Annotated in this window: 52 protein-coding genes (1 of these 52 only partly in view); 25 read left to right on the top strand and 27 right to left on the bottom strand. The window is 56.7% G+C overall.

What is annotated here, in order from left to right; genetic code table 11:
- Positions 1–64: 64 nt before the first annotated feature.
- The 4 genes from lpoB to serA all read right to left on the bottom strand — a co-directional run bounded on the left by lpoB (position 65) and on the right by serA (position 3,803).
- Complete coding sequence (lpoB, locus tag Q672_RS28775; RefSeq protein ID WP_022985974.1) at positions 65–655, bottom strand: penicillin-binding protein activator LpoB; 591 nt, start codon at positions 653–655, stop codon at positions 65–67.
- Positions 656–696: 41 nt separating this feature from the next.
- A complete protein-coding gene (locus Q672_RS28770; RefSeq protein WP_022985973.1) occupies positions 697–1,095 on the bottom strand; it encodes a YcfL family protein in 399 nt (132 codons plus the stop codon).
- On the bottom strand, positions 1,092–2,462 hold the full coding sequence (locus tag Q672_RS28765; RefSeq protein ID WP_022985972.1) for a COG3014 family protein: 1,371 nt from the start codon (positions 2,460–2,462) through the stop codon (positions 1,092–1,094). Before Q672_RS28765 ends, Q672_RS28770 begins: the two co-directional genes overlap by 4 nt.
- Positions 2,463–2,573: 111 nt before the next feature.
- On the bottom strand, positions 2,574–3,803 hold the full coding sequence (gene serA / locus Q672_RS28760) for a phosphoglycerate dehydrogenase (RefSeq protein ID WP_022985971.1): 1,230 nt from the start codon (positions 3,801–3,803) through the stop codon (positions 2,574–2,576).
- A gap of 143 nt (positions 3,804–3,946) precedes the next feature.
- On the opposite strand from serA, the gene Q672_RS28755 reads away from it, so the two are divergent.
- The 7 genes from Q672_RS28755 to Q672_RS28725 all read left to right on the top strand — a co-directional run bounded on the left by Q672_RS28755 (position 3,947) and on the right by Q672_RS28725 (position 8,267).
- Positions 3,947–5,341: an FAD-binding oxidoreductase gene (locus tag Q672_RS28755; protein ID WP_022985970.1), complete on the top strand. Its 1,395-nt coding sequence runs from the start codon at positions 3,947–3,949 to the stop codon at positions 5,339–5,341.
- Positions 5,334–6,035: a fumarylacetoacetate hydrolase family protein gene (locus Q672_RS28750; RefSeq protein WP_022985969.1), complete on the top strand. Its 702-nt coding sequence runs from the start codon at positions 5,334–5,336 to the stop codon at positions 6,033–6,035. The genes Q672_RS28755 and Q672_RS28750 overlap by 8 nt, the downstream gene beginning before the upstream one ends.
- 180 nt (positions 6,036–6,215) lie before the next feature.
- Entirely contained in the window at positions 6,216–6,569 is a 354-nt protein-coding gene (locus Q672_RS28745) for a type II toxin-antitoxin system RelE/ParE family toxin (RefSeq protein WP_022985968.1), read from the top strand.
- A 1-nt stretch (position 6,570) separates the two neighbouring features.
- Positions 6,571–6,873 carry a helix-turn-helix domain-containing protein gene (locus tag Q672_RS28740; protein ID WP_022985967.1) on the top strand — a complete coding sequence of 101 codons (303 nt, stop codon included), beginning with the start codon at positions 6,571–6,573 and terminating at the stop codon, positions 6,871–6,873.
- 190 nt (positions 6,874–7,063) lie between these two features.
- Positions 7,064–7,384 (top strand): hypothetical protein, encoded by a 321-nt coding sequence (locus Q672_RS28735; RefSeq protein WP_022985966.1) that lies wholly within the window; start codon positions 7,064–7,066, stop codon positions 7,382–7,384.
- 38 nt (positions 7,385–7,422) lie between these two features.
- Positions 7,423–7,725 (top strand): hypothetical protein, encoded by a 303-nt coding sequence (locus tag Q672_RS28730; RefSeq protein WP_022985965.1) that lies wholly within the window; start codon positions 7,423–7,425, stop codon positions 7,723–7,725.
- Between the two features lie 29 nt (positions 7,726–7,754).
- On the top strand, positions 7,755–8,267 hold the full coding sequence (locus tag Q672_RS28725; RefSeq protein ID WP_022985964.1) for a hypothetical protein: 513 nt from the start codon (positions 7,755–7,757) through the stop codon (positions 8,265–8,267).
- Between the two features lie 66 nt (positions 8,268–8,333).
- Here Q672_RS28725 and Q672_RS28720 read toward each other — a convergent pair whose 3' ends face one another.
- From Q672_RS28720 to Q672_RS28700, 5 genes are all read right to left on the bottom strand, one after another.
- Complete coding sequence (locus tag Q672_RS28720; protein WP_022985963.1) at positions 8,334–9,449, bottom strand: Fic family protein; 1,116 nt, start codon at positions 9,447–9,449, stop codon at positions 8,334–8,336.
- 163 nt (positions 9,450–9,612) lie between these two features.
- Entirely contained in the window at positions 9,613–10,956 is a 1,344-nt protein-coding gene (locus tag Q672_RS28715) for a hypothetical protein (protein ID WP_022985962.1), read from the bottom strand.
- A 134-nt stretch (positions 10,957–11,090) separates the two neighbouring features.
- Positions 11,091–12,452: a PepSY-associated TM helix domain-containing protein gene (locus Q672_RS28710; RefSeq protein ID WP_022985961.1), complete on the bottom strand. Its 1,362-nt coding sequence runs from the start codon at positions 12,450–12,452 to the stop codon at positions 11,091–11,093.
- 126 nt (positions 12,453–12,578) lie between these two features.
- A complete protein-coding gene (locus Q672_RS28705; protein ID WP_022985960.1) occupies positions 12,579–14,666 on the bottom strand; it encodes a TonB-dependent receptor family protein in 2,088 nt (695 codons plus the stop codon).
- 152 nt (positions 14,667–14,818) lie between these two features.
- Positions 14,819–15,283 (bottom strand): bacteriohemerythrin, encoded by a 465-nt coding sequence (locus Q672_RS28700; protein ID WP_022985959.1) that lies wholly within the window; start codon positions 15,281–15,283, stop codon positions 14,819–14,821.
- A gap of 217 nt (positions 15,284–15,500) precedes the next feature.
- Between Q672_RS28700 and Q672_RS28695 the strand changes: the two genes are divergently transcribed.
- Positions 15,501–16,985, top strand: coding sequence for a bifunctional 2-methylcitrate dehydratase/aconitate hydratase (locus tag Q672_RS28695; protein WP_022985958.1), 1,485 nt, complete (start codon positions 15,501–15,503; stop codon positions 16,983–16,985).
- Between the two features lie 40 nt (positions 16,986–17,025).
- Here the strand turns inward: Q672_RS28695 and Q672_RS28690 are convergent, their stop codons facing one another.
- Entirely contained in the window at positions 17,026–17,976 is a 951-nt protein-coding gene (locus Q672_RS28690; RefSeq protein ID WP_022985957.1) for an NAD(P)-dependent alcohol dehydrogenase, read from the bottom strand.
- Between the two features lie 108 nt (positions 17,977–18,084).
- Positions 18,085–18,501: an alternative ribosome rescue aminoacyl-tRNA hydrolase ArfB gene (gene arfB / locus Q672_RS28685; RefSeq protein WP_022985956.1), complete on the bottom strand. Its 417-nt coding sequence runs from the start codon at positions 18,499–18,501 to the stop codon at positions 18,085–18,087.
- 43 nt (positions 18,502–18,544) lie between these two features.
- On the opposite strand from arfB, the gene Q672_RS28680 reads away from it, so the two are divergent.
- The 3 genes from Q672_RS28680 to Q672_RS28670 are packed head-to-tail and all read left to right on the top strand — an operon-like array spanning position 18,545 to position 22,549.
- Complete coding sequence (locus Q672_RS28680) at positions 18,545–20,233, top strand: Hsp70 family protein (protein WP_022985955.1); 1,689 nt, start codon at positions 18,545–18,547, stop codon at positions 20,231–20,233.
- Positions 20,233–21,423, top strand: a complete 1,191-nt coding sequence (locus Q672_RS28675; protein ID WP_022985954.1) for a J domain-containing protein — start codon at positions 20,233–20,235, stop codon at positions 21,421–21,423. The genes Q672_RS28680 and Q672_RS28675 overlap by 1 nt, the downstream gene beginning before the upstream one ends.
- A gap of 1 nt (position 21,424) precedes the next feature.
- The gene (locus Q672_RS28670) at positions 21,425–22,549 is read left to right on the top strand and encodes an RDD family protein (protein WP_022985953.1); all 1,125 of its coding nucleotides are present in this window, start codon (positions 21,425–21,427) and stop codon (positions 22,547–22,549) included.
- A 44-nt stretch (positions 22,550–22,593) separates the two neighbouring features.
- Here Q672_RS28670 and Q672_RS28665 read toward each other — a convergent pair whose 3' ends face one another.
- From Q672_RS28665 to Q672_RS28625, 9 genes are all read right to left on the bottom strand, one after another.
- Positions 22,594–23,946 carry an SPFH domain-containing protein gene (locus Q672_RS28665; protein WP_022985952.1) on the bottom strand — a complete coding sequence of 451 codons (1,353 nt, stop codon included), beginning with the start codon at positions 23,944–23,946 and terminating at the stop codon, positions 22,594–22,596.
- A 160-nt stretch (positions 23,947–24,106) separates the two neighbouring features.
- Entirely contained in the window at positions 24,107–24,637 is a 531-nt protein-coding gene (locus Q672_RS28660) for a cytochrome b (RefSeq protein ID WP_022985951.1), read from the bottom strand.
- 127 nt (positions 24,638–24,764) lie between these two features.
- Entirely contained in the window at positions 24,765–26,021 is a 1,257-nt protein-coding gene (locus Q672_RS28655; RefSeq protein WP_022985950.1) for a hypothetical protein, read from the bottom strand.
- A gap of 3 nt (positions 26,022–26,024) precedes the next feature.
- Positions 26,025–26,699, bottom strand: a complete 675-nt coding sequence (locus Q672_RS28650; RefSeq protein ID WP_022985949.1) for an Abi-alpha family protein — start codon at positions 26,697–26,699, stop codon at positions 26,025–26,027.
- Between the two features lie 127 nt (positions 26,700–26,826).
- On the bottom strand, positions 26,827–28,698 hold the full coding sequence (locus Q672_RS28645; RefSeq protein WP_022985948.1) for an MFS transporter: 1,872 nt from the start codon (positions 28,696–28,698) through the stop codon (positions 26,827–26,829).
- A 58-nt stretch (positions 28,699–28,756) separates the two neighbouring features.
- Complete coding sequence (locus Q672_RS28640) at positions 28,757–29,353, bottom strand: TetR/AcrR family transcriptional regulator (RefSeq protein WP_022985947.1); 597 nt, start codon at positions 29,351–29,353, stop codon at positions 28,757–28,759.
- A gap of 209 nt (positions 29,354–29,562) precedes the next feature.
- Positions 29,563–30,249, bottom strand: coding sequence for a PspA/IM30 family protein (locus Q672_RS28635; RefSeq protein WP_031226692.1), 687 nt, complete (start codon positions 30,247–30,249; stop codon positions 29,563–29,565).
- Positions 30,250–30,286: 37 nt separating this feature from the next.
- Complete coding sequence (locus Q672_RS28630) at positions 30,287–30,559, bottom strand: YiaA/YiaB family inner membrane protein (protein WP_022985945.1); 273 nt, start codon at positions 30,557–30,559, stop codon at positions 30,287–30,289.
- Positions 30,560–30,638: 79 nt separating this feature from the next.
- Positions 30,639–31,271, bottom strand: coding sequence for an acyltransferase (locus Q672_RS28625; protein WP_022985944.1), 633 nt, complete (start codon positions 31,269–31,271; stop codon positions 30,639–30,641).
- A 228-nt stretch (positions 31,272–31,499) separates the two neighbouring features.
- Here Q672_RS28625 and Q672_RS28620 point away from each other — a divergent pair, with 228 nt between their 5' ends.
- Positions 31,500–32,216 (top strand): DUF4197 domain-containing protein, encoded by a 717-nt coding sequence (locus tag Q672_RS28620; RefSeq protein WP_022985943.1) that lies wholly within the window; start codon positions 31,500–31,502, stop codon positions 32,214–32,216.
- Between the two features lie 132 nt (positions 32,217–32,348).
- On the opposite strand, the gene Q672_RS28615 is transcribed toward Q672_RS28620, so the two are convergent.
- From Q672_RS28615 to Q672_RS28605, 3 genes are all read right to left on the bottom strand, one after another.
- On the bottom strand, positions 32,349–33,077 hold the full coding sequence (locus Q672_RS28615; RefSeq protein ID WP_022985942.1) for a glutamine amidotransferase: 729 nt from the start codon (positions 33,075–33,077) through the stop codon (positions 32,349–32,351).
- A gap of 296 nt (positions 33,078–33,373) precedes the next feature.
- Positions 33,374–33,937 carry a DNA-3-methyladenine glycosylase I gene (locus Q672_RS28610; protein WP_022985941.1) on the bottom strand — a complete coding sequence of 188 codons (564 nt, stop codon included), beginning with the start codon at positions 33,935–33,937 and terminating at the stop codon, positions 33,374–33,376.
- The gene (locus tag Q672_RS28605; protein WP_022985940.1) at positions 33,906–34,628 is read right to left on the bottom strand and encodes a helix-turn-helix transcriptional regulator; all 723 of its coding nucleotides are present in this window, start codon (positions 34,626–34,628) and stop codon (positions 33,906–33,908) included. Before Q672_RS28605 ends, Q672_RS28610 begins: the two co-directional genes overlap by 32 nt.
- A 179-nt stretch (positions 34,629–34,807) precedes the next feature.
- On the opposite strand from Q672_RS28605, the gene glyQ reads away from it, so the two are divergent.
- The 5 genes from glyQ (at position 34,808) to Q672_RS28580 (ending at position 39,919) form a co-directional block, all read left to right on the top strand.
- Positions 34,808–35,797: a glycine--tRNA ligase subunit alpha gene (gene glyQ, locus Q672_RS28600; RefSeq protein ID WP_022985939.1), complete on the top strand. Its 990-nt coding sequence runs from the start codon at positions 34,808–34,810 to the stop codon at positions 35,795–35,797.
- The gene (glyS, locus tag Q672_RS28595; RefSeq protein WP_022985938.1) at positions 35,797–37,869 is read left to right on the top strand and encodes a glycine--tRNA ligase subunit beta; all 2,073 of its coding nucleotides are present in this window, start codon (positions 35,797–35,799) and stop codon (positions 37,867–37,869) included. Before glyQ ends, glyS begins: the two co-directional genes overlap by 1 nt.
- Positions 37,870–38,125: 256 nt before the next feature.
- Positions 38,126–38,668, top strand: coding sequence for a D-glycero-beta-D-manno-heptose 1,7-bisphosphate 7-phosphatase (gene gmhB, locus Q672_RS28590; RefSeq protein WP_022985937.1), 543 nt, complete (start codon positions 38,126–38,128; stop codon positions 38,666–38,668).
- Between the two features lie 2 nt (positions 38,669–38,670).
- A complete protein-coding gene (locus Q672_RS28585; protein WP_022985936.1) occupies positions 38,671–39,396 on the top strand; it encodes a lysophospholipid acyltransferase family protein in 726 nt (241 codons plus the stop codon).
- Positions 39,397–39,562: 166 nt separating this feature from the next.
- Positions 39,563–39,919 carry an H-NS histone family protein gene (locus Q672_RS28580; protein WP_022985935.1) on the top strand — a complete coding sequence of 119 codons (357 nt, stop codon included), beginning with the start codon at positions 39,563–39,565 and terminating at the stop codon, positions 39,917–39,919.
- Between the two features lie 294 nt (positions 39,920–40,213).
- Here the strand turns inward: Q672_RS28580 and gyrB are convergent, their stop codons facing one another.
- From gyrB to dnaA, 4 genes are all read right to left on the bottom strand, one after another.
- On the bottom strand, positions 40,214–42,631 hold the full coding sequence (gyrB, locus tag Q672_RS28575; RefSeq protein ID WP_022985934.1) for a DNA topoisomerase (ATP-hydrolyzing) subunit B: 2,418 nt from the start codon (positions 42,629–42,631) through the stop codon (positions 40,214–40,216).
- 9 nt (positions 42,632–42,640) lie between these two features.
- On the bottom strand, positions 42,641–43,750 hold the full coding sequence (gene recF / locus Q672_RS28570) for a DNA replication/repair protein RecF (protein ID WP_022985933.1): 1,110 nt from the start codon (positions 43,748–43,750) through the stop codon (positions 42,641–42,643).
- A 600-nt stretch (positions 43,751–44,350) separates the two neighbouring features.
- Positions 44,351–45,451: a DNA polymerase III subunit beta gene (gene dnaN / locus Q672_RS28565; RefSeq protein ID WP_022985932.1), complete on the bottom strand. Its 1,101-nt coding sequence runs from the start codon at positions 45,449–45,451 to the stop codon at positions 44,351–44,353.
- 43 nt (positions 45,452–45,494) lie between these two features.
- On the bottom strand, positions 45,495–46,910 hold the full coding sequence (dnaA, locus tag Q672_RS28560) for a chromosomal replication initiator protein DnaA (protein WP_022985931.1): 1,416 nt from the start codon (positions 46,908–46,910) through the stop codon (positions 45,495–45,497).
- Positions 46,911–47,699: 789 nt separating this feature from the next.
- Here dnaA and rpmH point away from each other — a divergent pair.
- The 8 genes from rpmH to Q672_RS28520 form a co-directional block, all read left to right on the top strand.
- Positions 47,700–47,834 (top strand): 50S ribosomal protein L34, encoded by a 135-nt coding sequence (gene rpmH / locus Q672_RS28555; protein WP_008929683.1) that lies wholly within the window; start codon positions 47,700–47,702, stop codon positions 47,832–47,834.
- Positions 47,835–47,871: 37 nt separating this feature from the next.
- Positions 47,872–48,237 (top strand): ribonuclease P protein component, encoded by a 366-nt coding sequence (gene rnpA / locus Q672_RS28550; protein ID WP_022985930.1) that lies wholly within the window; start codon positions 47,872–47,874, stop codon positions 48,235–48,237.
- A gap of 40 nt (positions 48,238–48,277) precedes the next feature.
- Positions 48,278–50,026, top strand: coding sequence for a membrane protein insertase YidC (yidC, locus tag Q672_RS28545; RefSeq protein WP_022985929.1), 1,749 nt, complete (start codon positions 48,278–48,280; stop codon positions 50,024–50,026).
- A gap of 174 nt (positions 50,027–50,200) precedes the next feature.
- Positions 50,201–51,568, top strand: a complete 1,368-nt coding sequence (mnmE, locus tag Q672_RS28540) for a tRNA uridine-5-carboxymethylaminomethyl(34) synthesis GTPase MnmE (protein ID WP_022985928.1) — start codon at positions 50,201–50,203, stop codon at positions 51,566–51,568.
- Positions 51,569–51,929: 361 nt separating this feature from the next.
- A complete protein-coding gene (locus Q672_RS28535) occupies positions 51,930–53,690 on the top strand; it encodes a hypothetical protein (protein ID WP_022985927.1) in 1,761 nt (586 codons plus the stop codon).
- A gap of 10 nt (positions 53,691–53,700) precedes the next feature.
- A complete protein-coding gene (locus Q672_RS28530) occupies positions 53,701–55,029 on the top strand; it encodes a hypothetical protein (RefSeq protein ID WP_152521836.1) in 1,329 nt (442 codons plus the stop codon).
- Positions 55,030–55,045: 16 nt separating this feature from the next.
- Positions 55,046–55,756 carry a hypothetical protein gene (locus tag Q672_RS28525; protein WP_152521835.1) on the top strand — a complete coding sequence of 237 codons (711 nt, stop codon included), beginning with the start codon at positions 55,046–55,048 and terminating at the stop codon, positions 55,754–55,756.
- Positions 55,757–55,766: 10 nt separating this feature from the next.
- Positions 55,767–57,671, top strand: partial view of a DUF6160 family protein gene (locus Q672_RS28520; RefSeq protein WP_022985924.1) — the 5' portion only. The gene runs 177 nt beyond the window's last position; the window shows 1,905 of its 2,082 coding nt (coding positions 1–1,905); the start codon lies at positions 55,767–55,769; its stop codon lies beyond the right edge, outside the window.

Genomic DNA, 57,671 nt, shown 5'->3' with positions numbered 1-57,671 from the left:
GAGCTCACCGTATAGTTTCCCGGTAGGCTCCGCGGGCTCTAGCAACCAGGCGTTAGCCCGCTACTTACATTCCAAACAGGCTTTTCTTCTGGGTCTTGCGGATTTCTTTCTCGTTCGCCCATTCGATGATGCCGGTCTGAATGTTCATCAGCTTGAGGGTGAACTTGTAGTACACATCCTTGGTGCTGCCTTCACGCTTCACAATGGAAGAGAAGTTACCGTACATCATGAACTCGGCACCGATCTGACGACCCATCTGCGCAGCGGTGTTTGGATCCACCAGGCCGGATTCGCTCTGGTAGTCCAGCTGCTCACGCACGCTTTCCACCTTGGTCATGTCCACGAAACGGAACTTGCCCGAGTTAAGCAGTTTGGACTGGATGGTGTCGGTGATGGACTCGGTGTCGATGTGCTCGGTGGTCTTGTTCTTGATGCTGTCCACAAACACCACCGGACGACGGTTCTGGGTCAGCTGCACGATGGGCGGGAACACCAGCATGTCATCGACCATCTTGCTGGCAATCATCTGCAGGTCAGTGGAACCGAAATCGGTGTTCACAGTTTCACGGGCCTGGGCATCGCCATAGTCCACGGTAGAACAGCCGGACAGCGCCACAGCGGCACCCAGCATGATCATGGTTAGTACACGTCGCATTCTTGTCTCCTTGTTCCTTTTAGTCTCGCAAACGCGAGAGGTTATTCCTGTACCCAGATTTCAAAGCGCACGGCCGACGGGTTCGGGGCGATGGCCTTGATATTGTTCTGGCTGCGACCGGCCATCACCACCTGCCGCCAGGGCTGTGCTTCCGGCTGCAGTTCAAAGCCGTCGGCATCAAAAAACTTCACCTTGTATTGAAAGTCGAGCTGGAATTTCCAGTCATTTTCCAGCGTGGCCTGCATGTAGAGCAGGTCGCCTACCTTTTTCTGCTTCAGGTCAGGCACGGAAATCCGGCTGGAAAGCAGGCTGTTATTGGAATAGACCCTGGTAACCGTCTCTCCGTTCTCATCCACTTCCAGCTGCCCCATGTTGCTGGCCGAACAGGCCGTGAGAAGCAGCGCCACCAGCAGCGCCATCAATGGGCGAAATATCGTCATAAGGGTCCCTCCTGAACGGGTAACACACGAGTAATCAAGCGGCCGGGAATGGCCACGGCATGGATCACGGTGAGGCCCCGGTCTACAACCGGTACTGTCAACGTAGCATTGCCCTGCGGGGTGCTCAACACCAGGGTGTGCTCACCGGGTTCCAGGGTAAAGCGGGTGGCCTGGGCATAGGCCGGCAGCGTCAGCCAGCTGCGCTGATCCGCCTGCTCACTGACCAGGTTATAAATCTGGGTACTTAATGAACCCAGCAGACCGAAATTGTCGTTGGCCTGCTTCTGCACATTATATTTGGCAGTGGCACGCAATGTCTGGCGTACCAGCATGCCTGGCATGCGTTCCTTCAGGTCCTTGGCGGCCAGGGCGCCCACATCCGCCAGCACCTGGGTCTCGCCCAATGGCTGGCTGGCAGTATCGAGTACCCGCAGGGTATTGGGCATGGGTTTGTCCGCGAGGGCATAGGTAGGGAAGGCGACCGAGAAAACGCCATGCACGGTAGGAATAGGCAAGCTGAACTCCTGCCGCGGCTGCACGTATCCCTGTTCATAGATGATCGCCACCAGACCGCCATCGTCGACCTTGCGACGCTTCATCCGGTTGGAAATCCGCTCCACATCTTCTTTGAGCATGGTGGAGTCGGGATTGATTTCCAGGGCCTTTTTGTAGTCCACAAGCGCGTCGTTATACTCGCCGTGCGCTTCCCAGAAGAGCGCGGAGAGATAGAAAGTCCAGGCATTCTGGAAGCTGGCCTTCACATCACCGGCCACCGCATTGAGCCCTTCGAAGTAGCCATCGAACTGATTCAGGTCGATGCTGTTTTCGTCAGCATCTTCTTCCGCCTTGGCAATTTCCTTGTCGCGCTTGTTGGCCGCCACCTGCTGCTCAAGTGCTGCTGCGCGGAGTTCCACCGAGGTACCCGTGGCATCGCCATCCGCCCAATAGTTGAGCGCCTGATAGGCGCGGGTGAAGATGCGCTCATAGTCTGGCGCCACATAGGGGCGGGCGTTGTCATTGGTCAGCATGGCCGTACCGGTCGCCGCAAGGGAAGACACCTGAATCTTGGCGCTGGCATCTTCCTTGTCGTACTCCGCTACCGCCCCAGCAAAGGCATTGCGACTGGCCTCCGGCTGCCCATTTAGCTGGGTTACCCGACCCAGTTCCTGCAGATACAGCACACCATCCCCCCCGGCGGTGGACTGCTCAAGCTTGGTTATCACCCCCTGGTCAGGGGCTTCACTGGCCAGCGTAGTCTTCCACTTCTGTGCCTGACTGGGGTAAGACACGAACAACGAATTGGTCGCACACCCCGATAGCGCCGCGAGCAGCACCAGCGCCAGCCATCCTTTGGCAAGAGTTATCATTTCCCGATGGTCCCCAAAACAAAAAAGCCGAAGCAGGCAAGGTAGCCCGACTTCGGCTTTTTGTCGAGCAGGTCACAATCCTCCTGCCCGGTGCCTGGCACTTCCTGTCAATCAGAACAACACGCGGGTACGGATAGTGCCCTCGATGGTGCGCAGCTTGTCCAGCGCCAGCTGGCTGTACTCTTTGTTCACGTCGATTACCACATAACCAATGTCTTCATTGGTCTGCAGGTACTGACCACAGATGTTGATGCCATTTTCGGAGAAAATGGTGTTGATCTGGGTGAGTACGCCGGGGACGTTCTTGTGAATGTGCAGCAGGCGGTGCATGTCCGGGTGAGCCGGCAGGGCCACTTCCGGGAAATTCACCGCGCCAAGGGTGGCGCCATTATCGGAGTAACGGGCCAGCTTTTCGGACACCTCGGTGCCGATGTTGACCTGGGCTTCCTGGGTGGAGCCACCGATATGCGGGGTCAGGATCACGTTGTCGAATTCGCGCAGCGGGCTGACAAACTCGTCGTCGTTACCTTTCGGCTCTTCCGGGAACACGTCGATGGCGGCACCCAGCAGATGGCCGTCCTTCAGCGCTGCCGCCAGGGCATCAATGTCCACCACCTTGCCGCGGGCATAGTTGATCAGATAGCCCTTGGGCTTCATGGCGCGAATCTGCTCTTCCTTGATCATCCAGCGTGTGTCGGCGGTATCCGGCACATGCAGACTGACCACATCAGACTGACCCAACAGGTCGTTGAGGCTGCTCACCTGCTCGGCGTTACCCAGCGGCAACTTGGGAATCACGTCGTAGAACTTGACCTTCATCCCCATGGATTCAGCCAGCACCGACACCTGCGCGCCGATATTGCCGTAACCCACGATACCCAGGGTCTTGCCACGAATTTCGTAGCTATCCTTGGCCGACTTGAGCCAGCCACCACGGTGGGCAGAGGCGTTCTTCTCGGGAATGCCACGCATCAGGTTGATGGTGTGGGCAATCACCAGCTCGGCCACGGAACGGGTGTTGGAGTAGGGGGCATTGAACACCGGAATACCGCGTTTCAGGGCCGCCTTCAGGTCCACCTGGTTGGTACCGATACAGAAACAGCCGACACCAATCAGTTTCTCCGCCGCAGCAAACACTTCTTCGGTGAGCTGGGTGCGGGAGCGGATACCAATGAAATGGGCATCCTGGATCTTGTCCGTCAGATCGCTGCCAGTCAGGGCGGTGGGCAGCAGTTCCACGTTGGTGTAGCCGTGTGCCTTCAGGTTTTCCACGGCATTTTCGTGGATGCCCTCGAGCAGGAGAACGCGGATCTTGTCCTTCTCAAGAGAAGTATCGGCCATGATTGAAGTCTCGGTAGCCTGTGAAATGGGCGCGTATGTTAACATAGCGCGCTCAAATTGAGAGCAACCCGGCAGTCGGATTGCTCAAGTTGTCGTGAGAACGCCTCAAGATCGTGCGTTTTACCCCGCTCAGGAGACCCTTGATGACCGCCCTTGCCCATGCCGCGCTGGAGCAACTGACTGATTTGCTTGGCAAACGCCTGCTCACCGATTCCGATAGCGCCGAGCGCTACGGGGTCGACTGGACCAAGGTGTGGGCCCCGGCCCCCTGTGCCATCGCGCTGCCGGAGACGATCGAGGAAGTGCAGCAGATCGTGGAAATCGCCAACGAGCACGGCCTGCACCTGGTGCCGTCCGGTGGCCGTACCGGTCTGTCTGCTGGCGCCGTGGCCGCCAACAACGAGCTGGTAGTGGCCTTCGATCGCATGAACAAGGTGCTCGATTTCAACGAATTCGATCGCGCTGTCACCGTGCAACCCGGTGTGGTCACCCAGCAGCTGCAGGAATTCGCCGAGGAAAAGGGCCTGTTTTACCCGGTGGATTTTGCCTCCGCCGGCTCCAGCCAGATCGGTGGCAACATCGGCACCAACGCCGGCGGCATCAAGGTGATCCGCTACGGCATGACCCGCGACTGGATCACCGGCCTGAAAGTCATCACCGGCAAGGGTGAACTGCTGGAACTGAACAAGGGGCTGATCAAGAACGCCACCGGCTACGACTTCCGTCACCTGTTTATCGGCTCTGAAGGCACCCTGGGCCTGGTGGTAGAAGCCACCGTCAAACTCACTCGCCAGCCGAAAGACCTGACCGCCCTGGTACTGGGCGCGCCGGGCTTCCGCGAAGTGATGAGCATCCTGCACGCGTTCCAGCAGGACATCGACCTGACCGCCTTTGAATTCTTCTCCGACAAGGCCATGGCCCACGTACTGGCCCACGGCGTGCCCAAGCCCTTCGAGACCGAGAGCCCGTTCTACTGCCTGCTGGAATTCGAGCAGCTTTCCGAGCAGATCGGCGAGCAGGCCATGGCCATCTTCGAGAAATGCGTGGAAGAAGGCTGGGTACTGGACGGCGTCATGAGCCAGTCCCTGCAGCAGCTCGACCAGCTGTGGCAGCTGCGTGAGCGCATCTCCGAATCCATCGCCCCGCACACCCCGTACAAGAACGACATCTCGGTGAGCATCGCCAAGGTGCCGGACTTTGTCGAAGACGTGGACACCGTGGTGCAGGACGCCTACCCGGATTTCGAGATTGTCTGGTTTGGCCATATCGGCGACGGCAACATGCACCTCAACATCCTCAAGCCGGCAGACCTGGCCAAGGAAGACTTCTTCGCCAAGTGCAACAACGTCTCCAAGTGGGTGTTCGAGATCGTCGAGAAGTACAACGGGTCTATCTCAGCCGAGCACGGCGTGGGCATGACCAAGAAGCCGTACCTGGAATACTCCCGCAGCCCGGAAGAAATCGCCTGCATGAAAGCCGTCAAGCAGGTGTTCGATCCCAACAACATCATGAACCCCGGGAAGCTGTTTGATGTTTGATGATGCCATCACCCTGAACCGCGACGACGATGGCTACGTGCACCGCTGGATCGACGGCTCCCCCATTGATATCCCGGTAGGCAAGGTCGTGTGCGTGGGTCGAAACTACGTCGACCACGCCCGTGAGCTGGGCAACGAGGTACCGGAATCCCCAATCCTGTTCATGAAGCCGGCCACTGCCCTGGCCAGCCTGCATGAACCGGTAGTAATCCCGACAGGGCAGGGGCCGGTGCATCATGAAGTGGAAATGGTGGTGCTGATCGGCAAACGCATCCGCAAGGAAACCGATCTGGAGAACATTCGCTTCAGCATCGCCGCCTACGGCGTCGGTCTGGATCTGACCCTGCGGGCACTGCAAAACCAGCTAAAGGAAAAAGGGCTCCCCTGGGAACGGGCCAAGGCCTTCGACGGCGCCGCCCCGGTATCCGGCTTTATCGATGCCCGCGGCATCTCCGTGCGCCAGAACCTGGATGTGACCCTGGAGATCAACGAAGCCGTGAAACAACACGGCCACACCGGCCTGATGCTGTTTCCCACCTTCGAACTGCTGGCCGAAATCAGCCAGACCTTCACTCTGGAACCCGGCGATGTGGTCTTCACCGGCACCCCGGCCGGCGTCGGCCCGCTTAATAGCGGCGACAAATTCACTGCTCGACTGGGCAACATCATTCAGGTATTCGGCACCGTCGCCTGACCCTGACACCGCTCCCACTGCCAGCAGTTGGCTGGTTTCGACTGTGGGAGCGGTGGTTCCACCGCGATCTCCCAACGCCTGCACATCACACCGTCCCACCTGAAAGCACACACATTCTCTCTTTGATCATAGCCTAAAACCTATATAGGCTAAAACCTATTCAAGGATGAAGGATTAACAATGTGGCAGATTCAAACCACGGACAGGTTTGATGAATGGTTCGATGCGCTCAATGACACAGACCGGGCGAATGTTCTCGCCGGCTTGCTGGTGCTGGAACAAAAGGGGCCGCTCCTTTCACGCCCCTACGCGGACACACTAAAAGGCTCAGTTCATCCGAACATGAAAGAACTGAGGGTACAAAGCAGAGGTAATCCGATAAGGGCCTTTTTCGCTTTCGATCCTAACCGCGACGGAATTCTGCTTTGTGCGGGAGAAAAGACTGGCAAGGACAAGCGGTTTTACGACGAGATGATCCCCGTAGCCGACAGGGAATTCACAGCGCATCTCCAGAAACTCAAACAGGGTGGCTAACATGGCAAGAACACTGAAACAGATACTCGAAGCAGAAAAGCCCGAAGTAGTCGAACAGGCCAGAAAGAAGGCAGACGCCATTCTGCTGGATATCCACCTGGCAGAAATCCGCAACCTCATGAACAAGACCCAGGCAGAAATGGCTGCAGCCCTTGGGGTGAAGCAGCCCACCATCGCCGGCATGGAAAAAGCAGGGCAGGACCTGAAGCTATCAACGTTGAAGCGTTACATTGAGGCGGCAGGCGGCAAGGTACGAGTGGATATCGAGCTACCCGACGGGCAACATCATGGGTTTACGCTTTGAGATAGGCTCCAGACACGGAGCAAGACTCGATCACAATGGTCCAGTTTTCTTGACTGTAATTCCCTTATAGGCAAAATTTCTCTTGCCCAGTGCCATTGAACAGCCCAATTTCGTCGGTTTCTACCTGAAATACATCTAGGCATTTTACAGCTGCAATATAACTTTATGCTCTAAAAAGAGGAGAGTAGTGATGCTGATGCAACTATTGAAACCCAAGAACCATAACAACATACAACGAGCCGGCTTCTTTTTCAGTGTCGCAGCAATGGTGACCGTCTTCTTTCTGCATTTCCCGTTTGATGGCTACAATATTGATAAGTGCCCATCTGGGGGCTGGAATTGCAACGATAGTGAAAGGGTTCTGCGATCCTTTTGGGATTGGTACTCCCCAGGTGCCATCTTAAACTGGTTCGGCAACATGACCCATTTTATGGTAACACTGACTTTTATCGCGTCCATCGGTTTGCTCTGGCTTTACGTGTTCAAGGATAAAGAGGAAACCACCCCATAGGAGCGCTCCCCCGCAAAAAAAATCAACAGGACAACATCATGCATACGCTTTTTGAGTACCCCGAAGGGAAAACGCATTACCAAATCCTGAACGAGGAGGGAGATAAAACAACCATATCCCTGGATAAGTGGGTAGCCGATATACTGCAAGTTGAGCTACCCGATGTTCATGACCGTATACAGAAGGCCTATGACCGTGTTTTACAGGAAAAACCGAATCTAAGCCGTCGGCAGCGAGGCAATATGATCCGCATTATGGCTATGAATAAAGCGAGGATGTACCAGAAAACCATGAAAGATATCCTGGGCTGGAATACAGACGAGCTTCTGAATCTTCTTTAAGCAAACACATCCAAACCTGGATAACCACCATGTTCTGGAAGAAAAAAAGCAAAGCCGACCGAATTGCAAATAAAATCATCCAACTTGCTTTCGATACCGGGATTGGCAAGCAGGAAGAAACGGTCGCCGAACAGTCCGGAATAGACGTGTCGCATTATCATGGCGTAGTGCTTGGCTTATGTCTTTTCTCCGTGGAATACAGTTTCTTTTTATGGGCGGAAAGCTGCGGATTACCAGAGCAGGATTTAAAAGATATCCATAGTCAATACTGGAACTATGTTGCTGAGCAATGTCTTCAGACCCCGGACCCTAAAGGAACGTATAATTTCCTGACCTCCTGCTGTAATGCTTTTGCGGAAGCGCACCACCAAGATGAGAAAAACGCGGCGGAAGGCCTTGTGGCAATTTCTGTTTCCCAGCTTTTTGGCAGCTATCTTACCGACCCTCCTGATGAAGCGCCGGTCGAACTGACTTTTTTCGCTCCTGAAAGAATACACTTAAAAATTACGGCAACGAAAAAAGCCCTTTCCCACATTGATTAAAACCCATGGAGACTGGGCCAGGTCTTGCCCCGTGCTTCAATATAAGTTTTCTGAAAGCACTCAAGCCTATACTACGCAAGCAACAACATAACGCGTATTACGCCCTCCACCCCGCAACTTCTCAAGGCATCCTTTTTCCAACAAATCCGCCAGGTCCCGGGTGGCAGTCGCCTTGCTCACTTTGGTCAATGACTGGTATTTACGCGCGTTGATGCCCTGCTCAAATTCTTCGCCAGCAGTATCCAGTAACCGGTTAAGCACCTTGATCTGACGCTCGCTCAAGACAGTGGTGGCATGGCGCTGCCAGAAGCGGGTTTTATCAAGCACCCGGTCGATGCTTGCCAATGCATCGTGCAAAGCCGCTTCCAGTGTTTCCAGAAACCAGACCAGCCAGCCGGTGATATCCAGCTCACCTTTCTGGGTTTGCTCAAGTTGATCATAGTAGGCGCTGCGCCTTGCCATGATGGCGGCGCTGAGGGAGTAGAAACGCACAGACTGGCGTTCTGCCTGTGCAAGAGCCCGGTCGGTTACCGCGCGGGCCAGTCGCCCGTTGCCGTCGTCGAAGGGATGCAGGGTAACCAACCACAAGTGCGCCACGCCTGCTCGCGTTAACGCATCCAACTCAACCGGCGGCAGATTGAACCAGTCCACAAACGCTGCCAGCTCTTTCTCCAGCCTGTCGCGAGGCGGGGCTTCGAAGTGCACCTTGGGCCTGTCTATACGCCCTGAGACAACTTGCATGGACTGTTCACCACGCAAGCTGCCGATATTGATGTTAGCCAGCGACACTGCGCCTTCGGGGAACAGCATGGCTTGCCAATAGCAGAGCTGTTCGAGCGACAAGGCGGTATCCGGCTGACGGGTGGCTTCCAGCAGCAATGCCACCAGCGAATCCGAAACCGGAGTAGCGCGATTCACCACACCAGCCTGCTCCAGGCCCAACTGCCGGGCCACCGAAGAGCGCACGGAGCCCACATCCAGATGCTCGCCTTCGATTTCACTCGTGCGGATGGCGTTCTGAATCAGGGCATCCATCTCCACCTCCAGATCTGCCTGTTCTGGAGTAGCTTCAGCCCGACCCAGTAACCGCCCCTGCAGCAGGCGAATATTGTCGAGCCAGGGCTTTAGCTTGCTCGCATCCCAGCGGAAATGGGGCCAATCCGGTTGTTCCCAGATATACATGAGCCGAATAACCTGCTTTTTTGGATCAAATTGTGAGCCGATTATGCATCAGATTCGGCTCATTAACCAACCCTGGCTCTGGATTTCGGCAACCTCGGTTTCTACCCCGTTGCACCGCCTCCCCTACAGCAGGTAACCCGCTTTTCCATTCAACTGACCTGCGTCAGAAACCCCACACGCTGTCAGATTTCTCTGGCTCTTCCCAGCTCACCCCATTGTCGCGAAGATAGCGAAGCAGGGGGCCATAGCCCTTGCTGGTGGCAGTCTTGATCGCGTAGTTCGCCCAGGTGTCCAGGTCGGCCCCGGCCTCGTGCAGCCGCTTGACCATGTGCGCGTAGCCCATGTCGGCCGCGTACGGCAGTGCTGAATTCAATGCCTTTAGTGGCGGATTTTCCGTTTTCAGGTGCTGGTCCAATGCCGCCGCGTAACCGCTTTCACAGAGCTGCCGCAAGGTCAGCGAGCCCGCTGAAAACTGTTCCCGTTTCACCGCTTCATAAAAGGGCAGAACATCAAACCGAAAACGCGGCACGCGGCCGTAAACGGCCACATATTCGCGAATCCAGGCATGAAAGCCTTGTTTGTGGTTGGCATACCGTTTCAACAAGACGACCGCATCGCTGATACGGCCGGTCACCAGCGCACGGCGGATATGCGGCTGAACATCCAGGGTCAGGACCAAGGGTAAATCGCGCAAGACGGAAAGGGCTCCGTCCTCGCCACGGCTGTCGATGACATAACCAAACTGACGTTCGTTAAACTCAATGCAAGCAGAATCAGGCAGGAAACACTGCCACTGGCCGCCAGCAATTAATTGATAGCGCGCAACCGCCTGGCGAACCTTGTCGCCGGAAGGCTGAAAGGTTTCGTCAAACAGCAACAGCAGGTTGGAATCCGCAGACTCCCCTTTCTGGCGCTGTTGAAAGTCCCTCACGGCGCAATACAAATTCTGCTCATAACAGGCGAGCAGGGCCGTTTCATCAAGCAAGCCACTATCTACATACTGGCGCAACAGGGACACCGGGAGCTTGCCGATAACCTCAGCGATAGCTGTGGCTTTCAGTCCAAAGGCTTCCAGGCATTGTCTGTCCAGGTTCGCTCCCAATCCCTGAGCCAGCATCACAATGCAATCATGAGGCGCCCCGAACAAGGAGCGGTGCATTTGCAGGGTAAAATCGGATTTCGCCAACCTCGACAGGTCGTCGGGATTCGACAGCTTCCAGCTCTCGACAATTTCCGCCCCGGACAACAAGACGTACTCGAGGGTACTGAAACTGGAGGCACCATCGTGATGCCCCTCTTCATGAATGTGCGCAATATCGTGCTGGTGGTACTGCACGCGATGCAAATAGCGATGCCCCGGTTTGAGAAACCCCGGCAGGTAGCAAGCCCGTGTGGCCAGGATACCGGCCTGCCTCGCCAGATCCCCGAACAGGTCGCTGTCATGACAAGGGGACTCGTGACAAAGACCCTCACTGTCGGAAAGGTGATACCCCGAATACTGACCCATGGTAATTCCATTGCTTGGCGCTGTCATACCGGTTAGACGGACAGCCATCGCGTTTTGACCGGTGCCATGTATCTTCCCGTCAACGAGACAACAGCGTCAATGCATGCGGAACGCGCTCGACGCCGCGCCGGCCACTAGCGCATTCCGCGCCGCAACACACAGACATCCACGGCAATCAACACCAACATGGCCAGTGCCGACAGGGGGAACAGCAACGCCACCAACAGCATGATGGTCGCCACGACAAGGGCGGGCTTTTGGGGGGCCGAGGGTGCAACGCGGCGGGTCTGGCGTTTCCACCAGAGCATGCCACCAGTGACAATCAGTACCAGAATCAGGCACACAAACAGCAGGTTCAGCCACCAGTTCCATGGACCGAGATCCCCCTGATGGAAGGGAATCGACGCGGCCATGGCCTTGCCCATGGCGGGGTAATCGGCGAAGCGTATCGCCTGCAACGTTTCGCCCGTGGCCGGGTCCAGATGGACAATCCACTCCTGACCCGGATCGGTGATATCTCCGGCAATAGTGGTGGCGGATACCGTCCACACGTCAGCGGATTGCTGGGGGAAGTGCACCCGAAAGCCGCCGAATCCTTTTGCCCTGGCCAGGTTCACCACGTCATCCAGGGTCAGGCGTTGCTCTGCGGTCGGGGCCACTGGCATCGGGGTCTGTTCCAGTGCCCAAGGCACCCGGTGTACGCCATGCTCGTTCATGGCGCTATGGTCTCGTGCGCTCGGCGCTGTTTCAGTTTGCGGCACATATCGGGTGCCGGGGAGCGAACCCCAGGGCTGCACGATTTTGCCACCCCAGACATTGGTCCAGGCAAGCCCTGAGATCAGGAAGAACACCAGCGGCAATGCAATCAACCACCCCATCGTCAGGTGCCATTGGCGCCAGGCCAACCGCGATTTTACCTCTGGGCGAGGCAACAAGGCCCGCCAGCCCTGTTTCGGCCAGGCCAAGTACAGACCCGTCACGATCATCAGCACCGCCAGACCCGCGGCCATTTCAATCAGCGCATCCCCCACCCCACCCATAAACAGGGATCCATGAAAGGTCTTGATGCGGGCATAGAGGCTGGTGGCCGGATCCCGATCACCCAGGATTTCACCGGTGTAGGGATTCAGATAAACCAATGTTGCGGGGGCATGGTGTCCACCATGGCCAGCATGGGAATGGGGCTGTAATGAAAACTGCGCTGACTGTGTCGGCGCCTGCGGCGGCAGGTAGAGCTTGATGGCGTAGTGGGGATACTGCTGTTCAACTGTATGCAGCAGCGTGTTGACAGGTACGCGGCTATCGCCGACGGCCACGGTGAGCCGATCCGTATTCAGGGCGGAATCCAGCGGCTTGCTCAGCAACATCAGCAAGCCGCTGAACGTCAGCATGAACAGGAAGGGGATAACCACCATCCCCGCCATGAAATGCCAGCGCCAAACCGATTGATAGTATCGGCCCGGCGCTGCCACCGACATCTTCCCGTTCTGCGTCATGATTCTGTCCCTGCAGGCTGCTGAAAAGCCCGTTGCATACTCAGTTTTTCAGCCCCTCGGCAAACCCGCAGGGCGCAGCCTGAAGGGCCAATCTGCTGCGCCTGCAAGGGGCATTTCAACAGCCGGCTAGAAATCGAAACGGACACCAGCATAGACCGAGCGTGGTTCACCGGGCTGAATGCTGACCGGGTTCACTGTCTCATCGTCGCTGACACTGACATTGGCCACGTAAACTTCATCGGTCAGGTTGCGGCCTTCCAGATAGATTTCCCAGTTGTCACGGGCAACTCCGGCGCGCGCACCCACCAGTTCATAGCCCTCGATATCCTTGTTATTGGCAAAGTCACCAAAGCGGTCGTCGACGATGTCAAAGGTGGGGCCGGCAAAGAAGCCATTGCCGTGGCGATAGATGACCTCGCCTTTGATAAAGAATTCCGGCGCCACCGGCAGCTGGTTGTCACCATAGATCGGGTCATTATCAAAAGTGAAATCGTTCCAGGTGAGGCTAACCACCGGTTCAATGCGCTGCGCATTGCTGCCTAGCGCAAAGCTGGCACCCAACAGGGCTTCCACACCGGCATGAATGGTGTTTTCAATATTGGTGGATAGGCTGGTGCCTGACGCATTTGGATCATCAATGGAGAGAATTTCGTCCTCGATCTGAGCGTAGTAAACAGACACTTCCCAGTTCCACTGGCTGGCTTGGCCGAACGGCGCCGAGCCACGGGTCCCGACCTCCCCAACAACCCCTTGCATGGGATCAAGGGTTTCATTATTGGCTTGAACATCATCTTCCAGCTGATACAGGGTTGGGGCCTCGTAGAGTTTGCTCACGTTGGCAAACAACTCGCTGCGATCCGCCAGCTGATAGATCACCCCCACCCGCGGGTTAATCGCGTCATAATCTTCTTTGGGATTGCGCTCAACACCGCTTGCGACATCAGTGTTACTCACTTCTCGGGTACCGGTTACCGCTTGCGCCCCATACACCAGTGTCCAACGCTCGGCAAAATGCCAGTGATCCATGGCGAAGATTTCAAGATTATCTGCCTTGTTATCGACCTTGGTAGACAACGCACCACGGACGCCACCACTGTGCTGGTAGTTACCGCCTTTAACCCGAGTCTCCCCATAGTTGAGACCTAACAGCAGGTCATGGTTGCCGAGCTTTTTGTCGTAACGGACGGTGGTGCCAAAGGTGGTCTGGTCATTATCAATCAGCAAGCTGAAGAACGGGTTCTCGACAATCGGGTGATAGAGAGACTGATCTTCAAAAGAGAAGCCCACCACCAAATCGCTAGTGTCACTTAATGCCCATTCGGTGCGATTGGCGACACGCCATTTTTCCACGTTATACAGAAAATTACCGGGAATATTGTTGGGGTTGGCCTGGTAGGGATCCTCGTCAAACTGCGCCTGGCTGAGAGAGCCAGGCAGTTCCTGGTCGTTATCCACATAGGTAAGGTAAAGGCGGTTTTCGATCCGATCGCTGATCTGCCAACCCGTATTGGCATAAACACCGCTGCGCTGCTGTTCCTGATGACCACGAAAACCGTCATAGCTACGCTGTTCGACGGTTACCAGACCATCAAAGTCCCCGGCAACGGCGCCACCGGTAACACTGTTCTGCACCGTCCCATGACTCCCCGCGCTCAGGTAAACCTCATTGGGGGTGGTTCGCGCAGTGGGGGTAATGAAGTTGATGGCGCCACCAAGGGTGCTGGCGCCGTAAGTCATGGCATTGGCGCCGCGGGCGACCACCGCATAGCGTGCCGCCAGCGGATCGATAAAACTGTTGTGGTTGTTGCCATCTGCAGCTGTGACGGGCAATCCGTCGATCATCAACTTCATGCCATTACCGTCATAGGCAACCGCATCCAGATTGGAACCTCGACTGGAGATAAAGGTCCCGTCGCCAGTAGAGCCTGTAGCCGTCCACATACCCGGTACATAACGCAGCATGTCACCCAGGCTGACGACACTACGCTCTCTGAGATCTTCCGCCTCGACCAATGTTACCCCACCCGGGGTCAGCGCCTGCTCACGTTCGAGTTTTGCCCTGGTTGTCTCGGCAGTTTCCATTTGCTCGACTTCTACCTTGATCGCGGCAAGCAGGTTTTCTTCTCCTGCCGGCTGTCCTTCGACAGCAGAGGCGGCCATGGGCAAATAAAGGCCCATACTGGTAGCGAGCAGTTTACGAGCAGGCAATCGCATTTCTTTTCCCCGGCAAAGTCAACGTCAGTCGCGCGGTATTGCTTCAACGCGGGCGGGGATTCTACGGATGCGCCGGTGTGGACAACATGCGGCATAATGCCACACGCAAACTGGCTATCTCCCGGTGACGACCCGACTGGCCCGCCGGGCAATCAAGCCTGCCGAAAATGCCGTCTCACGTTTTCATTTACCCAGCTGCCCAGGCGCTCCTTGCCAATGCCATTAATAAAATCGCGTACCTGTTCCGTGTAGGCCAGATCTTCCTCCAGGATATGGTTCAACAACCATTTTTCCAGCATTCGCAAAAGGGGTTCTACCACATCCTCGCCTGCAAGATGACGCTGGCGCAGGGCCTCAAGATGGAAGGTAAATTGACGGTGCAGATGGTGGTGTCCATCCAGCTCCTGATAACCCGCGCGCTCCATCAGGGCTTCCTCGAAATCAAAATGGGACTCGGTGTAATCGACCAGATCATAGAGCACACGTTCTACCCCCTGGCGAGCATCAGGGAGGCCGACAAGACGATCCAGATCATTGATCAGATCCACAATGCGTCGGTGCTGTCGATCAATCACCACAATCCCCAGCTCGTATTCCTGACTCCAAACAATGCGCATGTTTCACCTCCTTGTTATGGATCCCGGAAGGCTAGCAGCCTGGTCTGGCAGCATATGGATCCAGATCAAGATTGTGATGACTTGCAATGCCTGCCGGCACAGGCACACTGGACTTTCATCTCCCAGCTTTCCGGCATCCATTCGTGTTGCCATGCTATGGCCAGGTATTTCTTTGCGCCCAACGTCATTCGACCGTTGAACGAGGAGTTACCACGTTATGTCTTCCAATATGGATCTTGCCAACCGTCCCGATTACGACCAGGTGATTCAGGATATCGCTGACTACGTGATCCATTTCAATATCACCTCACGGGAAGCCATGGAAACGGCCCGCCATTGCCTGATGGACACCCTGGGTTGTGGCCTGCTGGCGCTGCGCTTCCCGGAATGCACCAAACATCTTGGGCCACTGGTGCAGGGCACCGTGGTACCCAACGGCGCACGTGTACCGGGCACGCCGTTCATTCTTGATCCAGTGAAAGCCGCCTGGGACATCGGCTGCATCATTCGCTGGCTGGATTTCAACGACACCTGGTTGGCCGCAGAGTGGGGCCATCCTTCGGACAATCTGGGCGGCATTCTTGCCGTGGCCGATCACCTGTCCCAGCAGCGGCTGGCCAATGGCCAGGCGCCGCTGACCATGAAGGATGTGCTGGAAGCCATGGTCAAAGCCCACGAAATCCAGGGGGTGCTGGCGCTGGAGAACAGCTTCAACCGTGTCGGCCTGTGCCATGTGTTGCTGGTACGGGTGGCCTCCACCGCCGTGGTCACCCATATGCTGGGCGGCGACCGCGAGCAGATCATGGCGGCCCTGTCCCAGGCCTGGGTCGATGGCTCGTCCCTGCGCACCTATCGCCATGCCCCCAATGCCGGCTCACGCAAATCCTGGGCCGCAGGCGACGCCACCTCCCGCGCCGTGCGCCTGGCCGACATGTCCCTGCGCGGCGAAATGGGCATTCCCAGCGTGCTCACCGCCCCGCAGTGGGGCTTCTACGATGTGTCCTTCAGCCACACCAACAAGGACCTGGCCCTGAAACCGGAAGGCGAGCGCGAATTCCGCTTCCAGCGGGACTACGGCACCTATGTGATGGAAAACATTTTGTTCAAGATCAGCTTCCCGGCGGAGTTCCATGCCCAGACCGCCTGTGAAGCTGCGGTGACCCTGCACCCGCAGGTGAAAGACCGGCTCGACGAGATCGAGCGTATCGTCATCACCACCCATGAATCCGCCATCCGCATCATTTCCAAGCAAGGCACCCTGGCCAACCCGGCGGACCGCGATCACTGCATTCAGTACATGACTGCGGTACCGCTGATCTTTGGCAACCTGACGGCAGAGCACTATGAAGACCCATTCCACGCCGCCAACCCGTTGATCGACACCCTGCGCGAAAAAATGGAAATCGTGGAAGACGAGCGTTACACCCGCGAATACCTGGACCCGGACAAGCGCTCTATCGCCAATGCCATTCAGGTGTTTTTCAAGGACGGCAGCCACACCGAAAAAGTGGCGGTGGAATACCCCATCGGCCACCGCCGCCGCCGTGAAGAAGGCATTCCGGTGCTGGAGGAGAAGTTCAAAAGCAATCTGGCGACCCGCTTCCCTGCCGGCCGCAGCGACGCAATCTTTAGGTTGTGCAAGGACCAGAAGACTCTGGAGAGCACCCCGGTGAATGCCTTTATGGATAGGCTGGTGATTTAAGGACGACGGGAGAGCCATGTGCCGCTCCCGTCCCCCCCCGTCAACACACTTCGATTACAACCTTGCCCCGGCAACGACCGCTACGGTTGCGCTCATAGGCCGCTTCGCTGTCTTGAAGGGGAAAGACACTGTCGATAATGGGGGTCAGGGCACCCTGTTCCACCATCTCCGCCAGGGTATCCAGATCTTCGCGGTAGGATTCCACCACCACGGTGCCGGCCTTCTTGCCGAGCAGACGGTAGAACGGCGTAGCCACCATGGACGCTCCCTGGCCACCGGTGGAAATAAAGTGCCCGTGCTTGCCCAGCAATGCCTTGCAGGTCAGCGGTGTTTCATAAGAGGTCACATCAAACACGATGTCGAACTCGCCAGCGGTCTTGCGGTAGTCCCCCTGGGTGTAATCAATCAGGGCGTCGGCACCGAGCTCACGGACGAAATCCAGATTGCGGGTACTGCACACCCCGGTGACATGCAGCTTCATCTGCTTGGCGATCTGGACCGCCAGCGTGCCGACCCCGCCAGAGGCGCCAATGATCAACACTGACTTGCCCGCCCTGGCACCGCCCTTGCGCAGCCCCTGCAGAGCGGTCAGAGCGGCCAGGGGCAGGGAGGCGGCTTCATTAAAACTGAGGCCCCTGGGTATCTTCGCCACCCGATGCTGGCTGATGATCGCCTGCTCGGCGAGCGAGGCGGTACGCAGCCGCATGTCCATGCCATAAACCGCATCACCGATTTCGAAATGACGCACATTGCGGCCTTTGGCTATCACCACGCCGGCCAGGTCATCACCAAAAATCGGCGGCAGACGCTTGATTCCCACCGGGGTCGCGGCCACGGCCAGGTGGTAATTGAGCTTCCAGTCCTTGGGATTCACGGATGCCGCATGCACCTGTACCAACACATCATCCGGCCCCGGCTGTTGCGGGGCATCGGTCTCGGTCAGGGTCAGTTTGGCGTTCAGGCCCCAGCCTGTGGTGACGATGGCTTTCATGGTCAGCTCCGTGATGACGATTCGGCGCCCAGCTTAACAAAGCCCTGCGCGCAGGGGAGGGTCCGATAACGCCAAGGGGCGGGAGGATTCCGGTCAATGCCGCTGCACTTACCCCGGATCGACCTTGCCACGCAGGGATTTGATCTGGCCGCGTTTGGTCTTGTTGTCCATGCGGCGCTTCTTGCTACCCAGGGTCGGGCGGGTGGGTTTACGCTTTTTCTGCTCTACCGTCACGCTCTGGATTAACTGGGCCAGCCTTGCCAGCGCGTTTTCCTTGTTTTTTTCCTGGGTGCGAAACTGCTGGGCCTTGATCACCACCACACCATCGCTGTTGATGCGCTGATCACTCAACGCCAACAGCCGCTCCTTGTAGACATCCGGCAATGAGGAAGCACGGATATCAAAACGCAGATGAATGGCACTGGAGACCTTGTTAACGTTCTGGCCACCACTGCCCTGGGCACGAATGGCCTGCAGGTCGATCTCTGAATCAGGAATCTGTAAATTGTTGCCTATTTGAAGCATGTCCGTCCTCATAATGTGTCGGACAGCATAACAGGGAAGGGATATGACCATCATCGGGATTGATCTGGGCACCACTAACAGTGCCTGCGGGGTATGGACAGAGGACGGGGTCAAACTGATCCCCAACCGGCTCGGCGAGGTGCTCACCCCATCCGTTGTTGGCCTGGACAAAAACGGGGAAATCATCGTCGGCCGGACCGCCCGGCAGCGTCTGATCAATCACAGTGATCGCACGGTAGCAGCGTTCAAACGGCTGATGGGCACAGACCATCAGGTCAAACTCGCCAAACGCACCTTCACTGCCACCGAACTCTCCTCGCTGGTGCTCCGTTCCATCAAGGAAGATGCCGAAACGTTTCTGGGGGAAACGGTAACCGAAGCCGTCATCAGTGTACCGGCCTACTTCAATGACAATCAGCGCCAGGCCACCAAACAAGCTGCGGAGCTTGCAGGCCTCAAGGTCGAACGACTGATCAACGAACCCACCGCTGCGGCCATTGCCTATGGCCTGCATGAAAAGCAGGAGGGCCTGTTCCTGATTCTGGATCTTGGCGGCGGAACCTTTGATGTATCACTGCTCGAGTTCTTCGACGGCATCATGGAGGTTCACGCCAGTGCCGGGGACAACTTTCTTGGCGGGGAGGATTTTGTCGATGCGATGGTCGAAGACGTGCTACGCGAGCAAGGCATAAAGCGCGACCACCTCACCCCGGTGCAGTTGCAGAACCTGTACCTGCAGATGGAAGGGGCCAAACGCAAGCTCAGCGCCCAGGAACAGACACTGACACTGGATCTCGGCAAACAACCGGTGGAATTTACCGTAACCAGTGACTGGTTCACCCGTGTCTGCACACCGCTGTTATTGCGCGCCAAACATCCCATCGAACGCGCTATTCGCGATGCCAATCTCAATCCCGGCAAAATTGATGATGTGGTACTGGTCGGCGGCTCGACCCGGCTCGGGATCTTCCGTTCAACTGTGGGCAAGATGTTTGGTCGCTTACCGTCATGTCATCTGGATCCGGACACCGTTGTCGCCATGGGCGCCGCGATTCAGGCCGGGCTGATGATGCGCGATGAAGCGCTGGACGATGTGGTGTTGACCGATGTTTGCCCCTATACCCTCGGTACCGGCGTTCTCAATCGTGATAACCCCCGCCAGGGCGATTACTTTCTACCCATTATCGAACGCAATTGTGTCGTGCCTGTGAGCATCGTCAAACAGGTCTACACTGCCCATGACAACCAAACGGAAGTCACCGTCAAGGTGTACCAGGGCGAAAACCGCCTGGTCGAAAAGAATGTATACCTGGGAGAGCTGACGGTACCGGTACCGGCCGCGGCCAAAGGGGAAGAAGCCATCGACATCCGCTACAGCTATGACATGAATGGATTGCTGTCGGTCGATGTCACCGTGGTCTCCAACGGAAAAGCCCACCATCACCTGATTGAGCACGCTCCCGGGGCGCTTGGCGAAGCCGAGAAACAGGCAGCATTGGCGAAACTGGAAAAACTCAAGTTTCATCCCCGTGACGGAGAAGAGAACAGAGCTTTGCTTGCCCGTGGTGAGCGACTCTATGAAAGCTGCCTCGGTGAGCGACGGGACTACGTGGCAAATGTCATGCAACAATTCGAACGCGTGCTGGAAAGCCAGAACCCAGCGGAGATCGCCAAAATGAGAAAGCAGGTCAGCGATGCGCTGGCCCAACTGGAAAATGAGGACTGGTTCTGATGGATCGCTGGGGTATTCTTGAACTGGAACCCACCAGCGATGCGCGCGCCATCAAGCGGGCCTATGCTCGCCAGCTCAAACAAACCCGACCGGATGAACAGCCCGAGGCTTTCCAGCGATTGCATGAAGCGTACAAGCAAGCGCTTGCGCATGCGGCCCGGCAGTCCAGTGCACAGCAGCCTTGTGCCGACCCCCTCGGCGAACAGAATACAACACCGGAAACACTGGCAAGCTGGACCCTTACCCTTTCGGACACAACGACAACCGGCAGCGACACGGTACAGACTGAGACTCAACAAGCCGAAGATATCCTGGCCCCACTGCTCCAGCGGTGCGAGGCACTGATGGCCGAGCACCACGGTGCCCGGCAACCGCAGTACTGGAACTTCCTGTTGCAGCAGCCCCTGTTCCTCGATGACGATTGTCACCGCCGCTTTGCCCGCCGTTTGTTTGATCTCATCATCGCACATGAAGCGGCCATTCTTGGCGGTGATACACGCCGCACACCAATGTCGCCAGCGGTGCTCTTCTCTCTCGACAATCTGTTCTTCTGGTCTTCCCTGGAGGCCGATGCGTTCCGGGGCCATGACCGCGTGATGCTTGAATCACTCTTTTCGCGAATAGATGACGCACAGCAAACTCAGCCCTTTGCGGGGGTGCGAGGAGGAAAAAAAAGGATCGCTCACCAGCCACTTGTTAGCCACCCGTCTGAGTTCGCCCTGGCTAACCCGTTACTGCGCGGGTTGGCGATGGTCGTTGATGTTGTGATGCTGGGCCTGGTGCTGAAAAGCCTATTCAATATTTCCTGGGTCGACACACACTTCAGTCACTTGCGTCCGCAAGGTGACGACATGCTTTTACTGATCCCGATCTACCTGCTCTTTGCAGCACTGTGCGAACTCAGCCCCTTGCGTGCCGCCCCCGCGCCCTGGCTATTCGGCCTGCGTGTCATGACCCGAACGTTCAAACCAGTGACATTGCGGCATGTGCTTCGACGAGCCGCATTCCTGTTATGCCTGCCATTAATGCTGTACCTGAATCAGTGGGCATTGGGTCTCAACACCCTGGTACTGCTGGTCATGTTCATCAACCTTTTTCTGCAGGGCGACCTGCTGCAAGACCGCTTTTCTGGCACACGTATTATCAACTGGCCTGAAACACGCAACCGCCAACGAGAAAGGAGAGGCTGATATGCCCTGGGACCTGCTCGGCATTCAGCCCACTCAGGATGTACGGGCGATCAAACGCGCCTATGCGCAACAGCTCAAACACACCCGTCCAGATGATGATCCCCTTGCGTTTCAGCAGTTACATCAGGCCTACAAAACCGCCCTGGCGCTGGCGGCCAATGATACGACGGCCCCGCAGGAAACCCCTGACATAGACACCGCAGAGGTTATTGACAGTGCCTCGACACCCGAACCCTTGTCATACCCTGATACCGAAGCAATAACATTACGCCCGTCAGCCGAGGCCCCTAAGGAGGCGGTGTCGCAATGGATCAGTAACGCCAAACAGTATCTTTCAACCCCAGAGGGCCGTTCACAACCTCAGCAATGGCAACCGCTTTTTACCCGCGCGGAACTACTGGATGACGGTTTCCATCATGCCGCCGGGCAGGAGCTTTTCAGGCTTATCGCTGAACAGTATCAGGCAACTGGCGAACTTGCTGATGTGGCGGTGCTATCGTATCTGAATGCGTTTTTTCACTGGACAGGTCAACGCACGGCATTGGCTAACACATTGGGCAGCACCGTATGCGACCCCATTTTTGCCCGACTTGATGCACTCAGCGCCCCCCCGGTAGAGGGTCATGGAATACGGGGAGGAAAGCTGATTGGCCCCTCTGCGCAGCGTGTCGTCGCGAACCAGGATCATGATGTCCCGCCCACACATGCCTATGGCAGCTACAGCATTCGCATCCTGGCCTTTGTGATGGACCTGTTTTTTGTCATGGTGGCCATTGCGATTCTTCTCGTAGGTCCCATCAAAATGATCAGTGGTACGCAATCCGGATACGAAAGCCTGTTGCTACTTTGCACCTTGCCGGGTTATTTGCTGATGGGTCTGATTATGGAAACCACTCCCCTGCAAGCCACTCCGGGAAAGTATTTGCTCGGCTTGCGTGTCGTCAATCGTCATGGCCAGCGTTTGCCTTTCTGGCACAACGGGCTGCGCGTTATTGCCTTCATCCTCACCGGCCTGCTCTGGAAAGTGATTTTTATCGTCAACGCCTTTTTGGGAGGGCGGCTGTTGCATGATCGCATTAGCCGAACGGTAGTGATTTCGCAGCGTTCTGCGAACGGAGGGTACTGACATTGCAGGTGACGATGACCGGTGTCATCGTCACCTGAAAGAGGTTACTTCTTCACATCCCGGTCATAACTCAACCGCTTGGCCGCATCCAGCGTCAGCATTTGCATGAAGGCACGCGTTTCGCCATCAGAGCCAGTAGGCGTGCCTCCCTCACCGCCACCGAATACATACTGTGGCACCTTGCGGTTGGCGAAAGCCTGGGCCCAGATTTTCTGGATTTCGATTTCCGCATCCAGTTTCTGCGCCAGGGCGTTATCCGCCTGCAGCACCGCTTTCTTCTGGTAGGCTTCCGCGTCAGCCAGGGTACGACGTGTTTCCGCTTCGATACGGGCTTTTTCCAGCTGGATCTGTGCAGTCTGTTTCTCGATTTCCGATTGCTCTTTCTGTTTCTGGGCTTCGGTAATGGCCAGCTGCTTTTCCGTCTCTGCTTCGGTAGTGCGCTGGATCTGATCCACCTTGGCCTTGGCCTGCCGTTCTGCCACTTCACGCTCCCCGCGGGCAATGGCCAGCAACCGCTGCTCTTCTTCCTGGACCCGCTGCTCACGGGCGATGGCGCGGTCGGCGGACGCCTTCTGTTTCAGTTGCATGCGCTCGACAAAACGCTGGTTGGGATCCATCTGAGTCACACGGGCTTCCACCACGGAGACGCCGTAATCGATAAAGCGCTGGGATTTACGCAGTGGAATACCGGTCTCATCCAGCATCTTGCGCACCACGAAGATTACCTTGCTGTCATCTCCGTAATCCTGCTGATCCGTGCCCATGGCAACGTTGGCAGAGCCCTTGATATCACCGACGCGTTTCTGGCTGACTTCTTCGCGACGCACGATATAAATGCCGTTGATCATCTGGTTTTCGAATTCGGTATTGAATTCGGTACGGCCACCGGAGTAGTACTCTTCGGCGCTCATCAGAGAAGCGTTGGCCTGCAGGGTTTCCTTGAAGGCCGGGATCAGGGCAGTGCGCAACAGGTTTTCCGGGGTGCGATATTCATGGGCCAGGCGCAGGAAGGTGTCCTGGTCCGTGGGAATGGTAAAGCGGACCGTGGCCTGGGCATTGGCATCCACCTGATCCAGGAACATGATGTTCTGTGGCGGCAAGGCAGCGGATGTTTCCGAGTGTTCGACTTCCACATAATCCAGCGTTTCACTGCCGCCGCGCACGGCCTGTACCGTCAGCGCGCGCTTCCAGGAGTTCCAGCGCCCGAAGAAGAAGAACTGATACCCCACATCGCTGACCACATGTTCCTGACCCAGAATGGTCCGCACGTGATACACATATCCCGGTTCGGCATAGAAGATGGACTTGTTCGCTACCACCAGCAAGACCAGTGCCCCAACGATCCCCCCCAGCAGTCCCTTGACCTCAAATACCCCTTTGAGTCGTTCCATAACCATGATTTTTCCCCAGTACTTTTTTATTAAAGGGCGCATTCTAAAGCGCCCTCCGGGGAAGGATAGTGGTCAATGTCTTAAATTGCGGATTTCAAACCGTTCCTGGAAAACCTGATCCGGGTCAGGGCGACTGCCAAGGGAGTGGAAAGAGCTCGTCCAGCCGTCATTTACCCCACATGCGCGGCAGCACATTGATCTGGCCGGGTTGGTGACGGTGCACAAAGGCCATGGCGATGTGACCGGCGATCATGGCCAGCAGTACCCACCCCAACTCCCCATGAAGCAGTGATCCCAGATCCACCATCCAGTCGATCTTGTCACCGCCACCCGGCATCAGCGCAATACCAAACGGATCAAAGGCCCGACCGGAGCCATATTGTCGCAATAGTGCCAACGCAGGGACCAACAGCAGCAACGCATAGAGGCCAAGATGACCCAGTTTGGCGGGCAGGTTGATGGAGGGCGGACGGCTGGCCAGGTTCTTCAGGGCCCACAGCAGGCGGACCACAATCAGGATCATCAGGAGCAGGCCTAGAGGTTTGTGGGTCGGCCAGAAAAAGGCCTCGAACGCACTGTCTTCAAACCCATAATGCGCAATCGCCGACAGGAACTGCCAGGCAATCAGCAATGCCATGCTCCAGTGCAACAGGCGGGTGACGGTTCCGTAACGTTCAGTGGTGTCCTGGCTGGCCATTGGCTTGCTCCTGATTGACGGTTCAAATTCAAGATACTGTCAGCCAAATGTGCAGACAATATGGACCTGCATTGCCTCCGCTCTTACTGCCCTAACCGCAACGGCCTGCCAGGCTGCTGCAGGACCGTCACGCCACCGGCACCGCAAAGTGCAGCATTACATGCACCTGCATCTCTCCGACCAGGAACCCCAGCAACGCGCCGACGGTAATCAGAATCCACTCGTCCTGTTGAAAAGCCGGCCGTAGCAGTCCCTCGAATTCTTCCTCGGTTAGCTCCTGCATCTTGTTGACCAACAGGTTCTTCAGGTCCATGGCTTCTTCGGCATAGGCTTCCATGTGGCTCAGGGTTTCCGGCAACGCTTCCATCACCTTGTCGGCCACCGACCGTTTCATTTCCTGGTATTTGGTGCTGCCCACCGCAAACACCACCAGCGGCTTGGCCAGACCAGCCTGTTCGTCCAGGGTGCGTTGTACCTGTTTTTGTACCAGGCCAAACAAGCGGTCCGACAGCGGCCCTTTGAGGATAGCCTCGATCACCGCCGCCGGGGTGACAATCTCGCTGGCCACCAGTTCGCCGTAACGGGCGGCCACCTGTTTGCGCCGTTTCAGGAACAGGCCCTGCCATTCAAACAACCCCAGGTAGCGCACCGGTTGCTTGGGATTGAAGATCATCTTCAGTGCCAGCCAGTCGGTGAACCAGCCGGTGAACAACCCAAACAGCGGAATCACCCAGACATTATGGGTCAAGGCCCAGACCACGGCCTGAACAATACCGATAGCAAACCCAAACCAGATACCGGAATTGCGGATAAACTTGAACTCCACATGACCGGCTTCCAGGAACACCCGGTTGAGCAGTTCCTTGTCCCGCACCAGGGCATTGATGACCAGATCCTTGAGGTCGAACACCCGGTGAATATTGCTTTTGATATCCTCCATGATCTGCTCGACCATGTGCGGGGCTTCTTTCTGGATGCGCTGAATCACCAGCCGTTTCACCGATTCCGGAGCAGACTCCCACAGGCCCGGCTGGTACTCCGCCGCAACCTGACGGGTGATGTCGTCCACCGAGCGAATCAGCGGATCGCGAATTTCTTCCGCCACCCGATGCGGGTCGAGCTTGTTGAAAACATCCTCCGGCTTGAGCAGCCGTTCCATCATCAGGTCACAGGCGATGCTGGCCATGGTGGCCGCCTTGCGCGGAACAATGCCCTGCCAGCCCAGAAACGGGCGGATACCCATAAAGCTGAGCGGCTTGAACATCATCTTGATGGCCACCACCTTGGTGCCATAACCAATCGCCGCGGCCACGAAGGGCATGGACAGATACAACAACCAGTTGGCCTGGATGTCTGCGAGAATCAGGTCGATATCGGTAATCACGCCTTACTCCTCATCGCCTGACAGATCCGCCTCAGCCGGCTGACTGAGCAGGGCCCACATCTGTTGACCCATGGGCCCGAGCCGCAGGGTTTCCCGGTGAGGTTTCACTTTCGGCCAGTGCGTCTGTAGCCCGGACATAGCGCGGCGGAAACCGCTGTCGCCTTCCAGCAATTCATAGTCAGTCCGGTTGGCTTCTTCAAAACCGGTAGCAATCACCCAACCCTGGCTGAACAACCGCTGCAGGTAGGTGCCAATCATGTCGGTGCATTGAATTCCGGCGGCACGACCCACGTTGGAATGACGGAACAGGATTTGGCCACGGGAAAACCGGCCTCCGCTGTACAGGGCCAGCATGGGAAACGCGCTGCCATCAGACAGTGCAGCCAGAATACGCACCTCATCGGCGGTCAGCCCGGCCAGCAACTGGCGCACCAGCATGTCTTCCGCCTGATCACGGCTTTGCTCCAGGGACACATCCAACAGCTGATGCAGGTTCTCCGGGGGGCCGGCCAATTCGCCAGGGGTCTCCAGCGCTTCAAGACGCTGCTTCAGGGTCTGGAGCACATCATGCTCGACCTGATGAAAACGGGCATCCGCCCGTTGAACCGGGGGCAGTTGCAGCAGCAACTGCTGGAGGCGCGCCCGCAGTCCGGCGGGCGACAAGGAAGATTCTGACACGCTGAATCCCTGTTGTTATTGTGGTGAGGGGTTACAGACCCACTATTATTGTCGAGTGTCCGGGGTTTTGGCCAATTCGCAAGTTACCGTCCGTATGCTTTGCGCAACCTGCACTGCCGCTGTGGCCTCAGGGGCGCTCACGCAGGGCCAGCACCCGGGTTCGCAAATCCGTGGCATCAACCTGTTCTGGCGCCACCGGGTGTCCCACCGCCAGTTTGATCCGTGACCAGAAGCGGCTTGGCAGGCGGGTAAGCGCCTTGCCTCCCTTGTGACTGAAGAAGCTCCCCCACAGTCCGGACAGTGCCATGGGAACCACCGGTACCGGCGTCTCGCCGACGATCTTCTCGATACCGGCACGGAATTCGTCAATCTCGCCGTCACTGGTGAGTTTGCCCTCCGGGAAGATGCACACGACCTCGCCAGCGGCCAGCTCTTCGCGGATACGCACAAACGCCTGTTCGTAAATGGCCGGGTTACGGGTTTTGGAATCGATGGGAATGGTTTTGCCGGTGCGGAAGATGTAGTTCAACAGCGGCATGTCATAAATCGGTTTGAACATCACAAAACGCACCGGGCGACGGATCGCCCCGGCCAGCAGCAATGCATCCACGTAACTCACATGGTTACACACCAGCATGCATGGGCCTTCTTCAGGAATGTTGTCCATCCCCTCATGCTTCACCCGGTACAGGGTGTGGGTAAGCATCCACACCAACAGGCGTATCAGGAACTCCGGCACGACGCTGTAGATATAGCTCGCCACCAGTACATTGGTAATGGCCAGCGCCAGGAAAAACTGCGGAACCGTGAGCTCCAGAAAACCGATCAGCACGATGCCCGCCACCGCCGAAAGGACCATCAACAGGGCGTTGATGATGTTGTTGGCAGCAATGATCCGCGACAAGTGTTTCGGGTTGGCGCGGTGCTGGATAAACGCAAACAGCGGCACGATGTAGAACCCGCCGAACACACCAATACCGAGCAGGTCGAGCAGCACACGGTAGCCGCCTGCCTGCTGCAGGAAGCCCGCGATATCTACCTGCCCCGTACCGGCAAGACCGGCATAGGAGAAAAACAGGTCGATACCAAACACACTCAGGCCGATGGAGCCCAAAGGAACCAGCCCCAACTCCACCCGCTTGCCGGACAGTTTTTCACACAGGAACGAGCCCAGCCCGATGCCGATGGAGAAAGTTCCCAACAACAGCGCATAGAGACCATCGGTGCCGAGCAGATAATCATCCACGTACACTTTCAGCTGAGTGGTATAGGCCGCCCCGAGAAACCAGAACCAGGAGATCCCCAACACACACATCCACACCGATTTCACTTCGCGGGCGTAGCCAACGATATGCCAGGTTTCCTTGAACAGATTCCAGTTCAGTTTCAGTTCGCCATCCGCCGCCGGAGCGGAGGGAATTCCCCGGGCCGCCAGATAGCCCAACACTGCCAGCCCGATGACTGCCACGGCCACCACCCCATCGCCGACCCCTTCCATCTTCAGCAGCACGCCGGAAATGGAGCCGAGCAAAATGGCCAGAAAGGTGCCCATTTCTACCAGTGCATTGCCGGAGACCAGTTCCTTGTCATCCAGATGCTGGGGAATGATGGAGTATTTGATCGGGCCAAAGAAGGTGGACTGCAGCCCCATGCAGAACAGCACGGCCAGCAGAAAATACACCGCGTCGAAGAAGAAACCCACCGCCGCCGCGGACATGATGCAGACCTCAACGAACTTGATTTTGCGCACCAGGCTGGCCTTGTCGTATTTGTCGGCCACCTGGCCGGCCAGTGCCGAGAACAGGAAGAATGGCAGGATAAACAGCGCGAGGGCCACATTGTTCAGGGTGTTCACACTAAGGCCTGTCACCACACCGGAGGCAATCAGCAGGATCAGCGCCTGGCGGAACACATTGTCATTAAAGGCCCCTAAAAACTGGGTAAAAAAGAACGGCCCGAAACGGCGTGACGCCAGCAGAGAGAACAACCCTTTTTTCATTTTTTCGCCTTTTTCTTCCTTGGTAGGGAAGGGCTGAGTTTAACGTTCAAAATTTAAACTATGCCTCCGCCCAACTATTCAGATAATGCTGCAATAACGATTCGATCATCGCCTGCGCATTGACATCCCCGGCGACCACCAGCTTGTCATCCGCTGCCAGCAAGGCAATGCCGTGCACACTTCCCCATAACGTCCTGGCGGCCAGATGAATCTGTGCAGTGTCGTGCCGCTCGGCCAGTTTTGCCATGCGGACCTCCACCTCACGAAAGAGGGCCGCCGTCTTTTTCTGATACCACTCGGGAACCTCCGCAGCATTCTGCATTTGATGCATGAATACCATCTTCCACAGCGGCGTGTGGTCCTGTGCCATGGACACATAGACCTGGGCCATATGTTGCAATTGCTCACGAGCCTCAGGCGACGGGCAATCAATCATCGCCTCAAGCAGCTGCGCCAGGGTATCCGCATTGGCCTGCAGAATCAGATCATCCAGATTGGCGAACACATGGTAAAGCATGCCGGCGGTATAACCGATGCGCTCTGCCACCTTGCGCACACTGAGTTTCTCCAACCCGTGTTCAGCCACAAGGTCCCGTACCGCCTGTATTGCCAGCGCCTGCAATTCTTCACGGCTGTGTTGGTTACGACGTGCCACAGCAACTCCTTATTAACTCGCATAACACCTTTAAGGCCGTTTGCCACAGAGGGCGCAGAGGAAACCCATACACCCTGTGGGAGCGGCCGTTCGACCGCGAAGGCGTCCGGGCCGAAGTATCGCGGTGGAACCACCGCTCCCACGGGAGATTCCTGGCAGGCTTTGCGAAACGTCTTTCTCGGTGAACGCTGTGTTCTCTGTGGTAAAAATCAGCTTTTCAACCCAGCCAGAATCTCTTCTGCCCGACGGCTCTGGTGATCGCCGATCCCCGCTTCCGCCATGCGCTGGTCCAGGCTGTCGCCCAGGCGATCCCCGTGTAACTGCGCTTCACTCTGCCACAACAGGCGACATTCTTCCTGTCGTTGCTGAATCAGCTGCAGGGTCTGCTGGCTGTCGCACAGTCGCTGCGCCAGACCGCGCTGGTCTTGATGGCGTTGCCGGGATTCTCCAAACAGGGTTTCCTGGCTGCGCGCCATGGATTGCTCCTGGCGCAGGGTTTTCAGGGTATCTGCTGCCTGTTTGATAAACGCCTGAAACTCGGTTTTCTGTTGCTCCAGCGTCACGCCTTGCCGGGCAAGGCGGCTTTGCTGTTGCTCCAGATCCGCCAGACGCTTGCCGATATCCAGTGCCAGGACATCATTCTCTGCCGCCAGGGCCTGGCGGGCCCCCTCCTCATAGTGCCGACTCTGTCTGCTCAACTCATCGGCACGGCGCTGATTCAGTTTCTCTTCCGCCATCAGCCTTGCCAATTGACGGCGCGCGTCACGCAGGGATTGCTCGGTTTCATACAGCTGCTGGTCCAGCAGCAGCATGTCATTGGCGTTGACGATCTGCTCCATGCTGATACGGGCCTGGCCTCGCATCAGGGTTTTCAGTTTGTTCCACGCTGTTGCCATGGTGTTCTCCTTATTCACATCTGACATTCGACCGGTTTCAGTCGGTGTATTCCTTCAACAATCTTTCCGTCTTCGCCTCACTGATCCGGTTGATCAGACGCCGGGCCTCATGGTCATCGCGCAGGGTCTTGGCAAGGGTGATGGTGGAACCGACCACAAACATGATGCCCATCACCAGGTAGCCCTTGATCCACAGGTCAGTGGGTAACCAGACGATGCCCAGCACCATCAACCCCAGGCTGATCCCGAATGCCGCCTTGACGTAAAAAAGCCAGCCCCCGGAGTGTCGTTGAATCGCACTTTCATCCATGGTGAAACCCTCTTGTTTAACGGTGTTCAATTAAAATGCCAAACAACTAAACAACGTTCAACAAGAAGGATGTTACCGGCTATGTCGAGGGGTGTTCAGGGGACGCACCTGGCCGGCGGCCAATGGGCCGGGCAGGGTTGCCCGCCACGATGGTCCAGGGGGGTACATCCTTGGTAACCACGGCCCCCATCCCCACCACGGCGTGATCCCCGAGAGTCACCCCGTCCACGATCCCGACCCGGGCGCCCACCCAGACATCCTTGCCAATGTGGATCCCCTTTGACGTGACCGGCTGCTCGCGCACCGGACGGTCTGCATGCACACCGTGGTTGAAGGCATAAAAGGTGCAGTAAGCGGCAATACGGGAGCCGTCGCCGATATGCACCCCGGCGGCCCCCCCTTCCAGAGTCACATGGTGGTTCAGACTGACATTTCGGCCCAGGCGTACCGGCCCGTGAATGACGCAATCTGCGGCGATTTGGCTGCCATCACCGACGATAATGTCGCGACCGGGTTCTGCCAGCAGCACCGCCTGCGGCGCCACAAAACAGTCCGTTCCAAATGTCACCGTTTCCAGCGCCATCCAGCGTTGCTGAAGGGCCTGCTGCCACGGCTCGGCCCAGGCGCGATGCTTCGGTTTCAGCCGGGCATACAGCCAGGGCATATAGGCGAGGCGTTGCTTGTGTTGTTCGCGGTAATCGTCTTCGGTCATGGAAAGCGAGTGTAAAGTTGAAAGTTCAAAGTTGAAACGCGGGCCAAGCCGATCCGGATGCCAGGCCGTGCCCGCGCTTGCCGCTAGGGGCGCTAGGGACGCTGGGTTCATGGTTTAAATCAGGCGGTGCCTGTTCCGCGCTTTTCCACTTTGAACTTTCAACTCAATGAACAGTTTAGCCGCCCGGACGGGTGCAGTAGCATGTCCGCCAAAACAAAGGAGACTCCCTTGAAGACACGACTTTCTCTTGTCCCCCTGTTGCTTGTCCTGGCGCTGACCGGGTGTCAGCACATGGAAGCGGTCATGCCCTGGGTCAACGCAGGCAACCAGATGGCCAAGGACGCCGGTTACGATACCGAGTCGCGGCTGGTCGCCGGCATCAAGGAAGCCCTGATCAAGGGCACCGATACCGCTGCTGCCCAGCTGTCCCGCGAAGGGGCCATGAACCTGCAACTGCCGGACGCTGCCCAGCCGGTGGCCAACACCCTGCGCCAGTTTGGCTTTGGCCGTTATGTAGACCAGCTCGAAACCGCCATGAACCGGGGGGCAGAAAAGGCCGTCGCGGCGGGCGCCCCGGTGTTCAAAAATGCCATCAATGCCATGAGTGTGGATGATGCCCTGGGCATTATTCAGGGCGGGGACACCGCAGCCACCACCTATTTCCGCGGGGAGACGGAAACCAGCCTGCGCCAGCGTTTTGAACCTATTGTGGAAGACAACCTGCGCAAGACCGGGTTCTATGATCAATACCAGACATTACTGGCGGCCTACGATAAGTTACCACTTACCAACAAGCCGAACCTGGACCTGGAAAAGTACGTTATCGACACCAGCATGGACCAGCTCTACACCCGCATCGGCGAGCAGGAAACCCAGATCCGCCAGAACCCCTTCCAGCAGGGCAGTGCCCTGATCGGCGCGGTGTTCGGTGAACAGGCAGAATAAGTCGCGAGCGACAACGCGGGAATCTTCATCGTGTCTGAAATGCCCTACGCGGACCGAATCAGGAGCACGGGCAGGGCGGCCTGCTTAATGACGAGACCCGCCGCGTTGTAGCTTGAAGCTTGTCGCTTGCTCCTAGGCCACCTGCGGCAACGTCAGGCGGGCGAAACGGGCCAGGATGCTGCTGGCATCCTGACACTCCCGCACATCCTGAAGATGGGTATCCACCTGCTGCTGGGTAAGGCTGTCACCGCTCAACGCCTGCAGGTAGGCACGCATTACATCAGCGCTGAACTCGGGATGAAACTGCACCCCCCAGACACACTCCCCGTACCGGAAGGCCTGACAGGCGTCATGCACATTGCTGGCAAGCACCGTGGCACCCCGGGGCGGCGTCAGTACTGACTGCCTGTGCACCACTTGTGCCCACGGATGCCCGACGATGGCGCTCAATAACGGATCGTGATGCCCCGCCTCGGTGAGCCGCAGGGGCACAGTCCCCACCTCCATTCCCATCGGATTGTCAGCCACTTCCCCCCCCAGGGCATGGGCCAGCAGTTGATGCCCAAAACACAACCCCAGCACCGGCATCGCCGGGCTATCCTTTACCAGGCGATAAAGCCAGTGGGTCAGGGTCCGCATCCAGGGAGTTTGCTCTGTGACCATGGCGTGGGAGCCGGTGATCACCACCCCGGCCAACGATGTCGGTTCGGGCAGCGGCTCACCCTGGTGGGCACTGATTACAGAAGCCGGGCTATTGCCAAGCCCCGCGTGAATCCAGTGATCAAAGTCCCCATAGTGCTGGCTGATCTGGGGATAGGTGTTGCCGGTCTTGATGATGAGGATGGGCTTGCTGTTATTCATTGCTGGGTACCCTGAACGACATCCTGTCTTTGACTACTCTCCATCCTTGGACTCAGCAAGGGGCGTACCAACTTTGTCGTTTCCCACTTTGTTCTCGCAGACAGGACGTAAGAAAGGCCGTGTGGGGGTCCATCACATATTTCGGGAAAGCCCGTTTGAATTCTCCTACCGCCCTTGCCGTGGGCGCGTCGCTGGCGGCGCGATTGTCAGCGTTTTCAAAGGCCGATTTACCGCAGAGACCCCAGGGATTAGGGTAGGAAAGGCGGTTTTCTCTGTGACCTCTGCCTGGGCCTGCGTCAGCACAACTCCCGGTGCCTCGGACAGGTGATGAGGTGATCATTGACCATGCCCACCGCCTGCATGAAGGCATAGGCAATGGTGGGGCCAACGAACTTGAAGCCGGCTTTTTTCAGGGCTTTGCTCATGGCTTCAGCGGTGGACGTCAGGGCCGGCACCTCGGCAAGCGTCGCAAAATGGTTGATCGTCGGGGTACCGTCGACAAAATCCCAGAGAAAGCCTGACAAGCTCTGTCCGCGATCACGCATGGCGAGAAAGGCCTGGGCATTGCCAATGGTGGCCGCCACCTTGAGTCGATTGCGGATAATCCCGGGATCCGCCAGCAAGGCAGCCACCTTCGCCTCGTCATAACGGGCGATCTTTTCCGGATCGAAGCCATCAAAAACCTGCCGATAGTGCTCACGCTTGCGCAGCACCGTGATCCAGCTGAGGCCCGCCTGGGCACCTTCCAGATTCAGGCACTCGAACAGGGTCTGATCGTCATATTCCGGAACGCCCCATTCTTCATCATGGTAGCGCTGATAGAGCGGGTCATCCCCGCACCAGGGACAGCGGTCTTTCATCGGCTTCTCTCTTTTCACACTGTTCGATTTCCAGGGCTTGATAATCCGCAAGCGTCTGACCAGGCATGACTGGATAATGGCTGCCCAGGGTTTGCAGAATGACGATCCGGTCGACACGAAAATGCCGAAATGCCCTGCGCAATTCGCACCATCCCACCAGGGTCCAGCAATGGCCCCAGAAATACAGCCCCAACGGCCAAAGCGTACGCACACTCTGGGCGTTCAGGGCATCGCGGTAATGAATCTGCACCTTCACCTGATCGGCGATAGCCCGCTGCAGGGGATCGAGCAACGCACCAAGCATCCTTCGCTCGGGCAAGGCTGGCGCGGTTACCGTCGCGGTCTGCGCCCGTAACCGGGCCGGCACCGCCATGGCGAGTTTTTCCTGAACGGCCTGCAAAACTCCCGCCTGGCGCTGCCCAGCCCAACCTTGCGCCATGGCCAACCCGGTCAGCAACGCCTGCCATTCCTCGGCACTGAACATCAGCGGAGGCAGTTGATACCCCTCCAGCAGGGCATAGCCCTTGCCCGCCTGGGCGTAGACCGGCACGCCACTGCCACACAGATGGTCAATATCCCGGTAAATGGTGCGCTCCGACACCTCCAGGCGCTGCGCCAGAGTCTGGGCCGTGGTCCAGGGGTTGGCCCCGATGATCTGTACGATCTGAAACAAGCGTTCCGCGCGTCGCATGCTCTTCCCTGTGATATGTCGCCTGACGGCCTGCCGGCCGATATCCACACCATTCTACCCGGTGTCTACTGACACCCTGCTGTCAGTAGTTGCGAGAGGCGCAACAGCGGTATCACCGCTGCGGACGGCCCGGTATACTTGCGCCTTCGCGGAAAATGTATTGAACAACAGGATTCACCATGGCGGAACAACCGCAGACGGATATCATGACGTTTCAGGGCCTGATTCTGGCCCTTCAGCAATACTGGGCAGAGCAAGGTTGCGTGGTGGTACAGCCACTGGATATGGAAGTCGGTGCGGGTACCTTTCACCCCTCTACCTTCCTGCGCGCCATCGGCCCGGAGAACTGGAACAGTGCCTACGTGCAGCCTTCCCGTCGTCCCACCGACGGCCGTTACGGGGAAAACCCCAACCGGCTGCAGCACTACTACCAGTTCCAGGTGGTCCTGAAACCGTCGCCGGACAACATCCAGGAGCTGTACCTGGGTTCCCTGCGCATGCTGGGTTTTGATCCGCTTGTCCATGATATCCGCTTTGTGGAAGACAACTGGGAATCCCCAACGCTGGGCGCCTGGGGACTGGGTTGGGAAGTGTGGCTCAATGGCATGGAAGTGACCCAGTTCACCTACTTCCAGCAGGTGGGCGGCATCGACTGCTACCCGGTGACCGGGGAAATCACCTACGGTCTTGAGCGTCTCGCCATGTACATCCAGGGCGTGGATTCGGTCTACGATCTGGTGTGGTCCGATGGTCCCTTCGGCAAGGTCACCTACGGTGATGTGTTCCTGCAAAATGAAGTGGAAATGTCCACGTTCAACTTCGAGCACGCCAACGTGGAAGAGCTGTTCAAGCAGTTCGACCTGTTCGAATCCGAGTCCACCAAGCTGATCGAGGCCGGCCTGCCGCTGCCCGCCTATGAATATGTCCTGAAGGCCTCGCACACCTTCAACCTGCTGGATGCCCGCAAGGCCATCTCTGTCACCGAACGCCAGCGCTTTATCCTGCGGGTACGCACCCTGGCGCGGGCCGTGGCCCAGGCCTACTTCGATGCGCGCCGCACGCTGGGTTTCCCCATGGCCGACGACGCCATTCGTGAGGAAGTGATGGCAGAGCTGCAAAAGCAGGATGAGAAAGCCGCCAAACAGGCGAACAAGAAGGGGAAGAAATAATGTCCCGGGATTTGCTGATTGAACTGGGCACCGAAGAGCTGCCCCCAAAAGCGCTGCCGAACCTGAGTGCGGCGCTCACCGACGAGTTTGTTCGCCAGCTGGATGAAGCAGGACTGAATCACGGTGACGTAGAAAGCTTTGCCGCCCCCCGTCGTCTGGCAGTACTGGTACGTGGCCTGGACGACAAGCAGGCTGACCGTGACATCGAACGCCAGGGTCCGGCCGTACAGGCGGCCTTCGACAAGGACGGCAACCCCACCAAGGCCGCCCAGGGCTTTGCCGCTTCACTGGGTCTGACCGTGGACCAACTGGGCCGCCAGGACACCGGCAAGGGCGAACGTCTGGTCGCCAACATTACCGAGCAGGGCAAGCCCACCGTTGAGCTGGTGCCGGAATTCTTTGCCCAGGCCATTCAGAAACTGCCGATCCCCAAGCGCATGCGCTGGGGCAAACGCAAGGTACAGTTTGTGCGCCCCGCGCACTGGCTTGTGGCGCTGTTTGGTGACGAAGTAGTGCCGTTCGAGTTGCTGGACCTGCAATCCGGTCGCACCAGCTATGGCCACCGTTTCCACTCACCGGGTGCCATCGAGCTGGCCAACGCCGGTGAATACCCGACACGGATGGAAAATGACGGTCATGTGATCGCTGACTTCAATCGCCGCAAGGCCATGATCGAAGAACAGGCCATTGCCGCGGGCAAGCAGGCCGGCGGCACGGCGCAGATTGACCCTGACCTGCTCAACGAAGTTACCGCGCTGGTGGAATGGCCTGAAGCCCTCACCGGCAGCTTCGACGAGGACTTCCTGCGGGTCCCCCAGGAAGCACTGATCAGCGCCATGGAAGAACACCAGAAGTACTTCTCTGTTCTGGACGCCAACGGCAAGCTGATGCCCAGGTTCATTACCATCAGCAACATCCAGTCCAAGGATGCTGAACAGGTCATCGCCGGCAACGAGAAAGTGATTCGTCCGCGTCTGGCCGATGCGGCGTTTTTCTACGACAACGATTGCAAGAAGACCCTGGCGCAACACGGCGAGGGATTGGCCAATGTGGTGTTCCAGCAGCAGCTGGGTACCGTGGCGGACAAATGCCAGCGCATTGGTGCCCTGGCGGCAGTGATTGCCGAGCAGATTGGTGGCGATGCGGCCCAGGCCAAACTGGCGGGCGAGCTGAGCAAGGCCGACCTGAACAGCGAGATGGTGTACGAGTTCGACACCATGCAGGGCATCATGGGTTACTACCTGGCCCAGCGTGAAGGCCAGCCGGAAGAGGTCGCCAACGCGCTGTACGAGCAGTACCTGCCGCGCTTCGCCGGCGACAGCCTGCCGCAGAGCAAGACTGGCATGGCCGTCTCTCTGGCCGACAAGATTGATACCCTGGTGGGCATCTTCGGCATCGGCCAGAAGCCCAGCGGCACCAAGGATCCCTATGCCTTGCGTCGCGCCACCCTGGGGGTGCTGCGCATCATCATCGAAAACGGTCTCGCCATTGACCTGCGTGAGCTGCTCGATCAGGCAGGCCAGCAACTTGGCGAACGCATTGATGCCAGCCAGATCGACGAGGCGTTCGATTTCATCAAGGGCCGTTACCGCGCCATGTACCAGGAGCGGGGCATTGCCACCCCGGTGATCCTGTCGGTACTGGCCATCGACGACGCCTGCCGCAAGCCACTGGATTTCGACCGACGCGTGAAAGCCGTTGCCGATTTCCAGCAGCGTGAAGAAGCTGCCGCGCTGGCCGCCGCCAATAAGCGGGTGTCCAACATTCTGGCCAAGCTCGACGGGGAACCGCCCGAAGAGATCGACGGCGCTCTTCTGGAAGACGACGCCGAACAGACCCTGACCAATCTGGTCGTGGCCAGCTATGAGCAATCCGAACCGCTGCTGGAGCAGGGTGACTATCAGGGCGTGCTGGAAATGCTGGCCGAGCTGCGTGAACCGGTCGATGCCTTCTTCGACACCGTGATGGTGATGGCCGAAGATGAAGCCGTACGCAACAACCGGCTGGCGTTGCTCGCATTCCTGCGTGACCTGTTCCTGAACGTGGCCGACATCAGTCTGCTGCAAGAGTAAGACGCAACACACTGCACGCATCAAGCAACACGCAAAACCGGGCCGCAGTCACTGCGGCCTTTGTTTATACACCCAACACTGCTGTAGGAGCGTCGCTGGCGGCGCGATCACAACGTCGTGAGTGATGAAAACGAGTTTCGAAAGATAAAACCCTCAGACCATTCGGTTTCAAGGTTTTAGAAACTCGTTACCCGTCCCAGGCCAAGATGTTCGCGCCGCGAGCGATGCTCCTACAACTAAGGCACAGGGTTTATTCATGAACAAACTCATTATCCTCGACCGCGACGGGGTCATTAACGAAGACTCCGATGCCTACATCAAGACGGTAGACGAATGGGTTCCAATCCCGGGCAGCATCAAGGCCATCGCACGGCTCAGCCAGGCCGGATATACCGTGGTGGTAGCCACCAATCAGTCCGGGATTGGTCGTGGCTACTACGACGTGGCCACCCTGGATGCCATGCATGCGCGGATGCGTGAATTGGTCGCCGCGCAGGGCGGTGAAATGGGCGGTATTTTCTACTGTCCCCACGGCCCGGACGATGGCTGCGACTGCCGCAAACCCCTTCCCGGACTGATCGACCAGATTGTTACCGAGTATGGCGATGTCACCGGAGCGCCACTGATTGGTGATAGCCTTAGGGACCTGCAAGCGGGAATCGCTCGCCACTGCCAACCGGTACTGGTACTCACCGGTAAAGGACAAAAGACCCTGGACAAGGGCCTGCCCGAGAACTTGGGTGACGTGGCTATTTTTGATTCTCTTGCCGACTTTGTTGATCACACCTTGAAGGACTAGGTATGCAGCACGACACACCGTCGCTGTCGATCAAGGTTCGCAGCGCGCTGTTTTTCGTGCTGTATAACCTTGCCGGAATTATTTACAGCTTTTTCTGCGTCATCGTTGGCTTCTGGCTGCCGATGCGCCCCCGCCATCGTTTTATCAACCAGTGGACTCACCTGACCATGTGGCTCGACCGCCACCTCAATGGGGTGAAGGTGAAGCTGGAAGGGGCCCATAACCTGCCCGATACCCCCTGCGTGGTGCTCTCCAATCATCAGAGCAGCTGGGAAACCTTTTTCCTGCAAACGCTCATCTGTCCGCAGACTACCGTGGTCAAACGGGAGCTGTTGTGGATCCCGTTTTTCGGTTGGGGGCTGGCCCTGCTCAACCCCATTCGCATTGACCGCAGCAAAGGCAATGCCGCACTGAAATCCCTGCTCAAGCAAGGCAAGGAACGGCTGCAACAGGGACTACCGGTAGTCATTTTCCCGGAGGGGACCCGCCAACTCCCGGGTACCATCGGTCGCTTCAATCATGGCGGCACCATGCTGGCCTGCCAGGCCGGTGTCCCGGTGGTAGCCATCAGTAGCAACAGCGGTGATTGCTGGCCCAAAGGCACCTGGATTCGCTATCCCGGCACCATCACCGTTCGCATCAGCCCCCCGATCGGCACAGAAGGCAAGAAAGCCCAGCAGGTCACTGCAGAAGTACAGCAGTGGATTCAGGAGCATTATCCAGGGTAGAGAAAGGTTGCCGTCGTCAGATCATTAGCTATGGGAGCTTGCAGGCATACTCCCACCACGGCAGTTTCCTGCGCCACAGCTATTTTAACTACACCGTTATTGCCAACCCTGCTTAAAATACTTAGAGTCGTCGCGCAGTTAAATGACAAATCACAAGGGCATTATAATGACCATCAATCTTGATGAACTTTCCATCGACGAACTGGAAAAACTGATCAAGCAGGCGGAAGCCGCACTGGATAAAAAGCGTAAGGCTGAGCTGAAAAATGCCCAGGCGGTACTGGAAAAGATGGCCAAGGAACTGGGCGTAGATCCTTCTGAACTGCTGAAGCCCAACGACAAGAAAAAGACCCCTCGCAAGAAAACGGCTGGCAAGAAAAAAGCAGGGGTACGCAAACCTGCTGCAGTGAAATTCCGCGACCCCAACAACAGCAGCAACACCTGGACTGGCCGCGGTAAACGTCCGCTGTGGTTGCAGGATGCGCTGGCCAAAGGCGCCAAGCTGGAAGATTTTGCGGTGTAAGGCAACGCCGACACGCTTGCACGTAAAGAAAAAGCGAACCCATCGGGTTCGCTTTTTTTATGGGTTCATCATCAATTGACGCAATCAGCATCAGCTTCCCGTAGGCGCGTCGCTCGCGGCGCGATCACAAAGTCGCGAGTTTCGAAAGGCAAAATCAGCAGATCTGATGGCTTAAAGGTTTTCGACACTCGTTACTCGCTCCTGACCAACAGGATCGCTCCACGCTGGCGCCGGTTGATAAACAAAGGCCGCAGTGTCTGCGGCCTCGATTTAGCGTGTTGCCTGTTGCGTTAATTACACATCCAGGTTCGATACCTGCAACGCGTTGGACTCGATGAACTGACGACGGGGATCCACATCATCGCCCATCAGGCAGGTAAAGATCTGGTCCGCCGCAATGGCGTCTTCGATGGTCACCTGCAGCATACGGCGGCTCTCGGGATCCATAGTCGTTTCCCACAGCTGCTCGGCATTCATTTCACCCAACCCTTTATATCGCTGGATAGCCGTACCGCGACGGGCCTGGATCATCAGCCACTCCAGCGCTTCCGCAAAGTGGCGAATCGGCCGCTGGGTTTCGCCACGCTGCACATAGGCATCCTCTGCCAGCAGGCCTTCCAGGGTCTCGCCCAGTGCCTTGATCTTCTGGTAGTCCGGAGACTGAAGAAAATCGATAGTCACTTGATATTCGCGGGGTACACCGTGAGCAAGTACTCGCACACGCGGCAAGAAGAGGCCACGCTCTTCGTCCTTGCGGGCACTGATGGTAAAGGTCTGGGTGGCATCCGTAATGGCATCCACACGCTTGCCCAGACTCTCACACCAGCTTTCCATGCCCGCCTGGTCTTTCAGGCTGTCTTCAGACAGGGAGGGCATGTAAATCATTTGCTCCAGCACTTCCTCAGGGAAGACCCGGGACTGACGATCCACAATTTTCATCACATTGCGGTATTCCGCAATCAGGTTGGCCAGCGGTTCACCACTGATCGGCGGCGCATCGTTACCCGGGTACAAGGAGGTCTTTTCCAATGCCAGGGTCGTGAGGTACTCCTCCATGGCCGGATCATCCTTGATATAGGTTTCCTGCTTGCCTTTCTTCACCTTGTACAGCGGCGGCTGGGCAATATACACATAGCCACGTTCAATCAGCTCTGGCATTTGACGGAAGAAGAAGGTCAGCAGCAAGGTACGAATGTGGGAGCCGTCCACGTCCGCATCGGTCATGATGATGATGCGGTGGTAACGCAGCTTTTCCACGTTGTATTCATCACGGCCGATACCGCAGCCCAGGGCCGTGATCAGGGTGCCCACTTCCTGGGAAGAGAGCATCTTGTCGAAACGCGCCTTTTCCACATTGAGGATCTTGCCCTTCAGCGGCAGGATCGCCTGATTCTTGCGATCGCGGCCCTGTTTGGCCGAGCCCCCCGCAGAGTCACCCTCCACAATGTACAGTTCAGAGAGGGCAGGGTCCTTTTGCTGGCAATCCGCCAACTTGCCTGGCAAGCCGGCAATATCCAGCGCCCCTTTACGACGGGTCATTTCGCGCGCCTTACGGGCCGCATCCCGTGCACGCGCGGCATCAATGATCTTCTGGGTAATGGCCTTGGCTTCACCCGGGTTTTCCAGCAGATAGTCCTGGAAAAGCTCTCCCATGGTCTGCTCTACCGCCCCCTTGACCTCGGAGGACACCAGCTTGTCCTTGGTCTGGCTGGAGAACTTGGGATCCGGCACCTTCACGGAAATCACCGCTGTCAGGCCCTCCCGCGCGTCATCACCGGACGGGTTGGCCTTTTCTTTCTTGAGCAGACCTTCCTTGTCCATGTAGTTGTTCAGGGTACGGGTCAACGCCCCCCGGAACCCCGCCAGGTGGGTACCGCCATCCCGCTGGGGGATATTGTTGGTGAAACAGAAGATGTTTTCCTGGTAGGAATCATTCCACTGCATGGCCACTTCCACGGCAATACCGTCTTCCTCACGGTCATACTGGAAGTGAAACACCTGATTCAGTGGCGTCTTGTTCTCGTTCAGGAAGCTGACAAAGGCACTCAGGCCCCCTTCATATTCGAACACTTCCTCTTCACCGCTACGCTCATCTTTCAGATGAATACGCACACCGGAGTTCAGGAAGCTCAGTTCACGCAGGCGCTTGGCCAGAATGTCGTAGTGGAACTTGATGTTGCTGAAGGTCTCAGCAGAAGGGCGGAAGTGGATGCTGGTCCCGCTGGAGTCCGTGTTACCTACGACATCCAGGGGTTTGTCCGGTACGCCATGACGGTAGATCTGCTCGTGGACCTGACCATTACGCCGAATCGTCAGCTTCAGCTCTTCGGAGAGGGCATTTACTACGGACACCCCTACACCGTGCAGCCCGCCGGATACCTTGTAGGTATTGTCATCGAACTTGCCGCCGGCGTGCAGTACGGTGAGGATTACCTCTGCCGCTGAAACCCCTTCTTCCTCATGGATATCCACCGGAATTCCGCGACCATTATCCTGAATGGAGACGGATTCGTCCGGGTGAATGACAACCTTGATCTCGGAACAGAAGCCAGCAAGAGCTTCATCGATGGAGTTATCCACCACCTCAAAGACCATATGATGCAGACCGGTGCCATCATCCGTGTCACCAATGTACATGCCGGGGCGCTTGCGAACGGCATCCAACCCTTTCAGCACCTTGATGCTGGATGAATCGTAATTTTTCTCCGCCATGCTCTTTCCTTATTCACTCCCGGTAAGGGATCGAAGCTTGCCATGTTCCACGTGGAACATTTTGCTCTCGATCGCCTGTAAAGCGTTGTTGTCATTCACGATGGCCGCCCATTGGGGCGCATCCAGCGCGGTTATCAATGTCTGGTGGCCCGTCATCGCCAGGTATTGAAGCAGACGGTGACGGTGCTCTTCGTCCAGCTCTGCGGCCAGATCATCCACCAGCAGGGTACATACCTTGCCCACTCGCTGTATCAGCGGTAACTGGGCCAACACCATGCCATACGCCACCAGCTTGGCCTGACCACGGGACAACCGGTCCCGGGCCACTACCTCACCGATATCAATGCGAATATCCGACCGGTGAAACCCCGCCTGGCTGAACCCCCTGCGGATATCGTCTTGCCGCAAGCGCTGCAGCGCAGCAAGAGTGTCTTCGCCTTTTTGGCGCCCGGTCTGCAGCCGTAAACGGATCTTCATGTCCGGCGATAGCACAGCCAGGGCGTCATCAAGTCCAGCCTGCAGTTCTTTCAAATAGCTGCGGCGTAACCCTTCGATTCTATCAGAAGTCTGCGCCAGTTGCTGATCCCAAAAGCCCAATTCCCGCGGGTTTATGCTGCCACTGCGTAAAAGCGCATTGCGTTGCTTCAACGCAGCATTGGCGGTGCGCCAGAGGGGCATAAACTCATGTTCCACGTGGAACATTCCCCAGTCCATAAAGCGGCGACGCAGAGCCGAAGCCCCAAACACCAGGTCCACGGAGCCGGGATGAAGCGCCAATACCGGAAGCAATGTGGCCACCTCACTGAGGGCCTTCGGGGTAGCACCATCCAGCTTGATCGCATCAATGCCGCCCGGCGTCCGGCGAACCCCAAGACGGCGAACACTTTCACCATCATGCACTTCCGCGTAGAGCGTCGCAGCTTCCGCCCCGTCACGCACAAGACGAGACAGGCGACCACCCCGAAACGAACGCCCGCCACTACCAATAAAATAGATCGCCTCTAGCAGGCTGGTCTTGCCACTGCCGTTATCACCCAGGATTACATTCAGGGAAGGAGACAGGCTGACATCCGCCTGACGGTAGTTACGAAAATCTCCCAGCTGGAGACGATTCAACATAAATCCGGATCCTGACCCCAAAGACAGCACTGGCACCAGCGCAAAACAACCGCACCGGCAAACGAATTGGACATTGATTGTAGCGCAGGCAGCCCCGGACTGCCTGCGCCCCCAAGCCACCTTTCTCCACAGCAAGACACAGGCTACCCACAGACCTATCCACAGGACAAAGAAACCCCTAGCCCAAGCTAAAGGAGCCTCTGAACAACTCCTTGCGTACCCAGTCTTTCAGGCTGGCTCACCCCCTCTATGGGCTAAAAGGTAAAGAGAGGCGCGCTTTTGAAGGTGTATATCCATCCATCGGCTCTTCACCTTCGAAAGAAGCGCAACAACGAGTGCGGGCCAGCCTGGAAGACCCTACGCTCCCTGACGAGCATACAGGCGCGGCCTGGAGCGCCCATCTGCTGCGCCTTGCCTCCACACCCTTACCCTCGAGACAAGACAGCTGCACGCTTCAGGACACGCGGAGCATGCAAGGCGTTATTCAGAGGCTCCTTGAATGAACCACGAGAAGGAAGAGGCTGACGCGCTCATCAACGATAAACCACAAAAAAGCCCGGCAAATGCCGGGCTTTTTCTATCCAGAACAGTCAGGTCACATCACAGCCGCATGGGCATCACCACATACAGTGCCGCTTTACTCTCCGGATCGAAGACCAGGGCACTGCTGTTGCTGTCACCCATCTCCAGTTCCGCCTGGGTGCCAGACATGGTATTCAGCACATCCAGCAGATAACTCACGTTAAAGCCGATTTCCAGCGGCTGGCCATTGAAGTCCACGGACACTTCCTCTTCCGCTTCTTCCTGCTCGGGGTTGTTGGCCACAATACGCAGGCTGCCTTCGGCCAGCTGGACACGCACGCCGCGGTACTTTTCATTGGAAAGAATCGCCACCCGGGCCAGCGCCTGGCGCAGGGTTTCACGATCGGCAATCACGTGCCGGGTGCCTTCCTTGGGAATCACACGATCGTATTCCGGGAACTTGCCATCGACCAGCTTGGAGGTGAAGGTAATCGCGCCCACCACGATCCGCACATGGTTGCGACCGATCGTCAGCCGCGCGACTTCACCGGCATCCCCAAGGATACGAGACAGCTCCATAACCCCTTTGCGCGGCAGAATGACAGAAGCCTCTTCTACCGGTGCCTCCAGCTCGGCATCGCACAATGCCAGGCGATGGCCATCGGTGGCAACCGCACGCAGACGGCCCGGCTTGAGCTCGAACAACATGCCATTGAGGTAGTAGCGAACGTCCTGCTGGGCCATGGAGAACGCGGTGCGGTCAATCAGGCTGCGCAGTACATTGGGCTGGATATCAAGCGTAGAACCCGCAGCATCTTCTTCCTGGTTGGGGAACTCGGAGGCGGGCAGGGTGGACAGGGTGAACCGGCTACGCCCGGAACGCACCAGCATGCGCTCGCCATCGACCTCAAACCGGATATCCGCTTCGGCAGGCAAGCTCTTGGCAATATCCACCAGCTTGCGTGCCGGCACTGTGGTTTCACCCGGCTGCATTTCCCCTTCCAGCGGCAGGCGAGCGACCAGCTCCAGTTCCAGGTCCGTGCCCGTCATGGAAAGCTGCCCATCGCCCACTTCCAGCAACACATTGGAGAGCACCGGCAGGGTCTGACGTTTTTCCACCACCGCAGCCACCTGCTGCAAGGGCTTGAGGAGCTGTTCTCTATTGATTGAGAATTTCATCGCGCTATCCCGTTCTGGTTACCTTCCTGGATGTGGTCCCTGCTCAGGACGTCAGCGTCCGCAGCAGGTTCTGATAATCTTCTTCAATTTCCGGGCTGGATTCCCGTAACTCCAGCACCTTACGGCAGGCGTGCAGTACGGTGGTGTGATCCCGGCCACCAAAGTTCTCACCGATTTCCGGCAGGCTGTGGCTGGTCAACTCCTTGGAGAGCGCCATGGCCACCTGACGTGGACGCGCCACCGAGCGGGTTCGCCGGGGCGAAAGCAGATCGTTGATCTTGATCTTGTAGTACTCGGCCACAACCCGTTGAATATTGTCGATACTGATCTGCCGCGCCTGAAGGGCAATCAGGTCCTTCAACGCTTCCTTGATCAGCCCGATATCGATCTGCGCACCCGTAAATCGCACATGGGCGATCACCCGCCGCAGCGCCCCTTCCAGTTCCCGTACATTAGACCGGATTCGTTGCGCAATAAAGAAGGCGGCATCATTGGGCAGGTCGACCTTGGCCTCTTCCGCCTTCTTCTTGAGAATCGCGACACGGGTTTCCAGCTCCGGCGGCTCCATGGGCTGAGACAACCCCCAGCCAAAGCGACTCTTGAGACGCTCTTCCAGGCCGTCCACTTCCTTCGGGAATTTGTCGCAGGTAAGGATGATCTGCTGCCCGTTTTCCAGCAGAGCATTGAAGGTATGGAAGAACTCTTCCTGGGACTGCTCCTTTCCTGCAAAAAACTGAATATCATCAATCAACAGGGCATCCACACTACGGTAGAAGCGCTTGAACTCATTGATGGTCTTGTTACGCAGCGCCGAGATCATATCCGCCACAAAGCGCTCACTGTGCAGGTACACCACCTTGGCATTGGGGTTACGGCGCATCAGCTCGTTGCCCACCGCATGCATCAGGTGAGTCTTGCCGAGCCCCACACCGCCATACAACAACAGCGGGTTATAGCCATGGCTGGCCGGGTTCTCCGCTACCTGCTGGGCCGCCGCCGCCGCCATGCGATTCGACTTGCCCTCGACAAAGGTGGAAAACGTAAAGCCGGTATTGAGATTGCTACGGTGCTTGCGGGCACCACCGACTTCCGCCACGGGGGGACGAGACTCAGGAGCCTCTTGATGCGCCTGAATGCCATTGAAGGGCTGGGAGGCAGGGCGAGCCGTGGCAGGCTCTGCCGCGGGCGCCACAGGCGCAGGAGCAGGGCGGCTGGAACCGACCTCCAGACGCAATTGCGGCAACGGCCCTGACTGCATCTCACCCAGTACCTCGCCAATCCGGTCCAGGTACTTGTCGCGCACCCAGTCCACCACAAAGCGGTTGGGCGCAAACAGGGTCAGCTCGGCACCATCTGCGGACGCCGCAACCTGTAGCGGGCGGATCCACATGTTGTATTGCTGTGACGGCAACTCATCTTCGAGCCGCGTCAGACAGCGTTGCCAGAGCTCTTCAGACACAAAAACCGCCTTGCTCGCTTGTCGTTATACAGAGAAAGAGGGCTCAAGGTGAACCCGAATCGAGCCAGCCATTCTACCCTCAGGCAGGCGCATCTATCCACAGGGCAAGAGGCATTTTTTGCAATCATTCACTCTGTGGATAACTACGACTATAACCATGTGAATTCCCACAGGGACAACCCCGTGGATAACCACAGGGATGACTTATACACACAGTTAATGACAGGTCTTCCCCGCATCATCCCCGCAGACAACACAAGGTAGTACGCAAGTTATAATTACACCAAGATATTGAATTTATTGTGTTTTCAAGACTTACCCACTGAATCCGGCGAGCCCTATAACTACCAATACAACTAATAAATACTTAAATATATAAATTCTATTAACAGTGACCGTTTCAAAAGGGGTCGAACATGCTCAAGGTTCAACCCTCAATCCGTAAAGGGCGTGAATCAGAGCGGTAATGAATCGGATGAAGTGTTGGGGGGCCTCCACAGTCAGCGGTTGGAGCGTCGGTTATTCGCTTCGCTCACCCTGCGGGCATTCCTTCGCTGCGCTCCGTGAACGTGCAATTCCACGCCTGGGCTAAAAACCGTTTCAGCACAGGAGACATTGCACCCACAAAGAAAAGCCATGTTTGCTGTCAGGCTCCAGTGAGCGGGAACACCCCAAAGATCCGCCCCTTCCGGCGACAATCCCGTCACCCAATATCGTTGACACTGCGGGCAGGATTCCCTAGACTTGCCGCCCTTCTAAATAGCAGTCTATTTCCACAGGTAAGACGCCATGAAACGTACATTTCAGCCCAGCGTACTGAAGCGCAAGCGCGCCCACGGTTTCCGTGCCCGTATGGCCACCAAGAATGGTCGCAAGGTACTGGCTGCTCGCCGTGCCAAGGGTCGCAAGCGGTTGGCTGCCTAAGCCAACCGTTTTCTCCTGCCCTCCGGCTGAGGTAACTGTGCCTTTGTCCCAGGCCTTTACCCGGCAACACCGACTTCTCACCGGTTCCCACTATCAGGCTGTTTTTGACCACGCTTCCTGGAAGGTGGGCAATGCTTCGTTTTTGTTGATGGCAAAAGCCTCAGAGGAACCCCTGCCTCGACTGGGTCTGGTGATTGGACGCAAGCGCGCCAAACGGGCAGTTGACCGGGCCTGTATCAAGCGCCGAGCCCGTGAACAGTTCCGGCTTCGCCAACAGAGCCTTCAGGGTCTGGATATTATCTTGCTGGTCCGCGGTCGTGTGGATCACCCCGATCCTGCCCTCGTCAGCCAACAGCTAGGCCAGCTTTTCGACAAGCTGCTTGCCAAGTGCCGGCAGGCTTGAGAAACTGCGGCCCGTTTTTCACGCCAAAGATAAGCCTCTTATGGAAATCCCGCGCGCCTTAGTGATTACTGGCATTGCCATCGTCTCCTACCTGATGATTCAGGCTTGGCAGAAAGACTATGCCAACCCCACCCAACCCGCTGCTACCGAGCAAGTGGCTGACGCCGGCAACGCGTCCCCCGATCTTCCGGCTCCCCAGTCTGATCTGGGCCAGGATAATGGGGTGCCCTCTGCGCAAGCCGAAACCGCAGCGGCTGACGCACTGGGCCTGCCTGCGGTGGAAAACACGCAGACCTCCGCCTCGTCACGGCACATTGAAGTCAACACCGACGTATTGCGAGTCGAAATCGACCTGCAAGGTGGGGATATCGTACGGCTGGCGCTTCCTGACTACCCCATTCATGTCGAGACACCAGATCAGCCATTTGTGCTGATGGAGCAGGATGCTACCCGTACCTATGTTGCCCAGAGCGGCCTGGTGGGGACTAACGGCACCGATTCCAGCGCGGGCCGACCACTGTGGTCAGCAGCGTCGGAACGCTACACCCTGAATGAAAGTGACAATGAGCTGAACGTTGACCTGACCCTGAGCCAGGACAATGGTGCGCAAATCATCAAGCGCTATACCTTTGAAAAAGGCAGCTATCTGGTCCGTGTCAGCCATATCGTCCGCAACCAGGGCAATAGTGAATGGTCCGGGGCCCTGTACGGGCAGATCAAACGCGATGGCAATGACGATCCGGGTCTGGCCAAGCAGGGCTGGGCGCCCATGCCGACGTATCTTGGGGCCGCCTACTGGGATACCGAAAAGCCCTACAACAAGCTGGACTTCGATGACATGCAGGAAAGCCCGCTGAACCTCACGGTAGAGGGCGGCTGGCTGGCCATGGTGCAGCATTACTTTGTCTCAGCCTGGATTCCCGACCCGCAGCAGCGTAACCACTATTCCAGCGTCTACCTGAATCAGCGTGATCAGTACCTGCTGCGTTTTGTGTCCCCCACCGTGAAAGTGGCGCCGGGCGAAGAAAAAGTCCTGTATGCCGAGTTTTATGCCGGGCCGAAAACCCAGGATCACCTGGAAGCCATCAGCCCGGGCCTGAACATGACCGTGGACTATGGCTGGCTGTGGTTTATTTCCCAGCCGATCTTTGCCCTGCTGGTGTTCCTGCAGAGCGGCGAAGTGTCCATTTTCGGCATGGATATCGATATCGGTGGCGGCGTCAGCAACTGGGGCGTGGCGATCATTCTGCTGACCTTCATCATCAAGGCGATCTTCTTCAAGCTTAGCGCGACCAGCTATCGTTCCATGGCGAAGATGCGCAAGGTGGCTCCCGAGATGCAGCGCATCAAGGAGCAAAACAAGAACGATCGTCAGAAAGCGCAGATGGAAACCATGAAGCTGTTCCAGCGGGAAAAGATCAACCCGCTGGGTGGCTGTCTGCCGATGCTGGTGCAGATGCCGGTGTTCATCGCCCTGTACTATGTGCTACTGGAATCGGTGGAGCTGCGCCAGGCGCCGTTCTTCCTGTGGATCAATGACCTGTCGGTGATGGATCCCTATTTCGTGCTGCCGATCCTGATGGGCGCCTCCATGTTCCTGCAGACCCGCCTTAACCCGACCCCGGCGGATCCCATGCAGGCCCAGGTGATGAAGTGGATGCCGATCGTGTTCTCCGTCTTCATGTTGTGGTTCCCGGCTGGTCTGGTGCTGTACTGGCTGACCAACAATATCCTGTCCATTGCCCAGCAGTGGGTCATCACCAAAAACATCGAAAAAGGCAACGACTAACGTCGTTGCCGGGATTTGAGCCTCAAAGCCATGGCTCAACCTCCCCGTAGGAGCGCCGCTCGCGGCGCGATCCCCAACGCCCAATATCGCGCCGCGAGCCTTTTAAACTCGTGACATTTCGCCCTTTTTAGGTTTTCCTTGCGGCTTGTAGCTTGCCGCTTGTCGCTTTTTTCCATGCCCAATTCCGCTGACACCATCGTTGCCATTGCTACCGCCCCCGGTCGGGGTGGGGTGGGTGTGGTGCGTCTGTCCGGGCCTGCAGCCCCTGGCATCTCAAAATCAATCTGCGGCGATCGCGAACTGACCCCGCGCCTGGCGCACTTTGCCCGCTTTCGGGATGCGGCAGGACAGGTCATCGACGAAGGCCTGGCCATCTATTTCCCCGCGCCACACTCCTTTACCGGTGAAGACGTGGTGGAATTGCAGGGGCATGGCGGCCCCGTCATTCTCGATTTGCTGGTGAAGGCGTGTATTGATGCCGGTGCACGGCAGGCCCGCGCGGGGGAGTTCTCTCAACGGGCCTTCCTGAATGACAAGATGGACCTGACCCAGGCGGAAGCCATCGCCGACCTGATTGATGCCGGAACAGAAGCCTCTGCCAGAGCCGCGCTCAATTCCCTCCAGGGCGCTTTTTCCAGCGAAGTGAATCAACTGGTAGAAGACCTGATCGGCCTGCGTATCTATGTGGAAGCCGCCATCGACTTCCCGGAAGAGGAAATCGACTTCCTGTCAGACGGCAAGGTAGCCTGTGACCTGCAAGCGGTGCACCAGCAATGCCTGCGGGTACTGGATGAGGCCCGGCAAGGCCGGTTGGTCCGAGAAGGGATGACCCTGGTCATTGCGGGCAAACCCAATGCGGGCAAATCGTCCCTGATGAACGCCCTGGCCGGGTTCGATGCGGCGATCGTCACGGACATAGCGGGCACTACCCGGGATGTGCTGCGCGAATCCATTCAGATTGATGGCATGCCGCTGAACCTGATCGATACCGCCGGCCTGCGTGACAGTGCCGATGTGGTCGAGCAGGAAGGTATTCGCCGGGCCTTTGCTGAAATCAAAAAAGCCGACCGTTTGCTGGTCATGGTAGATTCCCGGGAACAGTCAATAGATCCACAGGATATCCACAGCCTGTTGCCGCAGAGTCAGCAACAGCTGGAGGATCTGGCGCTTCCCATCACCGTGATCCTCAACAAAGCGGACTTGTCGGGCTTGCCCTGTGGGCCGCGTTCGGACGGTTGCTTTGTACTGTCCGCTTCCACTGGAGAGGGGCTCCCGGCCTTCCGTGACCACCTCAAACAGGTGGCAGGCTACCAGGGGGAAGGGCAAAGCCGATTCTCGGCCCGCCGCCGCCATATTACTGCGCTGGAGCAGGCCCTGCAGGCCCTGGAAAACGGCCGGGCGCAACTGCATAGCCATGCCGCAGGCGAACTCCTCGCCGAAGATCTGCGCGCCGCCCAAAAAGCGCTGGAAGAGATCACCGGCGCCTTCACCGCCGATGACCTGCTCGGCCGCATCTTCTCCTCCTTCTGCATCGGCAAATAACCCACCTCGAAACTCACAGCCGTAGCAGCGTCGCTGGCGGCGCGATTACCCAGTATGCACATGCAGCGGCAGCAGGAACCCATCCCCCGTAAACGTTTGATAAACAAAGCGTTTCCTAAACAACCCGTCTACCCGATTGGCCAAATACATCGCATTTCTGACCATTCCGCCCATCCGGCGACAAACGGAAAATCTTCTTACAAAACAAGGCAATAAAACTGCGTATACAAAATAACGCTTGCTGATCATTGTTTGGCCAGTACGATCGCGCCACCGTGTGTAAAGCTATAGAAACTGTCTGTGAATATTTGTTAACAGATAGGAAATAAGAATAACGTATATGTATATGGGAGAGTGCGTCATGCAGACGATGCGTCAGTGCATGCGTGAAGTGTGCTATTCGGCACGGGCAGGATTGCTCGGCCTGCTGGCCCTGTTGCCATTGTGCAGCCTGGCAGCGATGGAGCGCATGGATGACGCTGCCATGTCCGATGTCAGCGGAGCCGGCATTGCCTTGGGCTTTGAAGATTTTCGCTGGCTGACCAAGCCAACCAGTTACTTCGAACAAATGGGAACGGATCCCGTTGGGGATACCACCTTTCAACGTGCTGACATGCGCTGGTATGGGCTCAGTATCACTGCAGTTCCAGATGGCTCCTCTGGTAATGAAGGTTTTCATTGGGACGCGTCCACCGGCTCCTTTGGCAGCGCCTGCACCGGAACGGGCTTGGCGTGTCCTCTCGGAGGGGTGATTCCCGATTTCTCCCCCTATGATAATCCCTATGTACTGCGGGCTTTTTCCCCCACGGGATACAGCTACGACGGAACTGTTCTGAACAGTGATCCGGATAATCCGGACAAGACGGTATACGAATACGTCGCGCCGACACAGCAGCCCTACTATAACTTTGCCTTTTGGGGAGAAATTGAAGCAGGACGCACTGGAGCGAATGAAAATCTGGAGACCGGTTCTGGCGATTTTCTCAAAACTCAGACCCTGATTCAGGGTAATGCCGCGGGCTCAATATTCAGGATGTTTCAACACACCCAGCCAGGGAATGAAACATTCGCGATTATGTACCACAGCCATTTGCGCGGGGATTTCCGCTTTTCGGCTGCCCAACATAACGGTGGCGCAGGCAATAACGGCAGTGATGTCATCGGGGTTCCTGTCATCTTTGATGAACAGGAAGGTCTACATTTCAAGAATGTGGATGCCTTTATTCCTCTGGGACAGCTCTTTTACCAGGCGTTGACCCTGGATGCCGTACCGCAACAAGACGGTAATTTTATTCTTGAAATTCCCTATCTTAGAGACCCCTCTATTCCAACAAGTAACCCCCTTAATGCGGCCATGGAGCATTTCTATTCATTTGCTGTTCCGGAGACAACTGCAGACTCAAATGATCCGAATGGTCACACCTTGGCAGGGTTTATTACCGCACGATTGGCACTTCTGGAAAGTACCCCAGGCGCGAATATTGGTGCTTATAAAAACTATGTCAGCAGTACTTATGGCATCCCGTTAGCAGACATAGAACTACCTGAAAGCTACAACGTGACTCACGGTTATTCACGATGGGGAGACTGGTATCCATGCCGTGGAATTGGTTGCCCGTCTGTTCACACAGGGAATGCCTCGCACCCCGATCGAAATATATTTAATTCGACTAGTGATGGTGTCTTTTTCAGGAAATGTACAGGGTGTAATGACTTTGATGCATTTGCCTACATGATCACAGCGGTTGATGTTCGGCCTGGAAATAACCAGTACACCTGCCCGGGTGGAAGCAGCTGTGGTTCATACACACCACGCGGAATATCTGCCTCAAGTCGAACAGATAATGGCCGCTACTATGCGCAGTCTGATTCTTGTAGTGCAGGAACGGGAAGCAATGCCTATCGCTGCGGGTATGGCGGAAGCTACAGCATTAATGCTGGCAGTCGCTATACCCATGCTTCAAGACAAGATCCTTCAGAGCTGTTTGACGTATCCAGTCAGGCTCCGGCCGCAGGCCTCCCTGTCATTCGTACAGATGTTGTGAATCTTGGTGATGCACGCATTGAAGGGATGCAGATTAATTATATGAAATTTACCAGTTACGGTGCCGGAGCTCCGTAGGGATTCCATTATGAAAATAACAATATCCCGGAAAATGATGCACTGGATCTTCACTACCCTGCTGATGATCTCTTGTACGAATGTGGATGCATTCCGTCACACTATGACTGAGATGGATGACGACTCACTGCGTGATGTATCAGGGCAAGGCCTTTTCGTTGCGGACATGGTCCGAGGGGATGAATTAACTGGGGCAAATGAATACTCAACCCCATTTAATTTTTACCGTATCGGAATGGACGGTGAGATGCAGCTCAATCTCAATATGTCCAAACTTCAGCTCGGTTGCGGCGGCATCAATGACCACCTTTCGGGTCATGCTGGCTGTGATATTGATATTGATTACGTGACGATGATGGGGCGCGATGGATATGAGGCCGGAGATTCCCAGAGCCCGGTGATACTGGACCGTCCGTACATGGAATTTGCCATTAAAAATGATGATACCCGGACCATGAGAGAGGTGGTGGGTATCAAAATTGGTGCCGCCACGGTCAATGGATTTATGGCTACTGGTCGTCGTTACTATCAGGGTGTCACCAACGAAGAGAACAATGGATTCGCCAGTTCATGCAATCCTTCAGCGGCTACAGGATCCGGAGTTGTCGGATGCCACTCCGGGCTCAATACCGTGAGTGGATTCCTGGGTACAGACTTGTCACTGACTATGAGGGTGAAGGCAAATATTTGTGCATTGGGGATAGTCTTTGGTGCATGCCTTGGTGCTATTGGGCTTGATGCATGGGGCTGTACAGGGCGGACCGCCACTAACGTGGATTTGTGCGGTACCAACCAGAGTGATTCTGTGTTTGTTGATCTTGCCGGTACCAGGATGCAAACGTTGGGGTTACGCGCCGCAGAACTTACGCTGAATGGCAGCGGGGTGGTGGCTGCGTTACAGGCGTTGGGATTAAATGATGTGTATGCACAGCTGAATACTGATGCCCGAAGTGTGCATGGTCTGGCTTTTGTGGATACCAGTGATTTCTTCCTTTCGTTCCAGAGAGAGGCTGTGGCTTACCCGAGGTACAGCAAAATTACGCCGACGGAAGAATTTACCCAGAATGGTCAGATGGGGGTGGCGCTGGACGCATGTGCAACAACGAATATGGATACGTCTCGTTGTCATAGTGCTTATGCCGTTCCTGCCAATACAGGGTGGTGGCTGAATGCACCAAGTGCAAAGTTGGTAGATGTATTCAATGATGATTTTGATTTGGGTAATCAGACCGTTATCGATGTATTGCCCCTTCTGGCAGCGCCGGGTTTTCTGATTGAGCACCCGGAGTTTCAGATGCAAAGGGCACAGAACTGTTATGGATCCAGCACGTTCTGCTGATAGGGGAGGCAAGATAATGAAAATAAAATTCCTTCCGTTTTATTTGTTCATATGGATATTCGCTCCGATACAGGTTGCCGCTGAGACATTACGTCCAATGCAAGACGAAGAGTTGGAAGCGGTCACAGGCAAGAATGCAATCCAGCTTTCCTTAAAGATGCACAACAATGTGGAAGTTCAGGACGATAACCATGTGGCATTAAGCCATTGCAATACTGCGCCTGGCACATATAACCCTTGCCGGTTAGGGATGGAGTTTGTTGACAAGGAAAGAAACTGGCTGGTGATGAAAGAATTTTATGGATATCTCAACCTGGTGGATATCCGCTTGGAAGGGGTGAAGCTGCCTTCCAGTTCCACTGCGCATACCTCCTACTATGATCCGGATCGCTTCAAACGTGAGGATGGCACCTGCATGATTGCAGGATGTGATCCGCGGGGACTGGCGGCTATTGAAATGACTTACCCCTCGGCAAAGGGAACGGGTGAATATGGAGACATGCTCACCTTCCTGAATGTGGGAAGAATGACGGTAGAGGTGAATGACCCGGGGGCGACATACAGTGATGCAAGTAATCCCCATACGCCTGATGACATTGCAGATTTCGGTTTTATGCAGGAACAGAATCAGGGGGTAGCAAATGCATTCCGCATCAGTGACAGTGCGGGTCCGAATGCAAACATGCAGGTACGTTTTGACGGGAGGGCGTTGATTTATGGTTTCTAGAACGCTTTCGTTGTTATGGCTGGTGCCAGCATCATCACTGGCATTAACCCCGCTGGATGATACTTCGCTGTCTTCGGTAAACGGTCGAGATGGTTTGACGGTCAATTTGCAAAGTCCGGATGGTATCCATATTGACCGGATTACCTGGGAGACAGATCAGGGAATTGCTAATCAGGAGGCACTGACGCATTTTCGCGATCTTTCCTGGGAGGGCGATGGCGGACCCATGCAATCGACCTTCACTTTTGATGTGGGAAGTGATGGTAGTAATCCCATGGTCGCCATGAACTATACCTGGCAGCCAGGTTTTTACCGTATCGGCGGCTTCACTCTCGAAACTCCTACAAACAAGGCATTCGCCAACCAGTCTCTGGGACAGCTTGGCTTGTATTCCCAGGGAGGGATCAGTCTGTCCAACCGTGGGTTGTTCAATGCGGATGGTGACTTTGCCCAGTTAGACTTCAACATGACGGGAGATCTGATTCTGCGGCAGGGCGGTCCGGGTGTGGCGGAATTAAGCTTCGGTAATCTGGTGTTTGAAAATCGCTTTACCAATGGCGCGGCAGGGGGGCACGCGGCAGGGAATGGAACGATTGGGATTACGGCTGATGGCTTGCTGATCCAGGCTGATCATACCTATACCGATCTGAGTTTCGATTTAATGTACAAGCAAAACCCTGTGGATTTTGATCGGGCAGGCCGATCACCTCTGGTTCATCTGGGTTGGAAAGGGGGTCTATCCAATGCGCAAATGGAGATTCTTCCGGGGGGGGTGAGCTATAACCTTGTGGGCAATAGCTGGGATTACACAGCAAACCGATCCGAAGGATTATTGTTCCGTTCGCAATGGGATTTTGATTCTGATTTTGGCCTGGCAATTGGTCATGCTGACGGTGACAGAACTCGCCTGACACTTTCGGACTGGACCAAGCTTGGCGGAACAGCAGGACCGATGCTGTCCATGGATGTCATTCTGGATATCCTGCAGAACAATACCGGGCCATCAGGGCTATGCTTCGGCAGTACCTTGACCAGTGGTCAGCCCAACCAATCGCTGTGTGAGGCCAATGGTGGCGAGTTCCTGGATACTCGCGTGGCAGCCAATGATTCTGCTTTCGCGTTTCTTGTCCGTAACGGCCACCTGCATGCTTATAGCAGTAAAATGAACGTACAAAATCCGGTGAGCGGATGGGATCAGGATTATGACTTCGGCCTGATTCTGACCATGGGGAAACTGGATGCGGATGTACTGATTTATCCCCGTGGTGCTTACAGTGGTAACGGCTTTACGGGGACTGAAGGGTTAAAGCTGGACATTAACTTGTTGGCACAGTCTCCGGGGTATTGGGATAAGGCAAACAGTTCGGATCCCACGGTAAGAGCAACGGCGGGAGACAATTGGGCGACCAATTCCCATTTGATGTTTGCGAATACCAACACTGGTGTGGGTGTCGGTATCCTGAACAATGATGTGCTGTGGCAAACCCGGGATATGTTTATCCGCATCGGCGATACCGACATGGCATTTCCCGATATGCCCAGCGGTATCATGCTAAGCAGTGATACGTTTGCCCGCTACTATCTGCGGGGGCTTTTTGGCGCGGGGGATCTCAATGATCTGGGGAACAACACCGCGAATGTCGCACTTTGGCAATTCAATCTGGCCGCCAGTCAGTACCGGTTCGTTCTCTATCCCAGTACCAAGGCGTACACGGTACCCGATGGTTCCGGTGGAACCACATCCGAAACCTTGTCTACCATCGGCTTCGCCGGCTTCTTCCACCTGGATGGCAGTTCCTATTTGAGTCTGGCGGAATCCTCCAGCCCGCAAGCCTCCTTCAATCTCTACAATGTAGAGGGAAGTTTGGGATGGAAAGACGGTAACGTGGTCATGAAGTCGGGTGACCAGAATCTG

The organism is Alcanivorax sp. P2S70, from assembly GCF_000475295.1.
Taxonomy (GTDB): domain Bacteria; phylum Pseudomonadota; class Gammaproteobacteria; order Pseudomonadales; family Alcanivoracaceae; genus Alcanivorax; species Alcanivorax profundi.
Note: the sequence above shows the minus strand (reverse complement) of the source record. Positions and strands in the feature narration are given on the sequence as shown.

Excerpts from the sequence above, each read along its gene's own strand:
- glyS (WP_022985938.1), top strand. The coding sequence starts at position 35,797 with ATGTCCCGGGATTTGCTGATTGAACTGGGCACCGAAGAGCTGCCCCCA.
- Q672_RS28645 (WP_022985948.1), bottom strand. The coding sequence starts at position 28,698 with ATGAAAAAAGGGTTGTTCTCTCTGCTGGCGTCACGCCGTTTCGGGCCG.
- Q672_RS28740 (WP_022985967.1), top strand. The coding sequence starts at position 6,571 with ATGGCAAGAACACTGAAACAGATACTCGAAGCAGAAAAGCCCGAAGTA.
- gmhB (WP_022985937.1), top strand. The coding sequence starts at position 38,126 with ATGAACAAACTCATTATCCTCGACCGCGACGGGGTCATTAACGAAGAC.
- Q672_RS28730 (WP_022985965.1), top strand. The coding sequence starts at position 7,423 with ATGCATACGCTTTTTGAGTACCCCGAAGGGAAAACGCATTACCAAATC.
- lpoB (WP_022985974.1), bottom strand. The coding sequence starts at position 655 with ATGCGACGTGTACTAACCATGATCATGCTGGGTGCCGCTGTGGCGCTG.
- Q672_RS28735 (WP_022985966.1), top strand. The coding sequence starts at position 7,064 with ATGCTGATGCAACTATTGAAACCCAAGAACCATAACAACATACAACGA.
- Q672_RS28700 (WP_022985959.1), bottom strand. The coding sequence starts at position 15,283 with ATGCGCATTGTTTGGAGTCAGGAATACGAGCTGGGGATTGTGGTGATT.
- mnmE (WP_022985928.1), top strand. The coding sequence starts at position 50,201 with ATGCCCAATTCCGCTGACACCATCGTTGCCATTGCTACCGCCCCCGGT.
- Q672_RS28750 (WP_022985969.1), top strand. The coding sequence starts at position 5,334 with ATGTTTGATGATGCCATCACCCTGAACCGCGACGACGATGGCTACGTG.
- Q672_RS28680 (WP_022985955.1), top strand. The coding sequence starts at position 18,545 with ATGACCATCATCGGGATTGATCTGGGCACCACTAACAGTGCCTGCGGG.
- yidC (WP_022985929.1), top strand. The coding sequence starts at position 48,278 with ATGGAAATCCCGCGCGCCTTAGTGATTACTGGCATTGCCATCGTCTCC.
- Q672_RS28665 (WP_022985952.1), bottom strand. The coding sequence starts at position 23,946 with ATGGTTATGGAACGACTCAAAGGGGTATTTGAGGTCAAGGGACTGCTG.
- Q672_RS28615 (WP_022985942.1), bottom strand. The coding sequence starts at position 33,077 with ATGAATAACAGCAAGCCCATCCTCATCATCAAGACCGGCAACACCTAT.
- Q672_RS28745 (WP_022985968.1), top strand. The coding sequence starts at position 6,216 with ATGTGGCAGATTCAAACCACGGACAGGTTTGATGAATGGTTCGATGCG.
- Q672_RS28705 (WP_022985960.1), bottom strand. The coding sequence starts at position 14,666 with ATGCGATTGCCTGCTCGTAAACTGCTCGCTACCAGTATGGGCCTTTAT.
- Q672_RS28695 (WP_022985958.1), top strand. The coding sequence starts at position 15,501 with ATGTCTTCCAATATGGATCTTGCCAACCGTCCCGATTACGACCAGGTG.
- Q672_RS28635 (WP_031226692.1), bottom strand. The coding sequence starts at position 30,249 with ATGGCAACAGCGTGGAACAAACTGAAAACCCTGATGCGAGGCCAGGCC.
- Q672_RS28580 (WP_022985935.1), top strand. The coding sequence starts at position 39,563 with ATGACCATCAATCTTGATGAACTTTCCATCGACGAACTGGAAAAACTG.
- Q672_RS28755 (WP_022985970.1), top strand. The coding sequence starts at position 3,947 with ATGACCGCCCTTGCCCATGCCGCGCTGGAGCAACTGACTGATTTGCTT.
- recF (WP_022985933.1), bottom strand. The coding sequence starts at position 43,750 with ATGTTGAATCGTCTCCAGCTGGGAGATTTTCGTAACTACCGTCAGGCG.
- Q672_RS28525 (WP_152521835.1), top strand. The coding sequence starts at position 55,046 with ATGAAAATAAAATTCCTTCCGTTTTATTTGTTCATATGGATATTCGCT.
- rpmH (WP_008929683.1), top strand. The coding sequence starts at position 47,700 with ATGAAACGTACATTTCAGCCCAGCGTACTGAAGCGCAAGCGCGCCCAC.
- serA (WP_022985971.1), bottom strand. The coding sequence starts at position 3,803 with ATGGCCGATACTTCTCTTGAGAAGGACAAGATCCGCGTTCTCCTGCTC.
- Q672_RS28715 (WP_022985962.1), bottom strand. The coding sequence starts at position 10,956 with ATGGGTCAGTATTCGGGGTATCACCTTTCCGACAGTGAGGGTCTTTGT.
- Q672_RS28605 (WP_022985940.1), bottom strand. The coding sequence starts at position 34,628 with ATGCGACGCGCGGAACGCTTGTTTCAGATCGTACAGATCATCGGGGCC.
- Q672_RS28530 (WP_152521836.1), top strand. The coding sequence starts at position 53,701 with ATGAAAATAACAATATCCCGGAAAATGATGCACTGGATCTTCACTACC.
- Q672_RS28625 (WP_022985944.1), bottom strand. The coding sequence starts at position 31,271 with ATGACCGAAGACGATTACCGCGAACAACACAAGCAACGCCTCGCCTAT.
- Q672_RS28765 (WP_022985972.1), bottom strand. The coding sequence starts at position 2,462 with ATGATAACTCTTGCCAAAGGATGGCTGGCGCTGGTGCTGCTCGCGGCG.
- glyQ (WP_022985939.1), top strand. The coding sequence starts at position 34,808 with ATGGCGGAACAACCGCAGACGGATATCATGACGTTTCAGGGCCTGATT.
- Q672_RS28690 (WP_022985957.1), bottom strand. The coding sequence starts at position 17,976 with ATGAAAGCCATCGTCACCACAGGCTGGGGCCTGAACGCCAAACTGACC.
- Q672_RS28710 (WP_022985961.1), bottom strand. The coding sequence starts at position 12,452 with ATGACGCAGAACGGGAAGATGTCGGTGGCAGCGCCGGGCCGATACTAT.
- Q672_RS28670 (WP_022985953.1), top strand. The coding sequence starts at position 21,425 with ATGCCCTGGGACCTGCTCGGCATTCAGCCCACTCAGGATGTACGGGCG.
- Q672_RS28675 (WP_022985954.1), top strand. The coding sequence starts at position 20,233 with ATGGATCGCTGGGGTATTCTTGAACTGGAACCCACCAGCGATGCGCGC.
- Q672_RS28720 (WP_022985963.1), bottom strand. The coding sequence starts at position 9,449 with ATGTATATCTGGGAACAACCGGATTGGCCCCATTTCCGCTGGGATGCG.
- dnaN (WP_022985932.1), bottom strand. The coding sequence starts at position 45,451 with ATGAAATTCTCAATCAATAGAGAACAGCTCCTCAAGCCCTTGCAGCAG.
- Q672_RS28610 (WP_022985941.1), bottom strand. The coding sequence starts at position 33,937 with ATGAAAGACCGCTGTCCCTGGTGCGGGGATGACCCGCTCTATCAGCGC.
- gyrB (WP_022985934.1), bottom strand. The coding sequence starts at position 42,631 with ATGGCGGAGAAAAATTACGATTCATCCAGCATCAAGGTGCTGAAAGGG.
- Q672_RS28630 (WP_022985945.1), bottom strand. The coding sequence starts at position 30,559 with ATGGATGAAAGTGCGATTCAACGACACTCCGGGGGCTGGCTTTTTTAC.
- Q672_RS28660 (WP_022985951.1), bottom strand. The coding sequence starts at position 24,637 with ATGGCCAGCCAGGACACCACTGAACGTTACGGAACCGTCACCCGCCTG.
- arfB (WP_022985956.1), bottom strand. The coding sequence starts at position 18,501 with ATGCTTCAAATAGGCAACAATTTACAGATTCCTGATTCAGAGATCGAC.
- Q672_RS28585 (WP_022985936.1), top strand. The coding sequence starts at position 38,671 with ATGCAGCACGACACACCGTCGCTGTCGATCAAGGTTCGCAGCGCGCTG.
- Q672_RS28725 (WP_022985964.1), top strand. The coding sequence starts at position 7,755 with ATGTTCTGGAAGAAAAAAAGCAAAGCCGACCGAATTGCAAATAAAATC.
- Q672_RS28535 (WP_022985927.1), top strand. The coding sequence starts at position 51,930 with ATGCAGACGATGCGTCAGTGCATGCGTGAAGTGTGCTATTCGGCACGG.
- Q672_RS28770 (WP_022985973.1), bottom strand. The coding sequence starts at position 1,095 with ATGACGATATTTCGCCCATTGATGGCGCTGCTGGTGGCGCTGCTTCTC.